At 43.0% G+C, this 57,671-nt stretch carries 43 protein-coding genes and 1 pseudogene (1 of these 44 running past the window's edge); 19 read left to right on the top strand and 25 right to left on the bottom strand.

Annotated features, from left to right (window positions below; genetic code table 11):
• On the bottom strand, positions 1–3,721 hold the 5' portion of the coding sequence (gene dnaE / locus WJR50_RS20305) for a DNA polymerase III subunit alpha (RefSeq protein ID WP_341295150.1). The gene continues 476 nt to the left of window position 1, outside the view; only the first 3,721 of its 4,197 coding nucleotides appear in the window; it begins with the start codon at positions 3,719–3,721; its stop codon lies off the left edge, out of view.
• Between the two features lie 651 nt (positions 3,722–4,372).
• Here dnaE and WJR50_RS20300 point away from each other — a divergent pair.
• Positions 4,373–5,680 (top strand): NAD(P)H-dependent oxidoreductase, encoded by a 1,308-nt coding sequence (locus WJR50_RS20300; RefSeq protein WP_341295149.1) that lies wholly within the window; start codon positions 4,373–4,375, stop codon positions 5,678–5,680.
• Between the two features lie 53 nt (positions 5,681–5,733).
• Here the strand turns inward: WJR50_RS20300 and WJR50_RS20295 are convergent, their stop codons facing one another.
• The 7 genes from WJR50_RS20295 to alr form a co-directional block, all read right to left on the bottom strand.
• Positions 5,734–6,810: a sugar phosphate isomerase/epimerase family protein gene (locus tag WJR50_RS20295; protein WP_341295148.1), complete on the bottom strand. Its 1,077-nt coding sequence runs from the start codon at positions 6,808–6,810 to the stop codon at positions 5,734–5,736.
• 214 nt (positions 6,811–7,024) lie between these two features.
• The gene (locus WJR50_RS20290; RefSeq protein ID WP_341295147.1) at positions 7,025–7,996 is read right to left on the bottom strand and encodes a tryptophan 2,3-dioxygenase family protein; all 972 of its coding nucleotides are present in this window, start codon (positions 7,994–7,996) and stop codon (positions 7,025–7,027) included.
• 65 nt (positions 7,997–8,061) lie between these two features.
• Positions 8,062–8,469 carry a hypothetical protein gene (locus tag WJR50_RS20285; RefSeq protein ID WP_341295146.1) on the bottom strand — a complete coding sequence of 136 codons (408 nt, stop codon included), beginning with the start codon at positions 8,467–8,469 and terminating at the stop codon, positions 8,062–8,064.
• A gap of 235 nt (positions 8,470–8,704) precedes the next feature.
• On the bottom strand, positions 8,705–9,592 hold the full coding sequence (gene dapA, locus WJR50_RS20280) for a 4-hydroxy-tetrahydrodipicolinate synthase (RefSeq protein WP_341295145.1): 888 nt from the start codon (positions 9,590–9,592) through the stop codon (positions 8,705–8,707).
• An 85-nt stretch (positions 9,593–9,677) separates the two neighbouring features.
• Positions 9,678–10,202 carry a class I SAM-dependent methyltransferase gene (locus WJR50_RS20275; RefSeq protein WP_341295144.1) on the bottom strand — a complete coding sequence of 175 codons (525 nt, stop codon included), beginning with the start codon at positions 10,200–10,202 and terminating at the stop codon, positions 9,678–9,680.
• A gap of 115 nt (positions 10,203–10,317) precedes the next feature.
• Positions 10,318–11,064 carry a TVP38/TMEM64 family protein gene (locus WJR50_RS20270; protein ID WP_341295143.1) on the bottom strand — a complete coding sequence of 249 codons (747 nt, stop codon included), beginning with the start codon at positions 11,062–11,064 and terminating at the stop codon, positions 10,318–10,320.
• A 78-nt stretch (positions 11,065–11,142) separates the two neighbouring features.
• Positions 11,143–12,342 carry an alanine racemase gene (gene alr, locus WJR50_RS20265; RefSeq protein ID WP_341295142.1) on the bottom strand — a complete coding sequence of 400 codons (1,200 nt, stop codon included), beginning with the start codon at positions 12,340–12,342 and terminating at the stop codon, positions 11,143–11,145.
• A gap of 207 nt (positions 12,343–12,549) precedes the next feature.
• On the opposite strand from alr, the gene guaB reads away from it, so the two are divergent.
• The 4 genes from guaB to WJR50_RS20245 all read left to right on the top strand — a co-directional run bounded on the left by guaB (position 12,550) and on the right by WJR50_RS20245 (position 17,080).
• On the top strand, positions 12,550–14,019 hold the full coding sequence (guaB, locus tag WJR50_RS20260; protein ID WP_341295141.1) for an IMP dehydrogenase: 1,470 nt from the start codon (positions 12,550–12,552) through the stop codon (positions 14,017–14,019).
• A 126-nt stretch (positions 14,020–14,145) separates the two neighbouring features.
• Positions 14,146–16,239: a PP2C family protein-serine/threonine phosphatase gene (locus WJR50_RS20255; protein WP_341295140.1), complete on the top strand. Its 2,094-nt coding sequence runs from the start codon at positions 14,146–14,148 to the stop codon at positions 16,237–16,239.
• 44 nt (positions 16,240–16,283) lie between these two features.
• On the top strand, positions 16,284–16,625 hold the full coding sequence (locus WJR50_RS20250; RefSeq protein ID WP_341295139.1) for an STAS domain-containing protein: 342 nt from the start codon (positions 16,284–16,286) through the stop codon (positions 16,623–16,625).
• Positions 16,622–17,080, top strand: coding sequence for an ATP-binding protein (locus WJR50_RS20245; RefSeq protein ID WP_341295138.1), 459 nt, complete (start codon positions 16,622–16,624; stop codon positions 17,078–17,080). Before WJR50_RS20250 ends, WJR50_RS20245 begins: the two co-directional genes overlap by 4 nt.
• A gap of 44 nt (positions 17,081–17,124) precedes the next feature.
• Here the strand turns inward: WJR50_RS20245 and WJR50_RS20240 are convergent, their stop codons facing one another.
• From WJR50_RS20240 to pdhA, 5 genes are all read right to left on the bottom strand, one after another.
• Complete coding sequence (locus WJR50_RS20240) at positions 17,125–17,448, bottom strand: DciA family protein (RefSeq protein ID WP_341295137.1); 324 nt, start codon at positions 17,446–17,448, stop codon at positions 17,125–17,127.
• Between the two features lie 131 nt (positions 17,449–17,579).
• On the bottom strand, positions 17,580–18,908 hold the full coding sequence (locus WJR50_RS20235; protein ID WP_341295136.1) for an aspartate kinase: 1,329 nt from the start codon (positions 18,906–18,908) through the stop codon (positions 17,580–17,582).
• A 48-nt stretch (positions 18,909–18,956) separates the two neighbouring features.
• Entirely contained in the window at positions 18,957–19,433 is a 477-nt protein-coding gene (gene ribH, locus WJR50_RS20230) for a 6,7-dimethyl-8-ribityllumazine synthase (RefSeq protein WP_341295135.1), read from the bottom strand.
• A 107-nt stretch (positions 19,434–19,540) separates the two neighbouring features.
• Positions 19,541–20,287 (bottom strand): tetratricopeptide repeat protein, encoded by a 747-nt coding sequence (locus tag WJR50_RS20225; RefSeq protein WP_341295134.1) that lies wholly within the window; start codon positions 20,285–20,287, stop codon positions 19,541–19,543.
• A gap of 105 nt (positions 20,288–20,392) precedes the next feature.
• Entirely contained in the window at positions 20,393–21,355 is a 963-nt protein-coding gene (gene pdhA, locus WJR50_RS20220; RefSeq protein ID WP_445223480.1) for a pyruvate dehydrogenase (acetyl-transferring) E1 component subunit alpha, read from the bottom strand.
• Between the two features lie 193 nt (positions 21,356–21,548).
• Here pdhA and recF point away from each other — a divergent pair, with 193 nt between their 5' ends.
• Complete coding sequence (recF, locus tag WJR50_RS20215) at positions 21,549–22,661, top strand: DNA replication/repair protein RecF (protein ID WP_341295132.1); 1,113 nt, start codon at positions 21,549–21,551, stop codon at positions 22,659–22,661.
• On the opposite strand, the gene WJR50_RS20210 is transcribed toward recF, so the two are convergent.
• Positions 22,662–24,191: a sodium:proton antiporter gene (locus WJR50_RS20210; protein ID WP_341295131.1), complete on the bottom strand. Its 1,530-nt coding sequence runs from the start codon at positions 24,189–24,191 to the stop codon at positions 22,662–22,664.
• 165 nt (positions 24,192–24,356) lie between these two features.
• On the opposite strand from WJR50_RS20210, the gene WJR50_RS20205 reads away from it, so the two are divergent.
• From WJR50_RS20205 to WJR50_RS20165, 9 genes are all read left to right on the top strand, one after another.
• Positions 24,357–25,094, top strand: coding sequence for a type III pantothenate kinase (locus WJR50_RS20205; protein WP_341295130.1), 738 nt, complete (start codon positions 24,357–24,359; stop codon positions 25,092–25,094).
• Positions 25,084–26,370 carry a BamG family beta-barrel-assembly machinery protein gene (gene bamG / locus WJR50_RS20200; RefSeq protein ID WP_341295129.1) on the top strand — a complete coding sequence of 429 codons (1,287 nt, stop codon included), beginning with the start codon at positions 25,084–25,086 and terminating at the stop codon, positions 26,368–26,370. Before WJR50_RS20205 ends, bamG begins: the two co-directional genes overlap by 11 nt.
• Positions 26,371–26,731: 361 nt before the next feature.
• On the top strand, positions 26,732–28,039 hold the full coding sequence (locus WJR50_RS20195; protein ID WP_341295128.1) for a tetratricopeptide repeat protein: 1,308 nt from the start codon (positions 26,732–26,734) through the stop codon (positions 28,037–28,039).
• 113 nt (positions 28,040–28,152) lie between these two features.
• Positions 28,153–28,695 (top strand): LPS export ABC transporter periplasmic protein LptC, encoded by a 543-nt coding sequence (gene lptC / locus WJR50_RS20190; protein ID WP_341295127.1) that lies wholly within the window; start codon positions 28,153–28,155, stop codon positions 28,693–28,695.
• A 6-nt stretch (positions 28,696–28,701) separates the two neighbouring features.
• Complete coding sequence (locus tag WJR50_RS20185; RefSeq protein WP_341295126.1) at positions 28,702–28,938, top strand: hypothetical protein; 237 nt, start codon at positions 28,702–28,704, stop codon at positions 28,936–28,938.
• A gap of 63 nt (positions 28,939–29,001) precedes the next feature.
• Positions 29,002–30,312, top strand: a complete 1,311-nt coding sequence (locus tag WJR50_RS20180; protein WP_341295125.1) for a hemolysin family protein — start codon at positions 29,002–29,004, stop codon at positions 30,310–30,312.
• A gap of 127 nt (positions 30,313–30,439) precedes the next feature.
• On the top strand, positions 30,440–32,533 hold the full coding sequence (locus tag WJR50_RS20175) for a peptidylprolyl isomerase (protein WP_341295124.1): 2,094 nt from the start codon (positions 30,440–30,442) through the stop codon (positions 32,531–32,533).
• A 243-nt stretch (positions 32,534–32,776) separates the two neighbouring features.
• Positions 32,777–34,492 (top strand): GMC oxidoreductase, encoded by a 1,716-nt coding sequence (locus WJR50_RS20170; RefSeq protein ID WP_341295123.1) that lies wholly within the window; start codon positions 32,777–32,779, stop codon positions 34,490–34,492.
• A 12-nt stretch (positions 34,493–34,504) separates the two neighbouring features.
• Positions 34,505–35,212 (top strand): gluconate 2-dehydrogenase subunit 3 family protein, encoded by a 708-nt coding sequence (locus WJR50_RS20165; protein WP_341295122.1) that lies wholly within the window; start codon positions 34,505–34,507, stop codon positions 35,210–35,212.
• 90 nt (positions 35,213–35,302) lie between these two features.
• Here WJR50_RS20165 and WJR50_RS20160 read toward each other — a convergent pair whose 3' ends face one another.
• The 5 genes from WJR50_RS20160 to WJR50_RS20140 form a co-directional block, all read right to left on the bottom strand.
• On the bottom strand, positions 35,303–37,792 hold the full coding sequence (locus WJR50_RS20160) for an ABC transporter permease (RefSeq protein WP_341295121.1): 2,490 nt from the start codon (positions 37,790–37,792) through the stop codon (positions 35,303–35,305).
• A 120-nt stretch (positions 37,793–37,912) separates the two neighbouring features.
• Positions 37,913–40,300: an ABC transporter permease gene (locus tag WJR50_RS20155; RefSeq protein WP_341295120.1), complete on the bottom strand. Its 2,388-nt coding sequence runs from the start codon at positions 40,298–40,300 to the stop codon at positions 37,913–37,915.
• A 557-nt stretch (positions 40,301–40,857) separates the two neighbouring features.
• Positions 40,858–41,571: a DUF4469 domain-containing protein gene (locus WJR50_RS20150; RefSeq protein ID WP_341295119.1), complete on the bottom strand. Its 714-nt coding sequence runs from the start codon at positions 41,569–41,571 to the stop codon at positions 40,858–40,860.
• A gap of 193 nt (positions 41,572–41,764) precedes the next feature.
• On the bottom strand, positions 41,765–44,161 hold the full coding sequence (locus WJR50_RS20145) for an ABC transporter permease (protein ID WP_341295118.1): 2,397 nt from the start codon (positions 44,159–44,161) through the stop codon (positions 41,765–41,767).
• A 66-nt stretch (positions 44,162–44,227) separates the two neighbouring features.
• The gene (locus tag WJR50_RS20140; protein WP_341295117.1) at positions 44,228–46,726 is read right to left on the bottom strand and encodes an ABC transporter permease; all 2,499 of its coding nucleotides are present in this window, start codon (positions 46,724–46,726) and stop codon (positions 44,228–44,230) included.
• 100 nt (positions 46,727–46,826) lie between these two features.
• Between WJR50_RS20140 and WJR50_RS20135 the strand changes: the two genes are divergently transcribed.
• Positions 46,827–47,189 carry a four helix bundle protein gene (locus tag WJR50_RS20135; RefSeq protein WP_341295116.1) on the top strand — a complete coding sequence of 121 codons (363 nt, stop codon included), beginning with the start codon at positions 46,827–46,829 and terminating at the stop codon, positions 47,187–47,189.
• A 77-nt stretch (positions 47,190–47,266) separates the two neighbouring features.
• On the opposite strand, the gene WJR50_RS20130 is transcribed toward WJR50_RS20135, so the two are convergent.
• Together WJR50_RS20130 and WJR50_RS20125 are read right to left on the bottom strand one after the other, a co-directional pair.
• Entirely contained in the window at positions 47,267–49,654 is a 2,388-nt protein-coding gene (locus WJR50_RS20130; protein WP_341295115.1) for an FtsX-like permease family protein, read from the bottom strand.
• Between the two features lie 89 nt (positions 49,655–49,743).
• Entirely contained in the window at positions 49,744–52,125 is a 2,382-nt protein-coding gene (locus WJR50_RS20125) for an ABC transporter permease (protein WP_341295114.1), read from the bottom strand.
• A gap of 209 nt (positions 52,126–52,334) precedes the next feature.
• Between WJR50_RS20125 and WJR50_RS20120 the strand changes: the two genes are divergently transcribed.
• Complete coding sequence (locus tag WJR50_RS20120) at positions 52,335–53,399, top strand: WD40/YVTN/BNR-like repeat-containing protein (protein ID WP_341295113.1); 1,065 nt, start codon at positions 52,335–52,337, stop codon at positions 53,397–53,399.
• 45 nt (positions 53,400–53,444) lie between these two features.
• On the opposite strand, the gene WJR50_RS20115 is transcribed toward WJR50_RS20120, so the two are convergent.
• The 4 genes from WJR50_RS20115 to ppgK all read right to left on the bottom strand — a co-directional run bounded on the left by WJR50_RS20115 (position 53,445) and on the right by ppgK (position 56,480).
• Positions 53,445–54,167: an energy transducer TonB gene (locus WJR50_RS20115; protein ID WP_341295112.1), complete on the bottom strand. Its 723-nt coding sequence runs from the start codon at positions 54,165–54,167 to the stop codon at positions 53,445–53,447.
• On the bottom strand, positions 54,167–54,733 hold the full coding sequence (locus tag WJR50_RS20110; RefSeq protein ID WP_341295111.1) for an RNA polymerase sigma factor: 567 nt from the start codon (positions 54,731–54,733) through the stop codon (positions 54,167–54,169). Before WJR50_RS20110 ends, WJR50_RS20115 begins: the two co-directional genes overlap by 1 nt.
• Positions 54,734–54,784: 51 nt before the next feature.
• Complete coding sequence (locus WJR50_RS20105) at positions 54,785–55,471, bottom strand: hypothetical protein (RefSeq protein WP_341295110.1); 687 nt, start codon at positions 55,469–55,471, stop codon at positions 54,785–54,787.
• Positions 55,472–55,610: 139 nt separating this feature from the next.
• Positions 55,611–56,480 carry a polyphosphate--glucose phosphotransferase gene (gene ppgK / locus WJR50_RS20100; protein ID WP_341295109.1) on the bottom strand — a complete coding sequence of 290 codons (870 nt, stop codon included), beginning with the start codon at positions 56,478–56,480 and terminating at the stop codon, positions 55,611–55,613.
• Positions 56,481–56,620: 140 nt separating this feature from the next.
• On the opposite strand from ppgK, the gene WJR50_RS20095 reads away from it, so the two are divergent.
• Both WJR50_RS20095 and WJR50_RS20090 read left to right on the top strand, forming a co-directional pair.
• A complete protein-coding gene (locus WJR50_RS20095; RefSeq protein ID WP_341295108.1) occupies positions 56,621–57,142 on the top strand; it encodes a helix-turn-helix domain-containing protein in 522 nt (173 codons plus the stop codon).
• 341 nt (positions 57,143–57,483) lie between these two features.
• Positions 57,484–57,671 (top strand): annotated as a pseudogene (locus WJR50_RS20090) (IS110 family transposase); the annotation flags it as partial.

Here is a 57,671-nt window from a genome sequence, read left to right as displayed (position 1 = left end):
AAGAAGTTACGATTCCGGCCACAGAAATATCCTGATTCTTGTAGTTAGCTACCTGATCAACTGTGCAGGTACAGAAATTTTTTATCTCCAACTTAAATTGATCCAAAGGGTGGCCTGAGATATAAAAACCTATTACCTCTTTTTCTATCTTCAGCTTTTCTATCTCACTGTAAGGCTCACATTCTGTCACCTTGGGTAAAGGAACATCTACTCCATTACTACCCCCAAACAAAGATTGTTGAGCAGATTCTTCTTCCTGCTGCAGTGTAACGGCATATTTACATGCTTTTTCTATCAGGCTGGTATCTCCTTCTTCCGAATACAGATACTGCCTACGGTGCAGGCCATCAAAACAATCAAAGGCACCGGCCATGGCCAATACCTCCAGTGTCTTCTTGTTGACCTGCCGCAGGTTAATCCGCTTGGTAAATTCAAAAATATCTTTATACAACCCTTCTCCATCTCTTTCTTCAATGATGGCACTTACTGCGTTTTCACCCGCTCCTTTTACAGCTCCTAGTCCAAAGCGAATCTGCCCTTCTTTATTTACTCCAAAGAAATATCTACTTTCATTGACATCGGGTCCCAGTACATTGATGCTCTGCCGCTTACATTCATCCAGAAAGGCAGTTACCTTATCGGAGTTGTTCATGTTATGCGTAAGTACAGCAGCCATGTACTCTGCCGGATAATTTGCCTTCAGATAGCCAGTTTGGTAAGCTACTACCGAATAAGCAGCGGAGTGAGAACGGTTGAAACCATACTGAGCAAACTTTTCCATGATAGAAAAGACTTCTTCCGCTTTGGCTTTTTCAATACCATGTTTTTCTTTGGCGCCTTTCACGAAGATCTCCCGCTGCTTATTCATCTCTTCTATCTTCTTCTTACCCATGGCCCGGCGCAGCAAATCCGCACCTCCGAGAGAGTAACCGCCTAGAATCTGAGCAGTCTGCATGATCTGCTCCTGGTACACCATGATGCCGTAGGTGTTTTTGAGAATACCTTCCAGCAAGGGGTGCGGATACTCCACTTCTTCTCTGCCATGCTTTCGGTCAATGAAGTTAGGAATGAACTGCATCGGCCCCGGACGGTAGAGTGCGTTCATAGCAATCAGGTCTTCTATATTGGTGGGCTTGAGCTTTTGCAGCCACTGTCGCATACCTTCCGACTCAAACTGGAAAGTACCTACCGTATCGCCTCGCTGATAGAGCTTATACGTTTCTTCATCGTCCAGGGGAATTGCTTCAATGTCTATTTCAACCCCATGATTCTGCTTGATATTTTCAAGGGCTGTTTTAATGATGGTAAGCGTTTTCAGCCCCAGAAAGTCCATCTTCAGCATACCGGCAGATTCTACTACCGAACCATCAAACTGGGTAATGAAAAGGTCAGAATCTTTATCCGTCTTGACAGGAATATATTCCAGTAAATCATCCGGTGCGATGATTACCCCGGCGGCATGGATACCAGTACCTCTTACCGAACCCACCAGCGTTTGCGCCAGGTTCACTACTTCAGACTGCTTACCCCGGCCACGTTTGATTTCCTGTAGCTCAGGTACTTCTGCCAGCGCTTGTTCAAAGGTAGTACCTGGTTTTTCAGGTACCAGCTTGGCAATGCGGTTGGCTTCCGGCAATGGCAGTTCGCTTACCCGGGCCACATCGCGAATAGACATTTTAGGTGCCATGGTGCCAAAAGTAACAATCTGTGCTACCTGGTTTCTTCCATATTTTTTGATTACGTACTCTATCACATCCTGCCGCCCGTCATCGTCAAAGTCAATGTCAATATCAGGCATAGAAATACGCTCAGGATTGAGAAAACGCTCAAACAGCAGATCGTACTTGATCGGGTCAATATTGGTGATTCCTGTACAATAGGCGACTACCGAACCGGCAGCAGAACCACGACCAGGGCCTACTTTTACACCCATCTTGCGAGCAGCATTGATAAAGTCCTGTACAATCAGGAAGTAGCCGGGGAAGCCCATGTCTTTGATGATCTTCAACTCATGATCAATCCGTTCTCTGATCTCCGGTGTAACTTCATCATAATGACTTTTTGCGCCTTCGTAGGCCAGATGACGGAGGTAGTCATCCTGATCCTCAAATTCATCGGGTATTTCAAAGCGAGGCAGAAGAATATCGCGCTCCAGTTTGAGCTCTTCTGTTTTCTCTACAATCTCATAGGTATTGGTGATGGCTTCCGGCAAATCCTGGAAGAGGCGCTTCATTTCCTCTTCTGTCTTGAAATAAAACTCATCATTGGGCATTCCAAAGCGAAATCCTCTTCCTCGCCCCTTAGGCATAGACATCACATCACCATTCTTCACACAAAGTAAAGTGTCGTGGGCATCGGCATCTGCACGCTTGGTATAGTACACATCGTTGGTAGCAATGGCTTTGACCTTATACTTTTCGGCAAAGCGAAGCAGTATTTCATTAACACGATTCTCTTCTTCCAATCCGTGGCGCTGAAGCTCTACGTAAAAATCTTCCCCAAAGGTATCCTTCCACCAAACAAAAGCTTCTTCTGCCTGATGTTCACCCACATTCAGAATCAGGTCAGGCACCTCGCCGGAGATACTGCCAGTGGTAGCAATAAGTCCGTGCTTATACTTCTGGATTAATTCCTTGTCTACCCGGGGAAAGCCGCCATAGTAGCCTTCTATATAACCCAGGGAACAAAGCTTGGAGAGGTTTTGATAGCCTTCCTGATTTTTGGCCAGCAGCAGTTGCAGACTCCGCTGGTCTTTCATGTCTTTGGTAAACTTCTTCTGGTGACGATCTTCTACCACGTAGACATCGCAGCCGATGATCACTTTGACACCTTGTCTTTTTCCTTCCGCTACCGCTTTAAAGGCTCCAAAAAGACTACCCAGGTCGGTAATTGCTACAGCAGGCATCTCCTGTTCTTTGGCTGCGGCAACTATATTTCTAATGCTGGCTGTACTTTGTAGAATAGAGTACTGAGAGTGGACATGCAAATGACTGAAAGGAGCAGTCTTAATTTCTTTGACGGGCTCGGTACTGACCGGAATGGTTGGAGACTCTGACTCTTTCTGTTCTTTTTCAGCGCGGCTGGCCGCTTCCAGATCAGGCGCTTCATAAGTGATTTGTTCCAGCGGCACCTCGTCGTTGTAGGGCTTAACCACTCTTTCTTTTAGCAGACCAAAATAGCAGCGAGCAGTAGCATCTACATCAAAGGCAGAGTTGTGGGCTTCGTCAAAGCCTACTCCAAACAGTTTCTGATGCAGTTCGGAAAGCGTTGGCCATTTGTATCTACCCCCTCTACCACCGGGAATTTTACAGAAGTTGGTAGACTCATCTTTGGTATCCAGTTTCTGAATATCCATCAGAGCAGTAGGCAAATTTGTCCTGACCAGCTCTGCTCCGGTGATATTGATATCAAAATCTACGTTATGTCCGATGACCACTTTGGTACGCTCCAGATCTTTGTTGAAGATCTCCAATACTTTTTCCAACGGATGGCCTTCTTTCAGTGCACGCTCAGTAGAAATACCGTGTACTTTTTCAGAATTGAAAGGAATAGTAAAACCCTCCGGTTTCACAATATAATCCTGCTGGTTAAGCAGCTTACCATCAGCGGCATGAAGCTGCCAGGAAAGCTGTACAATCCGAGGCCAGTTATCCAGGTCAGTAATGGGGGCATTATAATCACGGGGTAGTCCGGTAGTCTCAGTATCAAAGATCAGGTACATAAACTGTGTAGTTTCTCTTTTTATTCAATAATGGAGCGTGGCCGTATTTCTTTTAAGTAACAAAATCTGACCAATTTATCTCAGCAAATCTAACAGAAAAATGAAAGTTTCTTAGCCTTCCTCTCTCCAACTTTGCTTAAGTGATTTTCTATTCTTGAATAAACTACCGTAGAGGAGTCAATGACTTAGTAAAAGACATATAAGTTGTTACAAACTTTTCTTTTATAAAAACATTTAAAAATCAAATAATTTACTGTTATCTAGGATTAAAGCTTTTATTTGGAAGAGCATTTATAATTTATCTATAACTAAATATAAGGTATTGCGAAACTTTTTGCTTACTTTAATAAACAAACCCTAAAACAGCCTAGTTATCTAGCTTTCTATCCATTACAAATCTGTAATTTTTATTTAAACTAAAAGTATAGTAGTACACCAGTCTCTTTTTGTCATTGTGATTTTCACCTATATGAAATGATCTTTGGCCATGATAGCTTATGTTTTACTTTAATCCTCAATAGAATCCTGATCATCATATAGCTTTATTTTTCTAACATTGATTATAACTATTCCATACAAAATCAAATAATTTATGGTTTTTTGCATATTCTGATGTAGTTTTGTCTTATACTCACTATAATTTATCAAAGAATGATTATTATTGATAATGCCTTACGCTTCCGAGAAGAAACAGATAACCCTATAAAGGTAGGCGTTATAGGTGCAGGCTTCATGTCGGTCGGACTTATTAACCAAATTGAAAAATACACCCCTGGTATGAAAGCCGTGGTGATCTGCAACCGCACACTTGAAAGAGCTACCAAATGTTTCCAAAAAGCCGGAGTACTGGATGCTGAGGTTTGTAATAATCATCAACAGATAGATGATAATATCCTCGCCAATAAATACAGCATCTGCGATGACCCAGAAATTTTATGCAAATCAGAAGAAGTTGATATCATTGTTGAAGCCACCGGTGCTATAGAATATGGAGCTTCAGTGGTGCTCACTGCTATCAAACATAATAAGCCTGTTTTAATGCTTAACCCCGAGTTGGATGCAACGATTGGTCCTATTCTTAAGCATTATGCAGATCAGGCTGATGTCATGCTTAGCCAGACTGATGGTGACCAGCCAGGGGTGATTATGAATCTCTATCGTTATGTAAAAGGGTTAGGGCTGACGCCCTTAGTTTGCGGCAACATCAAAGGCTTCCTTGATGAGCATAAAAACCCTACTGACATGGAGGAGTTTGCCAGCAATGTGAATCAAGGTACTCGCATGATCACTAATTTTACTGATGGTACTAAATTATCCTTTGAGCAAGCTTCAGTAGCCAATGCTACCGGGATGGGGGTAGCAAAACGGGGCATGAGTGCTTACAGATCAAAAAAGCATATTGACGAACTAACTGATATACACGATGTTGACGAGTTAAAAGAATTGGGTGGCATCGTTGACTTTGTTGTAGGCGCTAAACCTGGTCCGGGTGTCTATGTGTATGGAGTTACGGATGATCCTATGGTAAAAGATTATTTAAAGTACTTGAAAATGGGGCCAGGACCTCTCTATAGTTTTTATACTCCTTACCATCTTTGCTTTTTTGAAATTCCCAGTTCCATTGCCAGAGCATTCCATTTTAATGATCCTGTAATGTATCCTCAGAGTGGACCTGTGGTGGAGGTAGCAGCCATTGCCAAACGTGACCTGAAAGCCGGCGAAACATTAGACGGATACGGAGGCTATCTTACTTATGGAGTTTGCGAAAACTATGATACTGCTAGAGAAGAAAATCTTTTGCCTATTGGCTTAGCAGATGATGTTATACTTAAAAGAGATATTCCTAAAGATCAGGCACTCACCTTTAATGATATTGTTTACCCTGACGATCGTTTGGTATACAACCTTTATGAGGAGCAGTTAAAAATGTTTGAACCCGCAAGGGTGAAAGTAAGCTAAGAAAATCAGTTTCAATTAAAGCCCCTGTCTTTGCCAAGGCAGGGGCTCATTTTTTAGGCATATTCAGCAGAAAGTTTATCTCTTACTTTTTCCAGCAAACTCTTGGTAGCTTTGATACCTTCTACAGCTTCCAGGTCGTTTCCTTCATACTCTATTCCAACATAACCACGGTAGCCAGCATCCAGTACAATGCGCATCATTTTTTCATAGTCGGTATGAATCTCTTCCCCTTCAGAATTGAACTCATGCGTCTTAGCGCTTACACCTTTAGCAAAAGGCATAAGTTCGATAACTCCTTTGTATCTGTCATATTCGTCCAGACACTCAGGAGTAGGATTTTCAGGTGAATAACCTTCTCTTTTGATACAGAAGTTACCAAAGTCAGGCAAAGTACCTAAATTAGAGTTGCCTACCATCTTCATCACACCAGCAAGCCACTCCCCATTGCTGGAAAAGCCTCCGTGGTTTTCTACCAGTACGTTGATACCCGCTTTCTCAGCATATTCAGCCAATGATCCTAGCCCGTCGGCTGCTAATTTTTGTTGTTCTTCAAAGCTCCCCTGGCTGGAAGCATTTACACGGATAGAATGACAGCCCAGAAATTTGGCAGCATCTACCCACTTGTAATGATTTTCTACAGCTTTTGCCCGCTCTGCGGCATCAGGATTACCCAGTTCACCCTCCAGATCACACATGATCAGTAATGCTTCTACCCCCTCACTATCGCAGCGATTTTTAAGCTCACTCAGGTATTCATTATTTTTAGCTTTATCGTAGAAAAACTGGTTTACGAATTCCACCCCATCAATACCTAACTCACGGGCTTTAGCAGGAAACTCAAGATTGCTGATTTTGCTGCCTGACACAATAGCATTGTAATCATTTTGAAATTTTTCAGCAATTACATTGAAAGGCATGCTGCGGATCTCCGGGTTGAATAAATAACTGTTTAAAGACCACTCCGCTAAAGAAATTTTAAAAAGAGGCTCACCCGAAGCTGCGGCTGTAGTAGTTCCGGCTGTTTCTTCACCCTCAGTAGTCGTATTGGAAGTGCTATTGCAAGCAAATCCAGCGACTCCTAAACCAGCCGAAATAGCAACAGACTGCTTAATGAAAATTCTACGTCTCATAAGTTGTTAAATGTTTTTAGTAGGAAGTAAAAGCCAAAGGCCTGCTTCTGAAAAGAAATATTCAGCTAGAAAAATACACTTTTGTATCAGGAAGTAAAAATTCTTCAGAAGAGAGGATGCCTTTTTTTCAATAAATTATTTTACCACATAACTACTTAGCTGAAGAAGTTCAGCTTGGGAGGAGGAGTAAAATAGTATATGCTAAGAGATAAGTTTATTCTTCAAATTTGTCGCCAAGTTGTTTCATAACCCAGGATTTACCCCAGTTTTCTTTTTCTTCTTCAGACCATAATTCAGGAAAGAAGACCACTCGTTGAAAACGAGGAGGTAAATACTTACGCCAGTTGGTACCGCCTGTTGCACCTTTTACCTGATTATTACTGACAAGGTGACGCACCGCAGCTCTGAAGTGTGCTAACGGCCAATGTACATTCGCCCATTGGTCAAACTCTCGTAAGGCAGTGATAATGTCTGCATCACCTTCTTTGATAAAGCGCTGCATGCGTTTGCGAAGATTTTTTTGCTTGTATTCCTTCGCTTTGCGCAACATCATCTTATCGTATTTATCTTCAAACTGTCGTAAGGTCAGTGTCTTGGTACCGCTCTGAATATCCCGGGCACCTGCCTTCCAGTACAGGTTATCCATATAGGCATCTACAGGATCGTCAGGAGAGAGCCAAAGTACATAATCAGCATGTATCAGGTTGATCAGGTCAGTAGAAAGAATCTCTATAAGGCGATATTGTACAGATTGAAAGCCACTGGAGGGCATGAGTGTCATTCTGAACTTAGCAAACTGCTGTCTGTCTAAGCCCTCAGTCATGATAGAAAAAGAGTCAGAGAGTTGCCTGAAATAGCGGTTTATGCGCTGCACTTTGTCATAAAAGACTGAGGCATCAGTAACTTCACCAGCATTGATTTGCTCCAACTCCCACAAAATCAGCTTGAAGTACAGCTCAGTAATTTGATGATAGGTAACAAAGATCATTTCATCCTTTTGATCCGTACGGGGCTTCTGGAGACTAAGCAATGTTTCAAGCTCAATGTATTCCCAGTAAGAAAGGTAATCGGCATGTACTAGTCCTTCAAGATAATCAGATAGGCTTTGACCTTGCTTGGCAAACTTATCCGAAAGTTTTTCCAGTTTCTCCATTACTTCAGGAGAGAGTGTGATTTTATCAGTCATTGTCCGTACGTTTGAAAAGGTAAATATATAACGGTTAAACTAACTGAGGTGTTATACTGCCTGTTTTACAAGCCGCTATCAACCATATATACCAGATGCCACTTTCTTTTGACTGGCTCGTATACCATTTTAAAGTAAAAGCCAGCGTTTTCTGTAAATATTTCATCAGTAGCCAGTGTATCGCTAACCTGCAACTTTCTTTCAAATTCTGTGCCTTCCAGATTTGGCTTCTTGAGCATTACCCACTCATCTCTGGTCCAATGATAAGTAGAGTCAGAGTCCTCTTCTTCTCCCGTCGTTTTTATCCCTGGTAAGGGGAACTGGATGCGCTCCATCTGGAAGCTGCTGTCGGTCAGGAATTTTTCATAAAACTCATCAAAATCTTCGCGGGCAGTCTGAACCTTAGAGCTACGACAAGCAACAGCCAGTAGCAAGGCTAAAAAAATCAGATTACTTAGGGTGGACTTTCTCATAAGTACGCAAGATACATAAATTGTCGACCAATGAATAAATTTCACTTTTCAACTATTGGATAAACTGCTACAATAAAAAACCGACAAACTTTGTTTGTCGGCTTTCACACTTAATATTAAAACCTTAAGCCTGAATGCGCAATTATCATTCACAGAGATAGACACTTATGTGCCAGGAGAAGGTTGGAAAAAGAAAAACCAATAATGTTAGCGAGGCTTGTAATTGTACTTTGGCTTATCCCAGTTCTTTAATCAGTTTGATGTACTTCTCTATCTCTTTCATGGTAGCCTCGGCAGGCTCACATAGAGGAAGCCTGATTTTGGGTGTGCAATAACCTAACTGATGCATGATCGCTTTGACAGGGATAGGGTTGGTCTCCTTCATGCTCAGATTCATGATATCCAGCATGCGATAATATGCGCTACGTGCTTTATCCCATTCTCCGGCCAGACAGTCACGTACAAGTTCAGAAGTTGTCTGCGGAAGACAGTTGGATACGACAGAGATTAAGCCATCGCCTCCACAAGCCATAAAAGGTAGTGTAAGGGCATCGTCTCCCACCAGGACACAGAAATCATCTGCCGTACGGCGCATTACATCCATCATCTGATGAATATCTCCACTGGCTTCTTTTACCCCGACAATATTCTTATGCTCTGCCAACCTCAGTAAGTTATCCGTTTCCAGATTAATAGCAGTTCTCCCCTTAATATTATAGATGATAATAGGCAAATCTACCGCATCGGCAATGGCTGTGAAGTGACGATATAGCCCTTCCGGAGTAGGTTTATTGTAATAAGGGTTGATCACCAAATGGCCATCCGCGCCGGCATCGGCAGCTACCATTGCCAGCTCAATACTTTCACGAGTATTATTGGAGCCGGTACCATGGATTACCTGACATCTGCCTTTGATCGTCTTAACCGACCAGCGTAAAATATCTTTGTGCTCTTCATGTGAAAGTGTAGGACTCTCACCCGTTGTGCCTACAAAAACAATCCCTTCTACCCCTGATGCTATCTGTTTTTCCACCAGCTTTTCAAAAGCAGGCCAGTCAATTTCATTTTGCTCAGTAAATGGTGTAATGATAGCTGTATACGTACCCCGAAAAAGTTTGTCCATAATGGTAAATTTAGCTTAAGCGCCCCGCAGTTATGATTTACAACGCAAAGTTACAAATTTCACTGAGTCAACCCACATCAAACCTTCAAGTCTTTTGGAGAATCATCACTTGCTCCTGGTCCTGATAAAGCAGGTTAAAACCAAAGTGATCTGCGATATAATGAAATGTTTCTGCGTGATAAAAGCAAACATGCGTAATATCTCTGCGGTACCACCACTGCTCAAAACCTGATAATGAATGGTATAGATTGGTCATTACACAGAGAAAACTATTAGAATGTAATAAGCTGTGTAGATTCCATATTTCTTCTCCTGGCTGAAAGAAGTGTTCAAAGGTTTCGGTAGAAAAGATAAAATCATACTTTTTTGCGGGCTTATTCGGAAAAAAGTAAGGATCATAACTTTCACAATCTAAGCGGTATTTTTGATGCAATAGTTGCGCGAGTACCGGTTCAGGACCACAGCCATAGTCTAAACCATGCATTTCTTCCTTGAGGTAGGGTAACATTGGTTGAATAGACTTCTCCAGAAAGCTGAGATAACCTTTATCTTCTATACTATTATGATGAAACTGATAGCGCTGTTTTTCTGCTTCGGCAGTGGGAAGCATTCTTCTGTCTAAAAATATTAGCCAACACTGCTTACAAACATAATAGTGCTCTCCATCTTGGGTAGCTAAAGGTTGCAACTGCTCTCCCTCACACAAAGGGCAACATAAATTATGCTTAACCGGCTGGCTGCTCCTGTTTTTTATTTTTATACCTTTTAATGAAGAAATAGATGGCAAAACCTACTACGGTAGCTCCCGAAATCCAAAGCATACCGGTTTGAAGTCTGTCGGTATTTTTTCCCAAAATCGCTATCATGGTGATGAGAGGAATAATACCAGCAGAAGTAGCTAACATAAATTTTCCATAGCGCATTTCTCCCAGACCAGCCACAAAACTAATAGCATCATTGGACAAGAAAGGGGAAACTCTAAATAATACTACTGCCCATACCCCATATTTTTGGATGTATCCATTGACCTTGTCAGCAGACTTCTGACCAATAATCTTGTCTACAAATGCATTACTCGCGTGATAGCCAATGAAGTAAGCTATCGTTGCTGCCACAGCTACTGCCACATAGGAAATTACCGAGCCCCACCATGGCCCATACGCCAGCGTAGAAACTATCATTAATAAGGGAGAAGGAATAACAATCAGAAACATCTGAACGATCATGGCAGCTACGATGATCAATGGCCCCCAGAACCCAAACCCATTTACCCACTCCTTGATACGCTGCTGATCATCGCTGGTAAGTACTTCATAGGCGGTGCTCATAAAATCCTGAACACTAGGGATCAGAAAATAAGAAAGAACAAGAGCCAGAACGATAGCTCCGCTAAATACAAATACCCAAATACTCTGCTTGCGTTGCTCTTCTCTTTCCTGGAGTTTTTTCTTAATCCGACTCTTTACACTCATAAAAATAATTGGTGATAGCTAAAAAAATATATGAACTAATAAATATAACCCCAAGGTCAGATAAATTGTTATGATGAACTATTCAACTATCTGCCGGGGTATATCTGCTGGTAAACGGCTCATCAGTTCATTGTTCAGTTGGTTGGCAAAGTCGGAGAAAGAACTAATCGTAATGCTGGTGTTATCCTGATTGCCAATAAGTACTACTTCATCGCCAACTGCTGTGCCTTCTATATGCGTTACGTCTACCATAAATAAATTCATATTAATCAAGCCGCAAATATTAGCTCGCTTTCCGTGGATTAGCACAAAACCTTTATTAGAAAGAGAACGCGAGTAACCATTAGCATAGCCAAGCGGTATAACGGCTACTTTCATATCGCGTAGAGCCTGGTAGCTGGTACCATACCCTACAAACTCTCCTTCGTTTACATCTTTCAGGTGCATAATATCGGTTTTCCAGGAGATTACTCTGTGGAGCGGGTTATCACTGACCTGATTAATCTCTACCAGATGCATATTGTATACGTCAGGACTAGGCCATAGTCCATACAATGCTATCCCTACCCTTACCATATCCATCCTGGCCTCCGGAATGGTAAGGCCTGCCGCAGAAGAAGCTATATGGCGTAGCTGAGGAAGCACATTTCTCTGCTGAGCCATCTCATAGGCCTCATTGTACCTGATCATCTGACGGCGGATTCTGAAGTGGTTTGCCAACGTTTCAGCTCCTGCCAGGTGGGTACAAAGCCCACGAAAATCAATATGCTCAGCATTAGCCTCTATCAAATCAAGAGCTTCTTGCATTTGTTCTATGGGAAGTCCTGTTCTGTTTCCCCCGGTTTCTATCTCCAGATGGATAACTGCCTTCTTGCCTACCCTTTTGGCTGCCTCCACGGACTGATGAATGCGTTCCAGATCAAATACATAGTATTGTATATTATTGTATATCACCCATTCAAGATCACGGGAGTAAAGTATACCCATGATCATAATTTCACAATCCGGCAAGCATGACTTTAGTACCTCTTGCGCTTCATAGCTGGAGGCCACTGAAAAATGTTTGATACCACATTTGATCAACATTGACACAAAATACTTTGTGCCATGCCCATAAGCATTGGATTTAACTACAGCCGAAATGATAGGATCAGGACCAATCTTGTCACGAACAAAGGAGACGTTGTTTTGAAGCGCACTCAGACTCAGATCTATTCTGGAGGAGTGCCGAACTATAGATTTATCAATAGAAGGTATACCTGTAATCAAAATACTCAAAAAGTTAGTCAGTTATGTGCCACCGCAGCAGCCCAAATAGAAATGGCTTTTAAAGTACAAAGCACTGGCTAAAATCACAACTCAGAGCACTTAACAGTGCTGCGTGAAGGATGAATAAAAATAAATTACTTTGCTTTATGATTTATATTTTAATTTATCGTGGAATGTAAGTAACTTTGACCGGCAAATAAATATTCTTATTTGCCTATGATGACTGACCCATCTAAGTTTCTGTACGAAGCACTCACTTACGATGATGTGCTGCTTGTACCTAATTATTCAGAGGTTCTTCCCAGAAACACTGACACTTCAACCCAACTTACCCAAAACATAAGGCTGAATATTCCCCTGGTCTCTGCAGCTATGGATACGGTAACTGAGTCTGAATTGGCAATTTCAATTGCTTTATCTGGAGGTCTGGGTTTTATCCATAAAAACATGTCCATTGAAGCGCAAGCCCACCAGGTAAGAAAGGTGAAGCGCTCTCAGAGTGGTATGATCCTGGATCCTATCACATTGGATATCAATGCTACTGTATTTGATGCCAAGGCGATCATGCGGGAGAACAAGATTGGAGGTATACCTGTGGTGGACAAAGACCGCCGCTTGCTGGGTATTGTAACCAATCGTGACCTTCGCTTCTTAAAAGACATGAACCAGCCTGTACGGGAGATCATGACCAAAGAAAACCTGATCACTGCCGAACTAGGGGTAGGACTAGAGAAAGCTGAAGATATCCTTCAGGAATATAAGATAGAGAAGCTTCCTATTATTGACAAAGAGGGTAAACTCAGTGGTCTGATCACTTATAAAGATATCCTGAAAAACAAAGACCGCCCTCATGCCTGTAAAGACGAATACGGCCGCTTAAGAGTAGGAGCCGCAGTAGGCGTTACCCATGACATACTGCAAAGGGTTGAAATGCTCAAAAATGCAGGGGTTGATATTATAAGTATTGATACAGCTCACGGACACTCCAAAGGAGTAATGGATGCCTGCCGTAAAGTCAAACAGGCTTATCCCGATGTTGAGTTGGTAGTAGGTAATATTGCAACCGCGGAGGCAGCTAAAGCTTTGGTGAAGGCAGGTGCTAACGCCATAAAGGTAGGTGTGGGACCAGGCAGTATATGCACTACCCGTGTCATTGCCGGGGTAGGTGTCCCTCAGCTTTCCGCAGTGTACGAAGCTGCTAAAGCAGTAGAAGGAAGTGGTGTACCTGTTATTGCCGATGGTGGCATACGCTTTTCAGGAGATGCCGTAAAGGCAATTGCAGCGGGTGCCAGCAGCATTATGATCGGTTCCTTACTGGCCGGTACTGACGAAGCGCCCGGCGAAGTGATCCTCTATGAGGGAAGAAAGTTTAAGTCTTATCGTGGTATGGGCTCGGTAGAAGCTATGGAAGAAGGTTCAAAAGATCGCTATTTCCAGGATGCCGAAGATGATATCAAGAAGCTGGTACCTGAAGGTATAGTTGGCCGGGTTCCCTATAAAGGTATGGTAGATGAAGTAATTTATCAGCTTATTGGAGGGATTCAAGCAGGCATGGGGTACTGCGGTGCGGCAGATATCCCCAGCCTACAAAAAGCCAGATTTGTCAAGATCACTAATGCAGGCTCTAGGGAAAGCCACCCTCATGATATCACTATCACTCGTGAAGCGCCCAACTATAGCCCCTGAAGTTTAAAGTAATTTAAAATTACGAAACTTCTCCATTTCAGATTTTATATTAGCTTTGTGCTAGCAGGCAATTTGCTGTACGGCAGCCGTACAGCAAATGCTTTTTTGCCAAGGTACTAATGCTACATGCGCTTTCACAAGAATGTCATCCGGTTTACGCTCTTCCTGGGTATCATCAGTTGGATTCTGCTGGTTGTCACTGACCTATCACTGTTATTTGCCGATGTAAATAACATCAGGCCAGGCATCCCTGCTGAAACACGATTGGTATTACTCAACCTGTTTTTTATTGCCCTGTTTTTCTATTATCGTTACATCACCGGCAGAGCCGAAAGGATCAACTTCATTGATCTTCTCTGGCGAGTATTTGCTACCGGCCTTCTGGCTACAATAGTTGCCCTCACCATCGTGCTTTTCTATAATTTGTTGGGTGACAGCCGTTTAGCAAAAAATATTTTCCTTAGAACTTTTTTCTATCACATTAATATAGGGCTAATTACAGCATTCCTTACCTCAACCATTATGGTTTGGAAACAGCTCATATTGTACCAAAAGTCAAAGCGGCTAATCAGGTTGTGGCTCATGTTTGAGTATGCGCTTTTGGCCAGCATACTCCTCAGTTTTTTTCCCAGAGCTGAGTTTGATATTATCTACAATATCATTCTCACCTTACTTCTGATATTGGGCCTGGTGCTGTCTATTAATCTAAAATGGGTAGCCTATCTAGACTTTAAGCAAAAATGGAAGAGTATCATCATTATGCTGGCTGTCAGTATTTTTCTTGCGCTCTTTCTGATTAATCTTTACTCATTCAGAGAAAATCATTACAACTTATACGAGGAATTTCCTCTACTGCCAGTTGACATGCTTAATGTGGCATTTGTACTGGCTTTGTTCGGTTTTACTTTTGTTTACAATATATTTTCTCTTCTGGTTATCTTATTTAACCTTCCTACTTCCTCAGTATTTGAGCAAAAGCTGGAAGAAGTTATCAACTTTCAGCGCCTGAGTCAGTCTACCCAAGCAGGCTACAAGGTAGACCAGATCTTTGAGATACTGTTGGAAAGCTCAGTGAAAGCAGTCTTTGCAGATGCAGCCTGGGTAGAAATAGACGATTACGAAGAGCATGTATTATTAGCCAGGGGTATTGAGGAAGAAGAAGTTCCATTACTCAAGGAGCAACTCAAAGATGAGGCCTTACAATCGGATGGGACAAAGGGCCTTGGCAAGCCCCGCCTATCACGCAAGGATTACCGCTCTCATCGTAAAAAACATCGCCTGCTCCAGTTACCGGAATACAAGTCTGTACTTTGGATTCCTCTTGTAGTTAAGAATAATAATATAGGCACCCTTGTCGTGCTCAAAGAAGTAAGTGATGGGTTTAATAAAGAGATGGTAAGTATTATTGGTACTTTTGCCAGTCAGGCTTGTATATCAGTAGAGAATTTTCAGCTTCTTAATGAAACGATTGAAAATGAACGCTATAAAGAAGAACTGGAAATTGCCAATCGTGTGCACCAGAGTCTTCTTCCCAAAGAGCCTGTTTCCAATGAGTTCTTTGAGATTGCTGCTTTTTCAGAAGCTGCTGACCAAGTAGGAGGAGATTATTATGATATTTACCAGATCAGTAAACATAAGTTTATCATTATTATTGGGGATGTATCGGGTAAGGGTACTTCTGCAGCTTTCAATATGGCACAGATGAAGGGCGTTTTTCATAGCCTTGCACAATTGGACCTTTCTCCTGACCAGTTCCTTGCCTATGCCAACAGCGCCTTGAGCCGTTGCCTGGAGAAGACCTCATTTATTACCGCCTCCTTTTTTGTAGTGGATACAATACAGTCTACTATTGAATTTGCACGAGCAGGTCACTGCCCTACGCTTTATTATAGTAAAGTAGAGCAAACTGCCAAGTATTTGGAAAACCAGGGGCTGGGCCTAGGGATAATTCGCAACGAAAAATTTAACCAGTACATAGAAGTAACCAAGGTAAACTATTCACCGGGAGATATCGTAATGCTATACACCGACGGTATCACTGAAGCGGCTAACCCCGCTAATGAGCAGTTTGGTTACGATAGGCTTCAGCGCTTTGTAGGAGCACATGCTGCTGAAGATCCAAAAATAATACAGGAAGCCCTTCTGAATGATATTTTTGCATTCTGCGAAGGTCACGCCTTAGATGATGATTATACAGCTCTAATTATTAAGTTCAAGTAGGGTAAAAGAACATTACGCGCTAACTAGCGTATAACTAAATAGTTATGGTAGATGTAAGTGTTGATTTTGGTGAAAAATATTGTTTAATAAAGATAAATGGCGAAGTGGATGCTAGTTCCTCCATTCATTTGGATGAGGCTATGCAAAAGGCTGTAAATGCTGAATGCCCAAAAATTTTAGTAGATTGCTTAGATCTCCGTTATATTTCTTCAGCAGGCCTGGGAGTTTTTATGTCATATATTCAGGAGTTGGAAGCCAAAGACAAAAAACTTGTTCTCTTTAATATGAACGAAAAAGTATATAAAGTTTTTGAGATACTGGGTTTACATCAGTTACTGACTATTGTTGATAAAGAAGAAGACGCCAAGAAAGATTTTGTCGAATGAATTATAGTTTCAAAGTACCGTGTTGCAAGGATAAACTGCAAAGTATCAGAGATTTTGTAACCAATATTCTAGGTCATTACAATCTTTCAGAAGTTGATGCACATCAACTGGTACTAGCAGTGGATGAGGTTTGTGCTAATCTCATGATTCATTCTCATCAGTGTAATCCCGATGAGAGCATTGAGCTTATTATCAATGTAGATGAAGGTGCAGGTATTACATTTGAGATCAGAGATGAGGGTGCAGGGTTTAATATCTGCGACTATAAGGAGCCTAATCTCAATGACATTATTGGTACTAAGCGCAAAGGAGGAGTAGGTTTAATGCTCGTCAGGCGAATTATGGACCATATCGAATTTGATTGCTGTGCTAAGAAACGCCACAATATTTACCGCCTTCGTAAAAGCCTCACCTTTTCCCCCAAGCCGCCCCTTTTTATCAACAAAAAAGCCTAATTGAAAAACCAGGCATCTTTATTTGTGATAAGTGTGCTTCGCGACTATAGAAATACTACATCTTCTACAATTACTTCCCCAAACTCTCGTAGAAAAATAGAGAGTATTTTAGATTTAGACATATTAAGCTCCTGCTTAAGAGCCGCAGAACTCAGTTTTACATAAAGCTTACGATCATTGATGAAAATCTTATCTGTACGCCTTGCGATAGGGGCTCCCATAAGCCTCTCCCAGGAATTGATGAGTTGCGTTTGCTCGTATTTAGCCTTTAGTTTATAAGTATCCAACAGCTCGCGCATAGCCTCACCTACTGTAGAAGTTTCAGCTTTTCGACCGGAGGGCACTCTATTCCATCTTTGGTATGACATTGAATATTGTTTTCTTTTTGCGACAAGCTAAAGATAAAAAGATACTGCAGCTTTACTATACCTAGGTATGGAAAAAACATATTTTCATCTATGTAGCGTTTGGCTAAAAGACTACTTGTCAAATACTTACCCTATCTTTGCTGACCAAAAATTTTTTCATTCAGTCTTGTAAGTGTTTCTGTTTTGTATTCACTGTCAATGAGAAGTGAAATATTGAATTTACTTCCACCGTAAGAGACCATTCTGATAGGAATATCATCTATTGCATCCAATACTTGCTTGAGCATACCCACTTTAGAAAAAGGCATATTTCCTACTATACAAATAATTGTATGATTAGTATGCACCTCTACCTCACCAAAATCTTCTAACTCTTCTTTTATCGCTGATAAGTGCGTATGGTTGTCAATCGTTAGAGAAACGGCTACCTCAGAGGTTGTGATGAGGTCAATGGGTGTTTTGTAATTCTCAAATATTTCAAAAATCTTTCTTAAGAAGCCATAAGCAAGCAGCATACGCGATGATTTCACCTTAATAGCAGCGATACCATCTTTGGCAGCCACAGCAGTAAAACCTCTTTCAGGTTCAATGTCTGCAGTGATAAGTGTACCTGCTGCATCGGGTTTCATCGTATTTAGTAGTCTTACCGGAATATTAGCATGCTGTGCCGGACGGATTGAAGAGGGATGCAAAATCTTTGCTCCGAAATAAGCCAACTCTGCCGCTTCATCAAACGAAAGCTTCGGGATAGGATAGGTATGTTTCACAATCCGAGGATCGTTATTATGCATCCCGTCTATGTCAGTCCAAATTTGTATTTCATCGGCTTTCACTGCTTCTCCTACCAAAGAAGCTGTATAGTCACTCCCTCCCCGCTGAAGATTATCTACACGATTACTACTATTGAGGCAAATGTAGCCCTGGGTTACAAATAGTTCTTGTTCGGGGTACTGATCAACCAAACGCTGCAGATGCTCTTTAATATAAGGGGTATCTGGCTCATTAGCGTCGTCAATACGCATATACTCCAAAGCTGGAAGAAGTCCTGCAGTAATACCTTCCTGCTCCAGATAGGTAACAAAAAGTTTGGTAGAGAGTAACTCTCCCTGGGCGAGTATTTCTTTCTCGATATCCATGCTATACTCACTACTCTCCATAGAGCGCAACACCGTAAAATGGGCTTCTACAATCTCAAGCCCTTTTTTTAGGCTAGCTGTATTGTGTAAGAGGTTCTTACAGTAAGCCTGGTATGTGTCATAAAGGTTAGTAATGATCGTATCTGCTTCTGTCTTATTCTGTTGCGATAAGGCTGTGGCGATATTTACCAGGGTGTTGGTGGTACCGGAAACTGCCGAAAGAACTACGATTTTCTTTCCACTTTCTTTATTAATCAGATCTGCTACGGCATGCATCCTCTCCGGACTACCTAAAGAGGTACCTCCAAACTTGAGAACTTTCATAGTAAAATTGGATATTTAAGTAAAAAAATACAATGCTTAATGTTTTGTTCAGAATCCCAGCATTTTGATAGCAGTGTAGGCAGCCTCGTCTCCTTTGTTGCCGTGCTTCCCTCCTGCTCTATCCTGAGCCTGTGCTAAGTTATCGGTGGTGAGTACACCAAAAATAACCGGTTTATTATATTTGAGATTGATATCTTTTATTCCCTGTGCCACTGCCTGACATATATAATCAAAATGAGGTGTTTCACCCCGTATCACACAGCCGATGGCAATAACAGCATCTACATTAGTATCTTCTGCCAGCCACTGCGCTCCTAAGCAAAGCTCAAAACTACCTGGCACCCATTTACTACTGATATTAGACTCAGCAGCACCATGTTTTACAAGTGTCTCAAAAGCTCCCTGATACATGGCTCCGGTAATTTCTTCATTCCACTCAGCAGTTACTATGGCAAACTTCTTTGATGAAATATCAGGAAGTTGTTCCGTATTGTGTTCACTAAGATTTTTGTGTGCAGTAGACATATACTTAATTCATATCAAGATTCATAAAAAAAGGATAAGGCCGTAAAGCGGCAACTTAACACCGCATAGCCTTATCCTCTACTTACCTGTATAAGGTACAATGATTATTATTGCTCGGAAGCAAGGCCCTGAAGCCTGGTTTGTTGTTTTAAGGCTTGCTGGTACTCCGTTGCTTCAGGAAATTCCTCTATAATACGATCATAACTTTCAATAGCCTGCTGGTAATTACCCATTTCTTCATACGCTAAAGCTGCCTTTACTAGATACTGAGGGGTAAAAAAGCGATTAGGCTTATAGTCAGCAGCCTGATTGTAATAACTTACTGCCTCCTGATAATTCTCTAATTCCATATAAGCATCACCGATCAAAGAATAAGCACGGGCTTGCACCAACATATCAGAAGCACCAAAACTACTAAGATGGTCAATGGCCTCATTAAATTCCCCTTGACGGAGATAAGCAACGCCTGCGTAATAATGAGCAAGGTTTGCTGCTTCGGTGCCACCATACTCATCTATTATCTCCAAAAGACCGTAGTTGTTACCATCTCCATTCAGCGCAAGATTCAGGCTATCAGCTTCAAAATAGAATACCGCCTGAAACATTTCATCCTGTGCTGCTTCATTTTGGCTATCCAAATAATAGGTATAACCAAAAACTCCGGCAATAATCAGGGCAATAGCGGCACCAATACCCAAAGCTACATTCTGGTTTCTTTTGTTTTTAAAAAAGGTTCCGGTTTTATCAACCAGGGTTTCCCTGAGCGCATCAGAACTTTCCAGTAGCTCAGTGCTATCGTGCTTCTCACTACCCTTAGCCGACTTCTGCTTGTTTCCTTTTACTCTATTTGCCATCTTATATAATTTAAGGGTGCAAATCTACATTAATTTCTCTTAAACATAAAAAAAGAGCTTTACGTTTCTTTGCAAAGCTCTTTTAAATTTTATTCTCAAAGAGAATTAATCTAATATAAAAGGATAATCTTCCTGAGCATATACATCTTTTAGAGCTTCTTCTGGATCAGGGAAGGGAGATTCGTCAGCATATTTAATACAATCTTCTACCTGTTTTTTCACTTTATCCTCTATCTTTTTCAGCTCATCTTCGCTTGCAAACTTATGCTCGAGTATAGAATTCATGCATTGAACTATCGGATCCTGCTGCTTGTACTCTTCCAGTTCTTCTTTAGTACGGTATTTTGCAGGGTCAGAGATTGAATGACCCTTATAACGATAGGTTCTAAATTCTAATAAAGTAGGTCCTTCTCCCTTACGTGCCCTTTCAGCTGCCTCAGCCACAGCATGGTGTACGCTTTCAACATTCATAGCATCCACCGGGAAGGAAGGTATATCATAAGACTCCCCCAAAGTGTAGAGCTCGGTTACATTACTGGTACGCTTTACGGAAGTACCCATAGCATAACCATTATTTTCTATAATGAAAATAACTGGTAGCTTATAAGTCATGGCCATGTTCAGCGTTTCGTGAAAAGAACCCTGGCGAGTAGCGCCATCACCCATAAATGTAGCACAAAGATTATCTGTGCCTTTATACTTTTCAGCAAAAGCTAAACCAGCACCTAGGGGGATCTGACCTCCCACAATACCATGGCCACCATAAAAATGTTTTTCTTTATCAAACATATGCATTGAGCCCCCTTTTCCTTTGGAAACCCCGGTAATTTTGCCGAAAAGCTCCGCCATGATATATTTGGGATCAGTACCCAGGGCGATAGGGTGAGCGTGATCGCGATATGCAGTGATATATTTGTCACCTTCTTTTAGAGCAGTTACTGCTCCTGCAATACAAGCCTCCTGTCCGATATATAAGTGGCAGAAACCTTTAATTTTCTGACGGCCATACTGCTGACCGGCTTTCTCCTCAAACCTTCTCAGCAGGTACATCATCTCGTACCACCACATATAGGTTTCTTTAGAAAATTCAGTTTTTTTGGCTTTAGAAGATGTTTTCTTAGTTTTTGACTTTTCCTTTGTACTACTTACTGCCATAATACTTTAATAATTAAATAATGGAGTTTCTCTTGGAAGTAAACACACGGCTTGCGTTACTGTTTTACCTGCGCAAAATAATACAAAAACATTCAACAACGAACTAATGTGGCTTGAAAATATAAGTTTGCTCAACTTCAAGAACTATGAGGAACTTACGCTGAGCTTCTCTGAACAGATTAATTGTTTGGTAGGAGAAAATGGCAGTGGGAAAACCAACCTGCTTGATGCTATCTATTATTTATCATTGACTAAAAGTGCATTCAGTAGCACTGAAGCACAAAATGTACGACATGAAGCGCCTTTTTTTATGATCAAGGGCTCATTTTATAAACAGAACGAAAAGTACAATGTGCAGTTCAGCTTACAAAGCGGTCAAAAAAAACAGTATAAAAACAATAGAATTCCTTATGAAAAGCTTAGCGATCACATAGGACTGTTTCCGGTAGTGCTCATTACTCCTGATGACACTGATATCATTAAAGGGGGCAGCGAAATACGGAGGAAGTTTTATGACGGAATTATTTCTCAAATTAATAGTGACTACCTGGACAATCTCCTTCGTTATAACCACACCCTAAAGCAGAGAAATTCCCTCCTCAAGCAGTTTGCCGAACAAAACTACTATGATAACGACTTACTGGACTCTTATAGTGATCAGTTATTAGATACCGGTGAGCACATTCACAATTACCGAAAAAACTTCATTAGCCAGTTTTTTCCAACCTTTATCAATCATTATAATAACCTTTCGGGACAGAAAGAAGAGGTAAAGATCACTTATCAGTCAGATTTTGAGGATGCAAATTTCAAAAAACAGTTTTACAAAAATTACCGCAAAGACCTGATTGCACAGCGTACTACTCAGGGGATTCACAAAGATGACTTTCTTTTTGAGATCAATGGCTTTCCGGTGAAGAAATATGGCTCCCAGGGACAGCAAAAATCTTTTGTAATTTCTCTAAAATTAAGCCAGTTTGATATTATTAAAGAAGAAGTGAAGACCAAACCTATTCTCCTGCTGGATGACGTTTTTGACAAACTGGATGACTTCCGCATTGGCAAACTAAGCGAGATGGTAGCCGCCCAGTCTTTTGGTCAACTGTTCGTTACGGACGCCCGTCCGGAGCGCACTTACCAGATCTTTGAACCTATAAAAGCTGATAAAAAGGTATTTACCATTCATCAAGGACAAGTAACGCAGGTAAATAGTATGTGATTAAACTGGTATAAAAGCAAAGAATATCAGCCAAATCAGAATTAAAGCCGGCAGTAAGAAAGGCAGGGAAAAGCGAATGATGTATCCAAAGAAAGATGGCATTTTAATACCGATCTGTTCAGCAATGGACTTTACCATAAAGTTGGGGCCATTACCGATGTAGGTCATGGCACCGAAAAATACTGATGCCACCGAGATTGCCGTTAGCCTAAGTACGCTATCATGATATTCGCCCTGCGCAAAAGCCACTACCTCACTGGCATCACTTATGCTAGCCCCCTGTGAAGCCATGGCTGCTGCCAGAAAGTTAAGATATGTAGGTGCATTGTCCAGAAAACCGGAAAGTAGACCTGTACCCCAATAAAGAGTATTATGCGTAATCAGCGCAGCTCCTGCTTCTGAACGGGCAAAATCACCCACCAACTCAAGGGCAGGCATCATGGTACCAAAGATTCCGATGAAGATAAAAGCTACTTCACGTATAGGTTCAAAATTAAAATCATTTCCTTTAAGCGCCTCTTTGCTGGCAAATCGGAATGACAGGTAAGCTACCGAGAACATAATGATTTCCCTTACAAATGAGAAGGTAGCACCATCATATTCTATCCCCGGCACAAAATCAAATTTATTGGGATCTATAAATACGGCAATAATGACTAGACCTAACCACAGAAAATTACGTGTACCTACCAGTGAGATTTTGTTGGTATAGGTAACCGGCTCCTCTTCCACTCCATTCTCCGGCTTGTTTCTGCTATCAACTACAAAGAATATGATTACGATAATAAGAAGCGTTACTGCCCACTCTAATATATTGTGCTCCAGCGTCCAGAAGAATGGCACGCCTCTCAAAAAACCCAGGAATAGTGGCGGATCACCAATAGGTGTTAATGCGCCCCCCACATTACTTACCATAAATATAAAAAAAACGATGTGATAAGCTTTTATTCTGTTCTTATTAAGACGAATAAAAGGGCGTATCAGCAGCATGGAAGCCCCGGTAGTACCAATCAGATTGGCAATAACCGAGCCTATGATAAGCAAAATTGAGTTAGCCAAAGGAGTTGCCTTTTTATCAACCTTGATTAATATACCTCCTGAAGCAATGTAGAGTGAGGATAGGAGCGCGATAAATTGTACGTATTCTGCCAGGGCATGTACGGGTTCGTGCTGGTTATGCAAGACAAAGAGATAATAGGACACAACAATTACTGCCAGCAAGACCGCAACAATGGGATAATTCTTATGCCAGAAGTGTTCATAAAAAAGCGGGCCGGTAGCAATCATCAACAGAAGCACTACAAAGGGGATGACCGTCCAGCCAGGAGCACTTCCGTGGTGCTCTTTTCCATCGGCGGAAACGTGCTCTTGTTCATCTCCTCCACCATGATCCTGCTGGATATCGTATACTGCCACCGAAGTCATGTTGGCTGGAAAGAATGTATCCGATATAGGATTAGCCTTAGGGGAGGAGATTGAAAATAAAGTGAGTATAAGAAAAATCAAAAGAGTATACGCGCCCTTGCTCATCTAGAATGGTTAGTTTGTGTATTTATTCAAAGCTTATAGTAATCAGAACCATAAACTTTGATGATGTCATTTTACAATATTAAGCTTTAAAGTTAAGACTGATATGAGCAAAGATAGTATAATCGTAAAGTTTTTGAATTTAAATTTGATAAACCACATATTTTTTTGAAAAATTTAGTTGTAGATATTGGTAATTCTTTTGCAAAAGCAGGCTTATTTGTTAACGGGCAATTGCAACAAACTTTTCCTCATTTGAAGACAGAAGAGGCCTACCAGCTCATTGCACTAAATAGCTTTGATGCTCTGATGATATCTTCTGTAGCGGGAAATATGGCAGACCTAGAGGAAAAAACGGCTGATCACCCTCATCATTTTCTGCTTAATGCCTCTACACCTTTACCTTTTACCAATCATTACCAGACTCCCCAAACCCTGGGAACTGACCGTATAGCCGCTGTTGCCGGAGGTTTATCATTATTTCCAGATCAGGCCATACTAGCCATTGACGCTGGCACCTGCATTACTTATGATATTGCTGATGCGCAAAAAAACTACTGGGGAGGTAGTATTTCTCCAGGTTTGCAAATGCGCGCCAAGGCCATGCATACTTTTACCTCCCGATTACCGTTAGTCAGTATATCACAAAAAGAAGTGAAAGAAGTCCCTTTGGCTGGACAAAGTACATCTTCCGCACTTCAAAGTGGTGTATTACATGGCACACTGGCAGAAATAACCCAAATGATTCGGATGTATGGGGACAAATTCGGAGATTTGCAGGTTGTGATCTGTGGGGGGGATGCGATCTTATTAAACCAAGGTATTCGTATTGCTCAAACTGTTACTATTGTGCCAGAACTTATTTTGATTGGACTCAACAGAATTTTAGAACATAATGTATCATAAAATTTTATATGCCTCTCTTTTGATACTGCTTACAGCGGGTATCGCCTTCGCTCAAACTGACAAAACCCCTTATTCCTCTCAGGGGCTGGGAAGTTTGACTGGCCCTTCTCTGATGCACAATTCCGGAATGGCCGGGCTGGGAATTGCCACAGGCTCAGGTTTACACATCAATAATGTAAACCCTGCTTTGCTTTATCAGAATAGCCTCAGCGCCTTCGACGCTGCCTTCCAGGTAGAATATAAAAATATGTCTAAAAATGGCGAGTCTGCTACCAACCTTAGCGGAGGCCTAGCTTATGGTATATTTGCTTTCCCTATTGTGACCAATCGCTGGTCTATGAGCTTGGGGTTATCACCCTACTCCAACGTTGACTACCAAATACAGGAGTCGCGTGTTGTTACCAGTAATGATGAAGTAGCCAACCTTACCCAGGAAGGTAGTGGAGGATTAAGCCAAATCAGCTTTTCTAATGGCTTCAGGTTATTTCAGGGCTTAGGGCTGGGAATCAAAGCCTCTTATCTTTTTGGGGCTATTGATGAAAACCTGAGTATTCTTCCTATTACTGGTGATGATCTCAATCTGGTCACCACGTATAGTGACAATATATTTTACCGGGGAGTAACCCTTGAGCCAGCCCTTCATTACTCACTAAAAACAGGAACTAACACCAGTGTAAATCTTGGAGTAGTTTACCAGCCCGAAGCTACTTTGAAAGCAGTAAGAAACATTAATTTTGAAAACCGCCAATTGGGTGCTAATCAACTGGTGAGTAGTGATACTATCGTAAGTGATCAGGAAGGTAATGTGGTGCTGCCTAGCAAACTGGGAGTTGGTCTTGCATTGGACAAAGCCTTCAAATACATGGTAGGCGTTGACTTTACCATGCAACAGTGGGAGGAGTTTGGTGCTTATCAATCTGACGATAATGACAGCCCACGCTCTAATGATGGCATGCTGAATGCCTACACACTTGTTGTCGGAGGGCAGATCATCCCTGACATTAACTCGGTAAACAATTATTTGAAAAGAGTAGCCTACCGGGCAGGATTTCGTTACAATGTTACTCCCTTCAATGTGAGCGATACCCAGATTACTAATATGGGGATTACGTTTGGCTTCACACTTCCCATGAGTAACCTATCCAGTCTGAACCTTTCATTTGAAGCAGGTACACTAGGTACCACTGACAACAACCTGATCCGTGAAAATTATTTTAAGGCTGGGTTGGGAATCAGTTTTAATGATCGTTGGTTCATACGGAGAAAATACGATTAAGTATTTTTGCAATTTATACAAAGTCTTTTCTTGATAAAAAGTCACAAGCTCAGAATATTTATTTTTAAGAAGTGTAAAATTGTCTTTTAACAAGCCTGAATATGGCCTCACTAAGGTAAATTTTGGCATTTGTTAAATATTAATTTTGATTTTGTAAGCTTTAGGCGCTATTTTTGTATTTTCATTAATAAAGTGCGTGTAACTTTTTGGATTGTTTTATCATTTTACATCCCCAAAGTTTTGGTTCACTGCAACTTTACATAAACATATTTGTTTAGGGTTTAAGCTTTAATAAGTTTTATTAATGGCTTAGCATGTTAAAATTAATCTATTCACCAATAAAGAAGGAATCATGAATTTTATGCTGAATCAAAAATCATTCTGGTCGGCCTGCCTTCTGTTCACGATGTTTGCTACAATAGCAAATGCTCAAGATGGATGGAATTGGCCTGAGGACAAGGCAACTGCGCAAGAAAAAGTCGTGTTATATACCGACATGAAGAAAGCCAAGAACTATGAAGCTGCCCTCCCCCCATTGAATTGGTTATTTGAAAATGCTCCTAACCTTAATAGCTCTATTTACATCAATGGAGCCGATATATATGAAGAGTTAGCGCTCAAAACAAAAGACCCTCAGAAAAAACAGGAATACGTAGACAAGACGCTTAGTATGTACGATCAGCGTATTGAGCACTTCGGCGATGAAGTCAACGTCATGAATCGTAAGGCTAGTACTGCTATGAAACTGATGTACAGTGACAAGAGCAACTACGATCAGCTTAATGATATTTACAGCAAAGCGCTTGATGTTTCTGGAGACAACCTTGCTTACTATAATATCACCCCATTTATGAACATTGCCAAGGTTCAATATGAGCGCGGCAAGTTCGAGGCTGAAAAAGTGATTGAACTTTATGACAAGCTCAGTGCAATCAATCAGGCGAATATAAAAGCTGGTAAATCTGCTGACAAATACAAAGATCAGCAGGAAAAGATTGATGCTATTTTCACTTCTACTGTTACTGTAAGCTGCGATTATATTCAGGAAAAAATGGTGCCTAAATTGGAAGCCAATCCTGATGATCTTGACTTAGCCAAGAAGATCATTGCACTTTCTCTATCTTCTTCTTGTACTGACATGCCGTTCTTTACCCAGGCTGCTGAAGCTACTTTTAACAAAGAGCCTAATGCAGGCTTAGCCAAGACTATCGCTTCTCGTAAACTGCGTAATGAAGAGATTGAAGATGCTAAAGAATGGTTCAACAAAGCACTGGAGCTATCTACCGACGATGCTCAGAAAGCTGAAATTTACATGGACCTTGCTTCTATTGATCAGAAAGAAGGCAACAAGGCTGGAGCTCGTAATAATGCACTTCAGGCAGCTTCATTAAGCTCTGAAGAGGCTGAGCAGGCTTACAATATGGTAGGCAACATGTACTTCTCCAGCTACGATCAGTGCAAAGGCGGTGAAGATGTGGTAAAAGACCGTGCGGTATTCTTAGCTGCTTATGAAATGTACAAAAAAGCAGGAAATTCATCTGGCATGGCTCAGGCTAAAGCTCAGTTTCCATCAAAAGAAGAAGTCTTTACCTACAACTATAAAGTAGGAGATTCTATGAGCGTAGGCTGCTGGATTGGAGAAAGCGTAACAATACAGACTAGAGATTAAGTCCTAATAAAATATTCCTTCAATAGCCATTCTCTCTTTTGAGGGGATGGCTTTTTTCATACAACTATTCAGCATAAAAACAGGTATATTATTGATAAGTATATGTAAGTAAGATGTTAAGAGGAGTGATTATATTAAGCCTTTTGTATTTGTCCGTTGCCTGCTCAGAGGATAGCCAAAGCCCTGATGACTTTAAGGATTACGACGGGCCGGTAATGGAGGCTACTGATGTAGAGCTACTGCATAGTGACTCTGCTATTGTCATTGTCAGGCTTACCGCAGACCGTCAATGGGAGTTTGAAAACCAGGATCGCGAATTTCCTGAGGGAATCTTTATTGAGTTCTTTGAAAAAGATGAAACCAAAAATGCATCTATTAAGGCAAACCACGGTTACTTCAATAAGCAGGAAAATAAATATACAGCTACCGGAGATGTAGTAGTACAAAACTATAAGTCCAACGAAAGACTGGAAACTGAAGAATTACATTGGGAGCCCAATAAGAAAGAGATTTATACTGATCGCTATGTGGAGATTATCTCTAATGGTGATGTACTGATGGGTGAAGGACTTACTTCAGATGAATCTTTTACCGATTGGCAAATCCTGAAGCCTAAGGGCACTCTACCTCTCAATGAACAAGCACCAAGTGAATAAAAAATCATGCGATTACTAGACGCCATTTTACTTTCCCTGAGTGTAGCATTTTTTATCATAGGAGTCCACCAAACTATGGTGGGCAGTGAAACCATCACTGAAGGTGTAGCCAATGCTTATGTCTTCTACATGGTCTCTCTGATTTTGCTATTCTGGTACAGAGTACGCCGTAAAAATCAGCAACAGAAACAGGCAAGTGAAAAAAAAGGAGAGAAAAACAAAAAGAAAAAAAGATCAAAGTAAAATGAAACTGGTATGTTTGCTTTTCCGCTCATCATTCAAGTCCAGTGATCGCTAAACCACCATATGGATTATTACAGCATTACTATAGTATTAATATGTCTCTTGTTTTCTGCTTTTTTCTCAGGAATAGAAATAGCTTTTATCTCCGCAGATAAGTTAAGAATTGAGCTGGCAGGTAAACAAGGCGCACTCTCTGGCAGGTTATTATCTCATTTCCTTCAAAAACCTTCCCGCTTTATTGGCACTACTCTGGTAGGAAATAACATAGCCTTAGTGCTTTACGGTATTTTTATGGCAAATCTGCTGGAACCTTTACTGGTGGCGCAGTTGCCGGAAATTATCAACAATGATATTACGGTGCTCGTCTTACAGACAATACTAGCAACCATACTGGTACTGATTGTGGCTGAGTTTACTCCAAAAAGTGCTTTTTTAATAGATCCTAATGGCCTGCTCACCATTTTCGCTATTCCTATCACCATGATTTATTATATCATGTATCCTATTGTATGGATCATAGATAAGGTTTCACAGTTTGTTATCATATATGTGTTGGGCTTCAAATACAGGGAAGATAAACCTGTTTTTGGGCTTACTGACCTTAATAACTATATCAAAAATACCCTTAGTGATGAGGTGTTACAGGAAAGTAATAAGCGAAATACCCAACAGACACCTCCTCGGGTAGATACTAAGATTTTCAGCAATGCGTTAGAATTTAAAACGGTCAAGGTAAGAGAATGCATGATTCCGCGTACCGAGGTGGTAGCAGTAGATATTGAGGATAATATTGAAGAGCTTAAGGAAGCTTTTATGCAAAGCGGGCACTCCAAAATCATAGTATATAAAGAGTCTATAGATGAAGTAATAGGCTATTGCCATTCTTTGGAGCTTTTTAAAAAACCTGAAAGTATCAGCCAGATACTTACCCCTATCATTATCGTACCGGAAACCATACCCGCTAATGAGTTGATGATTCAGTTTATTACTGAGCATAAGAGTCTGGCACTGGTAGTAGACGAGTTTGGAGGTACTGCCGGGATCGTGAGTATGGAGGATATCATTGAGGAGATTTTTGGTGATATACAGGATGAACATGATGCAGAAGACTGGGTAGAGATGCAATTGGATGAAAATAACTTTCTCATCAGTGCCCGTCATGAAATTGATTACCTCAACGAAAAATTTAACTGGGTGATCCCCGCAGGGGATTACGATACGCTGGGAGGCTACATTTTGTCTCTCACAGGGGAAATTCCTACCACTGGAGATGTAGTAAGAGTACCGCCTTTCACCCTTACCATCATGTCTATGCATGAAAACAGGATAGACAATGTGAAAGTGACAGTAAATAGCAAACAGCAGGATGCTTAAAAAATATTGATCTCGCTGAAAAAGAGTAAGTTTCAAGTGGGAATCATTGATCTTCTCTCTATGTTGAACTTTGAAATTAGAGGCGAATACATTTATTTTGGGATTCTTTTTATAAAGTGAATAAACAATGGCATTAATCAGTAAGATTCGTGAGAAGACTGCCTTAGTCGTAGGCTTTGTTGCGCTAGGTCTTTTCCTATTTATTGCAGCGGATGTTTTTACATCCAGCTCAGGGCTTTTTGGCCGCGAAGAGGCAGAGGTAGGAGAGATAGCCGACAAGGATATTTCCATACAGGAATACCAGCAGGCTATCGAGGAAGTAAAGTATAACTTTTCTGTCAATACCGGACGTAATCCTTCCGAGCGGGAGATGATTTCAATTCGTCAGCAGGCTTGGGATAAGCTCATCGCTGACATTGCTTTTACCGAGCAGTTTGAAGAACTCGGAATACAAGTAACTGAAAGTGAACTGGTGGATATGGTGCAGGGTAATAACATTACTCCGGAAATTCGTCAGGCATTCACCAATCCTGAAACCGGAGAGTTCAGCCGTGAGCAGGTGATCAGCTATTTACAGAACCTTCCTCAGTTGCAGCCTCAACAGCAGGTGGCCTGGCAAGTGTTTGAAAATAACCTGAAAACCGGTCGCAGAAGGATTAAGTACGATAATCTTTTTACTTACTCCGACTATATTACTACCAAGGAGGCTCAGCAGCAGTATAAAGCAGAAAATACTGTGGCGGAAGTACAGTACTTATACGTTCCTTTTTATGCGATCAGCGACACTGCGATTGATGTAACTGATGCTCAACTGCAATCATATCTGGATGAACATCAGGACGAGTTTAAAGTAGAAGAAGGGCGTACTCTCCGCTATGTTACCTTTTCTATTGCTCCCTCAGGAGAAGACACTACTTATTTCATGGAAGAGCTTGAGCAGCTAAAGGCCAACTTTGCCAGCGCTACCAATGATTCTTCTTTCGCTACAATCAACACTGATGGCACTGGCCAGGCATACAGAACATATGCACCAGGACAGATTCCTGCTCAACTTCAGGGCGTTCCACTACAGGAAGGGGAAGTTTACGGGCCTTACCCAAACAATGGAGCATATACCCTTTTCAAAGTATCTGAAGCCACTCAAGATACTGTTTCTTATGCCAAAGCAAGTCACATTCTTTTCAAGACAGAAGAGACTCCAGAAGCTGAAGCCAGAAGAAAAGCGCAGGATGTATTGAATCAATTGATCAATGGAGCAGACTTTGCCCAGCTAGCGCGTGAAAACAGTGAAGATGTGACCGCCTCACGTGGAGGAGACCTGGGATGGTTCCCTGAAGGGCGTATGGTAACTGAATTTGAAGATGCTATCTTCTCAAGAAATGAAGCCGGGCTGATCAGAAGATTGATCAAGACTGACTATGGATACCATATTATTAACGTTACCGAGGCACCTACCGATCAGGTGTATAAAATTGCTACTGTGGTAAGAGAACTCTACCCGAGCGATGCTACTCGTGACCAGGCGTACCGTAAAGCAGATTATTTTGCCAGCAGTGTAGATAATGCCAGCAGTTTTACTGCACAGGCTCAGGAGGATTCTTTGAATGTACAAACAGCTGAAAATATAGCTAGCTCAGCACAAAATGTACGTGGACTCGGTGATGCACGCCAGGTGGTACGTTGGGCTTATAATGACGCTTCCGTGGGTGAGATATCTCCGGTATTTGAACTGGATGATGCTTATGTAGTAGCTGTACTCACTGGTAGTAGAGAAGAAGGAACAGCTCCCCTTGAGGCGGTGAGAGATGAAGTAGCTACCAAAGTGAGAGCTGAACTGAAAGGAGAGCAAATTGCCGAAAAACTGAAAGGTTTATCAGGCTCCTTGGATGAAATTGCCAGCGCTTTTGGAACAGATGCCAGCGTTTATTCAACCAGCGACCTCAAAATGAGCAGCAATACCTTGCCTAATGTAGGCTTTGCTCCTAAAGCTGTCGGCAAAGCATTCGCGCTTAATGAAGGCGAAGTGTCAGAACCTGTTCAGGGAGAGAATGGTGTAGTAATGATTCAGCTTGATGCGCTTACCCAGGCTCCTGAAATTGCCGATTACTCAACTTACAAGGAACAACTACAGCAGCAGGCAAATCAACAGAGTAGCTTTAATATCTCTGAAGCAGTACGAGAGTTTGCTGATATAGAAGACGAACGCTATAAATTTTACTAGAAAATAGTAACCATCAAAATATAGAAAGGCTGCCCAAAAGGGCAGCCTTTCTTTTTTTTACCAGCAATCCACCTCTTCTTTTTTCGTTATACAATCCAAGTTTTCGCCAGAATATTTAGAATTTAACGAAAAACATATTTACTTAAATAGGTTAATTAAAGCTCACCATGTATCTTCCATAAAATAGCCTAATAGCCTCATTTAATACTTTTACTATTCTACACAACCTAATTCATAATCTAGATGCAAATCAAAAAGTCTTCAAAAGTCTATGACGCCATTATTGTTGGCTCAGGAGCAGGAGGCGGCATGTCTGCTAAAATCCTGGCCGAAGCTGGATTAAATATAGCTATCGTTGAAGCCGGACCGTTCTTTGATCCTACCGATCCGGCGCAAATGACTCAACTGAAGTGGCCCTGGGAATCGCCCCGCAGAGGAGCCGGTACTACCCGTGCTTTTGGTGATTTTGACGCCGCCTACGGGGGGTGGGAAATAGAAGGAGAGCCTTATACCAGAGCCAATGGTACTGAGTTTGATTGGTTTCGTGCCCATATGCTGGGCGGTAGAACTAACCACTGGGGAAGAATCTCTTTGAGATTTGGCCCGGATGATTTCAGAAGACATGATCTTGATGGACTGAGTGATAACTGGCCCATCAGCTATGATGATGTGAGTCCTTATTATGATAAGGTAGATAAACTCATAGGGGTTTTTGGAAGCAAAGAAAACATGAGAAATGAGCCGGATGGATACTTTCTCCCAGCTCCCAAACCCAGGTTACATGAGCTTTATTACATCAAAGCAGCCAGAAAAGCAGGAGTAACGGTAATTCCCGCCCGAAAGTCTATGCTCACCAAGCGCATCAACAACGACAGAGGAGTATGTTTTTACTGCGGGCAGTGTGGTAGAGCATGTTCTGCCAAGGCTGACTTTTCTTCCGGTACTTCACTGGTTTTTCCTGCGCAAAAAACAGGCAAGGTAGACCTCTTTGTGAACTCAGTGGTAAGAGAAGTGACGACCAATAATGAAGGTCTGGCCACCGGGGTTTCTTATGTCAACAAAGAAGATCGTCAGGAGTATCAGCTCAAAGGCCGTACGGTAGTGCTGGCGGCTTCTGCCTGTAGTTCAGCCCGTATCCTCATGAACTCTAAGAGCGCTCAGCATCCCAATGGGTTAGGCAATGGATCAGATATCGTAGGCAAATACCTGCACGACTCTACCGGCAGCAGCAGAAGGGCTTTTGTACCTGAACTGATGAACCGTAAAATTTACAATGAAGATGGCGTAAGTGGCATGCACATATACAGCCCATGGTGGTTGGACAATAAAAACCTTGACTTTGCCAGAGGCTATCATATAGAAGTTGGAGGCGGAATGGGCATGCCTTCCTACGGATTTGGAAGTGGAGTCACGGAGATGAACAAATTTATTGGTGAGCAGACAGGCGGCTACGGCAATAAGCTGCGCGATGATGTCAAAAAGTTCTATGGTGCTTTTATTGGCGTATCCGGCCGGGGTGAGTGTATTGCCCGCAAAGATAATTACTGCGAAATTGACCCTAATGTGGTAGATGAATGGGGAATTCCGGTACTGCGCTTCAATTATACATGGTCCGACCATGAGCGCTTACAGGCCAAACATATGCACCAGACTTTTGAAGAGATCTTTCATGCTATGGGTGCTACTGTTTTGGGCGCTACACCGGGTAAAGATCAGGATTATGGACTGGCTGCTCCTGGCAGAATTATCCACGAAGTGGGTACTACCCGTATGGGCAATGATCCTAAAACTTCGGTAGTCAACAAACATCAGCAGTTACATGAAGCCAAAAATGTATTCGTGGTAGATGGCGGGCCGTTTGTTTCCCAGGCGGATAAGAACCCTACCTGGACCATACTGGCACTCTCCTGGAGAACTTCCGATTATATGATTGACCAATTCAAAAAGCAAAATATCTAATCCCAATACATCATGGACAGAAGAGAATCATTAAAATCAATGTTGTTAGGTTCTGTGGCGGGAGGATTAATCATCAACGGCTGCGGCCCTAAAGAAACGGCTGCTCCCGAAGGCCCTGTGGCTGCTGAGAGTGGCGCATATGGACGAACCGAAGAGGAAAAACTCCGTGACCAAAGGCTTCTTGAGGTAGACTTTTTCACTGAAGCGGAATTGGCTACTGTCGCTACCCTCTGTGACCTGATCTTACCAGCCAGTGAGAGCGCTGGCTCGGCTACCGATGCGGGCGTTCACGAATTTATCGCCTTTATCGTAAAAGATATCACTTCTCACCAGACTCCTATCCGGGGTGGGCTGATGTGGTTGAATAACAGAGCCAACAAAAAGTTTGATGTCATTTTTGATGAGTGCAGTGAAGCGCAGCAAAAGGAGTTACTGGATGAAATAGCCTATCCGGATAAAGCTTCTCCCGAAGTAGCTCAGGGAGTAGAGTTTTTTGATCGTATGAGAAACCTTACCTTAACCGGTTACTATACTTCCAAAATGGGGATAGAAGACCTGGGCTATCAAGGTAACCGCCCCAACGTATGGGATGGCGTACCTGAAGATGTGTTGAAAGAGCATGGCATGGCCTACGAAGAAGAGTGGCTGGCCAAGTGCGTCAATCAGGAGACCCGCAATGAAATCGCGCAGTGGGATGATAAGGGCAACCTGATTACTTAGCCTGTAATGAGAAATGAATAATGATTAATGTTGGGTTCAGATGCATATCTATTCATTAATCATTATTCACTCATCATTCATTATTATCATCTACTCTTCTCTCAATGACTTTACCGGATCAGTGGTAGCGGCAGCAATAGACTGATAGCTCACCGAGATCAGTGTGATGGCAAAAGCACACAGCCCTGCCACGATAAATAACCAGAACGGGATATTAGTACGGTAAGCAAAATTTTGCAGCCAGTTTTCAGTATAATACCAGGCGAGAGGGATAGCAATCAATAGCGCTATAAGTATTGGTCGGGAAAAGTCTTTGGAGACCGTTAGGAAAAGTTGGGCCACTGTAGCGCCTAATACTTTGCGAATACCTATCTCTTTTCTTTTTCTCTCTGCAGTAAAGGTCACTAGTCCAAACACCCCCATACAGGCAATGAAGATGGCCAGTAAGGTCAGGCAACCCAAGACCATCCCCAGTTTTCTCTCGGTCTGAAACTGCGCATAGTAGTCATCCTTCAGAAAGGAATATCTGAAGGAAGCATAGGGAGCGTAGGCCTGCCATTCCTCCTTTAGCCATTGAATGGTCTCCTGAATTTCATCCATAGAGGCCCTGGCACTTGCCGGACGAATAGTGAAGAACCTCCTGCTGCCTCCCCACATGCTGCTGCCCTGCGGAAAAAGCGCCAGCGGCATGATATCCTGATGCAGCGATTGAAAGTTAAAATCCCTGGCTATTCCTATTACTTCATACTTTTCCTGCTGAGTATACTGTAAGTATTGCCCTACTGCATAATTGGCGGAGTCCTCATGAGTGCTCCAGCCTAATGACTTTACCGCATGCTCATTAAGAATTACTGCCTGACGCTCAGCTTCGCTATCTTCTGTAAAGTTGCGCCCGTTCAACAACTGAATATCCAAAGTAGGAATAAAGTGGGCATCTACTATCATCGTATTAACCGGGATAGCGGCTTCATCGCTTCCGTAAGCAGCAAAATTATCTTCTCCCCATACCGAAGGAGGCACAAAGTTAGAAAGACTGGCCTCAGCAATACGGATGTCTTCACGCAACTGATTGAGCAGACTTTCACCTTCATTGGGTAGTTGCTCCACCTGATGCAGTATAATCAGATGATCCGAACTAAAGCCCAGCGACTTGTTCTGAGTGTAGTTTAGCTGGCGGTAAATGACCAATGTGAAAATGATCAGGCTGATGGAAATGATAAACTGAAAAGTCACCAGGCCATTTCTTAAGAACAATGACTTTATGCTACTTCGCTGAGGAGCATTCTTTTTAAGCGCTTTTATCGGGTTAAAGGATGACATGAAAAATGCCGGATACATACCTGCCAATACACCTGTCAGCAGGGCACAGCCAAATATCAATCCTCCGTACTCCAGGTCCAGGGTATCCAGCAGGGAAAGCTGCTTGCCGGATATCTGGTTGAAGAAAGGGCGCAGTAGCTCTGTAAGGGATAATGCCAGCACCAGTGCTACCATGGCGTAGAGGACTGATTCACCTAAAAACTTGCTAAGCAGATTATGCCTGGCTGAGCCTAGTACTTTACGTACACCCACTTCTTTGGCCCTATGAGCGGAACTGGCAGTAGAGAGGTTCACAAAATTAATGATGGCCAGTACCATGATCAGTAAACCAATCGTCAGGATAATGTACACATTATTGACATCGCCAGTAGCACCCAGCCGGTTGTACGAGTCATTAGAAAAGAGGTGGATATCGGTAAGAGGGAGAAGAAAGAGTTCCCATTTCTTACCTCTCTGCTCATACTCTTCAAAAGAGTATCCGTAGATTCTTTCCAGCACGGCCCCTGCATAGCGCGAGGGAAGATCACTTATTTTTTGCGACAGCTGCTGTGTATTAGCTTCCTCTTTCAGCTTCACATAGGTCACGAAAGTAGTCCATACCCAGATGTCCTCTCTCTCTTTCACTTCCGGAAAGGTGGGCATAGAAAGCAGCATGTCAAACTGAAAGTGAGACTGCTCCGGCAGTGAAGCTACTACTCCCCCTACCTTTATGGTTTTCTTCTCTCCACCTACCTCCAAAGTCAGCAAGCGACCTACAGGGTCCTGATCGTCAAAGTATTTTTTGGCGGTAGCTTCTGTCAGTACTACCTCATTGGGTTGGGTTAGCGCTTTTTCAGGCTCGCCTTGCAGTTTCTGCACACTAAACACATCAAAGAAACCGGAGTCTACTGCCAGCGCATTTTCTTCTTCAAAGATTCGGTGCTGCTCTGCTCCCTCCTGTACAGAAAAGTACAGTAAGTTAGGCGTATGTATTCTCACTGCCGTAGCGATTTCGGGGTACTCGCTTCGGAGAAGACTTGCTACCGGGGGCGGAGTAGAACCAAAACGCTCATTCTCTTCTGCCCAGATGTTGGTCATATCTACTCTATAGATGCGGTCTGCATGCTCATGAAAAAGATCATAGCTCAGCTCATCTTTGATGTACAGGCTGATCAGCAGACAGACTGCCATACCAATTGCCAAGCCAGCTATATTAAGTAGGGTAAACAACTTATGGCGGCGCGCATGTCTGATGATGGCTTTGAAGAAGTAAGTGATCATAATCTCTTGATGTCAATCATGAACAAACAATGAATGATGACTAATGAGGAATGAATAATGATTAATGAAAAGACATGTGCTTGAATCCAACATTAACCATTATTCATTCATCACTAAAAACTACTCATCCCTCAGTGAGTCTACCGGATTGGCGATAGCTGCTTTGAACGACTGATAGCTTACGGTAAGGATAGCAATGACTAGGGCCAGTATGCCCGCCACCACAAAGGATGTCAGACCGATGTCTATCTTATAAGCAAAGTCGTTGAGCCACTGCTGTACGGCATAGTAACTTAGCGGTATCGCCACCACAAAAGCAATAACTACCAATTTGGTGAAGTCTTTGGACAGCAGCAGCATAATACTCTTCACTGAAGCGCCCATTACTTTGCGAATGCCTATCTCTTTGGTGCGCTGCTCCGCCATAAAAGCAGCCAGTGCCAGCAGTCCCAGGCAGGCAATGAGGATTGCCAGGGAGGTAAACCCTCCGAAGATTACCCCTATCCGCTGATCGGCACGAAAGAGCGCATCAAAGTCTTCATCCAGAAAGCTGTAGTCAAAGGGTGTACCGTCAGCATGTAGGCTCCATTGCTCCTCCAGCATGCTTATCGTTTGGGGCAGGTGATCGGAGCTTACCTTTACCTCTACAAAGTTCTGCTCATCGGAAAGGACAATCACCAGCGGCTCTACGACCGAGTGTAAGGATTTGAAGTGAAAGTCTTCTACCACACCTACTACTGCTGCCTCGTACATCCCCCCCATCAAAACAGTATTTCCTACCGGCTCTTTCATCCCCAGCACTTTCACTGCCTGTTCGTTAAGGATCACAGCGTGGTAGGCAGAGTCCGATGCTATGTCACGAGAGAAGTTACGCCCCTCTTTCAGTTGAATCCCCAGGGTAGGCAGGTAATCATAGCTCACCATGATATCGCTCAGCACCAGGGCATCCTCATCACGATAGGTGGTATCGCTGCTGCTGGCCGGGATAAAGCCGGTAGCTTCATAGCCTCCCAAAGGCGATACATTGGTAAAGCTGATACTTTGCACTTCGCTCATCTGCATCAGGGCGTTTTGGAAGCTTGCGGTATTCGTCCCTAAAGCCTGCGCATTTTCAAGTACGATCACATTTTCTTTGTCAAACCCCAGGTCTTTGTTTCTGACAAACTGCAACTGCTCATATACCATCAGGGTACAGACGATCAGTACGATAGAAACGACGAACTGAAATACTACCAGCGAATTTCTTAAGTAAGCGTTTTTGCTTCCTGCGCCTAAGCGCCCTCTGAGCACTTCTACCGGTCTGAACCGGGTCAGGTAAAAGGCAGGATAACTCCCCGCCAGCACTCCTACGATGATTCCCAGCAACAATACGGCAGGAATAAACCAGGGAGAGGAAAGTGGAAGCTGGATATCTTTGTCCGCAATATTACTAAAGGGTATCCTGAGTAGTTCGGCCAGTCCCAAAGCCAGCAGCATTGCTACCAGGCTCAGTAGCAGCGATTCCGCCAGAAACTGTCTTACCAATGTAGCACGCCCGGAGCCCATTGTCTTGCGTACACCTACCTCTTTGGCACGATCAGCCGAACGGGCAGTCGCCAGGTTCATAAAGTTGATGCAGGCAGTAAGCAGGATAAAGAACGCGATAGCACCAAAAATATAGAGGTATTTGATATTACTATTTGCCTCAAACTCACCTAATATGTGAGAATGGAGGTGAATATCTGTCAGAGCCTGGGTAAACATTTCTATGGTATAGCCCATCTCCTGAAACATCTCGTACTCTCTGAGGTACTTCTTCAGCAGCGGGTCCAGATTAGCCTCAACTTCTTCTATACTGGCCCCTTCACGCAGGAGAAAGTAAGTAGCAGCATCAAGCTTACCCCAGTTCTCTTCCCTGCTTATGGGGTCAGTAATATAGGAGTAAATAATATCAAAGTGAAAGTGGGATGCCTGAGGCATGGGCTCCATGATACCCGTAACCTGAAAAGGCTCTCCATCCAGCAGTAGGGTCTGCCCCAGCGGATTTTCATCCTGGAAGTATTTGCGAGCAGTCTCCTGAGTCATCACTACCGCATTAGGCTCCCGCAAGGCTTTGTCAGGATTACCTTTGAGCAGAGGAAAACTGAATAGCTTAAAGAAATCCGGGTCAGCCGCCAGCACTTGATCTTCTTTGATCGTAACCTCATCCTTTGTGACAATACTACTGCTCCCCCGGTTCATCCTTACCACCATTTCCACGGCAGGAGTCTCTTCTATGAAAGGCTGTGCCACCGCCGGACTTACCCCCGCTCCGATAAAACCGCTTTCTCCCACCTCCAGATGGGTAGCCAAACGGTAAATACGATCAGCCTTCTCATGGAAACGATCGTAGCTAAGTTCCTCCAGTATGTATACCGTAATCAGTAGCGTACAGGCCATGCCGATTGCCAGGCCAAAAATATTGATAGCGGCATAGAACTTTCGCTTGTACAAATGCCGTAAGGCGATAGATAAGTAGTTTTTAAGCATGAAGGTAAGTTTGAATACTGCGCAATATAGAGCAAATGCGCTTCCACCCTACCAACAAAATACACAACTTACTGACCTACAGCTATTTAAACATATCATCCTATCCCCTTTCCTTCTCTAAGTGTTATGAAAACGTTACACTTATTCGTCCAAAAGCGTACGCTAAGTTTCACTAATGATGAATGAATAATGAAAAGCAAAGCCCACCATTCATCAATCATTCTGCATTCATCATCCACCATACTAACTTTATTGAAGCTGGTGTAGGGTGTAAGGTAACTATACTTCTTTGCAGAAATATATAGGTAAAAGAAGCGATAGGATCAGTAGGTTTCCATCACCGACGTGAACACATGAACTTATATTATACCCAAAGCCTCTCAGACCTTACCCATCTTCATGCCGTGTCATAGCAGTTAACACGGCGTGTTAACCTGAATAATACGGCGTGTAACTGGCATCAACAGGTCGTATCATGGGGTGATTGCTTAGTAGGGAATACCTTAAGTACGATCGTCAGTCAGTATAAGCAAGCTACTGCTACCAGCCGAAGTGACTTAGGGTAATACCTGAAGCAAATGGCGCAGCCTACCACTGCGGATTTCCTGGCTGTTGCTAAATGCACTACGTACTTCCAGATGATACTGCCCGGCAGGCAGGTTTTCAGGCACGGTCAGTAGTAGTTTTGTGGGATAATTGTGGTGAATCCGCTCCGCTCTATACACCTGCTGGGTGGGTACGTGTATAAAGAATACGCCCTGATTGGTATCCTCCGGATTGTTGATCTTGAGCTGCTCTCCCCTTACTACGGCTACAAAAGAAGGGCTGATCAGCTGATTCTTGACATCAGATTCCCAGTCTTCAAGGATCATAGGTTCAGGGGCAGGTATCTCGGTTTCTATACGCTGTACCTTCATGTTACGCATAGCCTCCTGCATCTTTTTGGCGAGACGAAAGTTAACACTGGGCCGGTGGCGCTTAGGGTCATAAGCATCCTGTTCGCTTTCAAATACTCCTCTCAGGCCGGGAGTAAGGCGAAAGTAGGGAGAGAGGAAGCCATTACCTTCGGCAAGTTGCTGGCTAAGATAATCCAGGAAGCGGTAGATTACCGCATAGCATTCCGTATACTTCAGGATAGAACCGGGCTGCGTAAGCGCCTCTATGGCATCCTCTATATTGACATACTGTACATGCTTGGGCACAGCCCGATACGTAACTTTGTCTCCTCCATTGCGGATGCTGTTCTTGTGCAGGGTATAGGGTAAAGGCATAGCTTTTTTCTATGAAACTACACTACTATCACCTGACTTTCAGCAACTTAATTCCAACAAATCCTACAGGTAACAAAGTCCGTCTTTGTCACTCCGCCCCTCATGTAAGGTTTATGATAATGATGAATGGGTAATGAATAATGAGTAATGAAAAGCAATTCTTCATTATTCATTATTCATCAATCATTAAAAACTACTCATTCCTCAGTGCGTCTATCGGGTTAGCTACCGCTGCTTTAATGGATTGAAAACTGATGGTAAGCCAGGCAATCAGCAATAAGATGAGCACAGCCAGCAGGAAAGGCCAGGCTTCTACCGAAATATGATAGGCAAAGTCGCTGAGCCACTGCTGCATCAGCCAGTAGGCCAAAGGTACTGCCAGCAGAAAAGCCAGCAAGATCAGGCGGATAAAGCTACCCGAGAGCAGTAATACCACATCTCTGACCGAAGCACCCAGCACCTTGCGTATGCCTATCTCTTTGGTACGCTGCTCAGCAATGTAAGCTACCAGACCCAACAAGCCCAGGCAAGCTACAAAAATAGTGAGCCCGGTAAAGGTGGCACCGATCACGCTCAGGCGCTGCTCTGTCTTGAAAAGGTCGTTGAACTTACGGTTCAGAAAGGAATAAGAGAAAGGGGCTTCCTGGTTGTGCTCCCACCATGCTGTCTCAATCTGAGCTAGTGTTTGCTGTATGTCTCCTCCATTCATTCTGACAGATACATAATATGGCCAGTTATCCGTATGCTGCAAGATGATAAGGGGCACGATATCCAGCCGTAAGTGCTCAAAGTTAAAGTCCTTTACCACGCCTGCCACCTTGATTTCCTCGCCCCAGAAAGTCTCAATGGTACTGCCTACCACTTCTTCTATGCCGAGTTGTAGGGCGGCACTTTCATTGAGCAGCGCTTCTCTCATGCCTGCCGTATCTGTTTTGATGTTACTTCCCTCCAGAAGTTGAAGAGCAAACACATCAAAAAACGCAGCATCAGTGCCTAACCATTTGGCCTGGTGCTTGACTTCACTGCCCCTTGTACGATAGGTAGTAAAAGCATTAAAAAAATCTCCGGGAGCGGTGCTGCTAAAGCTTACTGCCTCTACCTTGCTGTTCTGTAAGAGCTTCTGCCGGAACACCTCCTTATTCTTCAGTACATGCGCATTGGGGATGAGCACGACATTATCTTTGTTGAAGCCCACATCTTTGCTTTGCATATAGAGGAGTTGCTGATAAACCAGAATAGCACAGATGATGAGTGTGGCCGAGATACAGAACTGAAAAACTACTAATCCATTTCTGAAGCGGCTTTTACTGCTTTGTATAATTTTACCTTTGAGCACTTCTACCGGTTTAAACAGAGAAAGATAAAAGGACGGATAAAGTCCTGCTACGATTCCGATAAGCAGGGTCAACAGCAGAAGTATCAGTATCCACCAGGGTTCCTGTATGATATTCAAAGAGATTTGTTTACCGGCAAGACTACTGAAGGGCATACGCAGGATTTCGGTCAATCCCAGGGCTACAATCATGGCCAGAAAAGTGATGAGGATAGATTCGCTCATAAACTGCCCTACCAATTGTTTACGCGTGGTGCCCAGTGCTTTGCGTATCCCCACTTCTTTGGCCCTCCGAGCAGAGCGGGCAGTCGCCAGATTCATATAATTGATACAGGCAATCAGCATCATGAATATCCCGATGGCAGAGAGGATATACACATACTTCATATTCCCCTCGCTAATCAGATGAATATCGGTAACAGGCACCAGATAGTGGCCCAGTTCATCCTTCCGGGCTTCAAGCGTAGCAAGCGGCACCGCCAGTCTTTCCTGCATGGGTGGCCACTGGTACAGCTTTTCCATAGCCAGAAAGTCAGATTTCAGAGAGGCAGGGGTAATGCCTTCCTGTAGCACTACATAAGCCATAAAGCCAGCGGGCAACCAGTAGTCCTGTAGTTGCTCTACCCGCTCCGCAGCAATATTGCTCATGATGATATCAAAATTCAGGTGGGAATGTGTCGGTGGGTTTTCCGCAATACCGGTCACTGTAAAAGCTTCTCCCTCTGATGTCAGCGTCTTTCCTAAGGCCGGATGCTGAGTGTAATCATTTTCAGCAGGCATCCCGAAGTAAGCATCGGCCACTTTTTGAGTAAGTACAATGCTATGGGCTTTGTCAAGCAGCGTTCCCGGGTCGCCAGCCAGCAGTTTGAAGCCAAAAAAGCTAAAGAAGTTAGGGTCAGCGCGGATGGTCATCTGTTCATCCAGTATTTCGTCTCCTTTCTTGTAGATAAATGGATTCGGATACTCCATGCGAATGGCTTTCTCTACCTGAGGGACCATTTCACGTACGCCCTGTACAAAGGCCGGAGCCACATCTTCCATATCAAACTCCCGCTCTCCTCCCACAAACTTGGTTCTCACCCTGTACATGCGATCGGCATCCTCATGAAAGTTATCATAGCTCAGTTCGTCCACTACGTACAAAGTGATGAAAAGACAACAGGCAAGTCCTATGGCTAACCCCAGGATGTTGATCAGGGCATAAAACCTTTGCTTCAGCAGGTTACGGTAAGCTATTTTCAAGTAGTTCTTTAACATCTTTTTGATGATTAGTAAGGAATGATGTACGAAAAGCAAAACTCATTATTCATTCCTCATTATGATTTATTCATCTCTCAGTGAATCTACCGGATTGGCCAGTGCTGCTTTTACTGACTGAATACTGATGGTAAGCCAGGCAATAAATATCGCAGAGAGACCGGAGAGCACAAATATACCGATACCAATTTCTGTGCGATAGGCAAAATTCTCCAGCCAGCGTTCTACTGCCCAATATGACAAAGGAGCCGCCACCACAAAGGCTATGAGTACCAGTCGGAGAAAGTCACGGGAAATAAGATGATTAATCTGCACTATTGAGGCTCCCATTACTTTCCGGATGCCTATCTCTTTGGTCCGGCGAGCCGTCACAAAAGCTACCAGTCCCAGCAAGCCCATACACGCTACCAGTATTGCCATAGCAGTAAACACTTTCAGCACATTACCCAGCCGTTGCTCAGCACGAAAGGCATGGTCAAAGTCCTGGTCCAGAAAGGAGTAGACAAAAGGATTCTCCGGTTCAAACTGTGCCCACACTTCTTCTACCTGCTCTACCGCACCGGATACATCACCGGCGTTCAGACGTACTACCACAAAATCGCTGAGGTAAGAAGGTGCATAATACTGCATGGCAACAGGTTTGACCTGCTGATCAAAAGACTCCGTATTAAAGTCTTTGACTACCCCTATGACCTCCAGATGTTGCTCATCATTTTCCCCTTTGTTTTTGATGATACGTTGGCCTATTGGATTCTCTATGCCTAAAGCTTTTACTGCGGCTTCGTTCAGCAGTAAGCCATTTTCATGATCAGAAGCCCTATCTTCCTGAAAAGCTCTGCCTTCCACCACCTCCAGCCCCAGGCTGGAAATATAGTCCTGGTCAATCCGAAACCACTGCATGCCCTGTCCGTTGGCTGATCCTTCTACCCTAAAGTCACGCATGACATTAGAACGGATAGACTGCAAAGGTACGCCGGAAGTAAAACTCACCTGCTTGACATGGGACTGCTGCCGGAGCACTGCCTTAAAATCTTCCCAGCCTTCTTCAATTTCTCTGTCGTTCTTGATCACCAGTACATTTTCTCTGTCATAGCCAATGTCTTTGGTTTGTATAAAATGCAGTTGCTGCACTACCAGGGCCGTGGTAATGATGAGACCAATAGAAACAACAAACTGAAAAACAATCAAAGTATTACGCAGCGGAGTGCCGCCCAGCGGGGTGCCGCCCAGCGGGGTGCCGCCCAGACGTCCTACGCCTATTGAGGAATTGATCTTTCCTTTCAACACGTTTAAAGGACTGAAGGCTGAAAGGTAAAGCGCCGGATAACTCCCTGAAAGCAAACCTATGAAGAGGATACCCCCGACAAGTGAACCTAGTAAAAGGGGATGATTTACCCAGTCAAAGGTGAGCTGTTTGCCCACCAGTTCATTGAAAGGCATGCGTAAAGCTTCAACTGCACCCAGCGCCAATAGCATAGCAATCAGACTTACCATCAAAGACTCCAGCAGGAACTGAAACACCAGATGCTTACGGGGAGAACCCAGCACCTTGCGTACACCCACTTCTTTAGCCCGGCGGGTAGCCTGGGCAGTAGTCAGATTCATAAAGTTGATACAGGCCAGCAGGATGATCAGTAGAGCGACAATCGTCAACACATATACCGTTTCTATACTGCCATTGGCCTCATGCTCCCTCATCAGGTCAGAGTGCAGATGGATATCCGGTACAGGCTGCAACTCATAGGCTAATTGTGTATTTTCTTCGGGACCAATTTCCCCTGCTTCCATAAAGGGACGGGCATGCTGCTCCACGATCTGGTCCAGCTTTTGTGCCAAAGCCTCCATTTGCTGAGGATCATCCTGCACTCCGGGACGAAGCTTGAGGTAAGTATACATGATATTCCAGGCCCAGTTATCAGTATCGGTGATCTTCTGATATCCGGTAGGGGCCACCAGCATGTCAAAAGGAAAATGTGTAGCTCCAGGATCTACTACCCCACTCACGACCCGCGCAGCGTGACTCCCTCCGAACAAAATTTCTTTGCCCAGCACTTCACCTTTTTCTACTGCTCCTTCTCCAAAGTAACGCTCGGCAGTGGCTTTGGTAAGCACCAGCGCATTGGGCACACTGAGTGCTGTTTCCGCCTCACCCACCATCAGGTTAAAATCCAGCACTTCCAGAAACTCAGGATCAATGATAAATATGGATGTTTCCCGAAACACCTTCTCCTGGCTCTGGTCTTCTTCCAACGGCAGACGCATGGTCGAATGGTTCCAGGTGAAAGCTCTGGCTACCTGTTCCACTTCGGGTATGCTGCTTTTGATGGCTTCTGCCAAAGGCGGCGGCGTAGTGGCTAGCTGATAGTATTCTCCACCATTGGTAATTACTCTAAATGTACGTTCGGCATCCTGATGAAAGTCATCATAGCTTAATTCATCCATCACGTACCAGCCAATCAGCAAACTGCTACTGATGCCCAGTGCCAGCCCTACCACATTGATAAAAGTGTAGAATTTGTTTTTAAGCATATTGCGAAGGGTGATATTGAGGTAGCTTCTAAACATAATGAGTAATGATTAATGAAGAATGAAGAACGAAGAATAAAGAACAAAAATGAGGAATGAATATTGATGATATTCTCAGCCTTAGCTGGCGAAAGAGCTTATGGAGAAAAAAGAAAACATCATCAAAAATAAAGCATATAGCTTTGTACTTGACATAGTATCGCTTTACAAACGTATTACCGTAGAGAAGAAAGAATACGTTCTCTCCAAACAACTGCTCAGAAGCGGTACTTCTATTGGTGCTAATGTAACAGAAGCCGATGCAGCCATCTCCAAAGCAGAGTTCTCCGCAAAGATTTCCATAGCTTACAAGGAAGCTATGGAAACAGCTTATTGGCTGAATCTTTTGCATGATAGTAAGTTTATAAGCACTTCTGATTTTAATGTTATGCATGACAGTTGTACTACTATTTGTAAGATTCTATTCTCCATTCTCAGGTCAACAGGTAGAATAAATAGGTAATGATTAGTGACTTATGAGGTATGATTAATATTCAATTTTTTTCTATTCATTAATCATTATTCATCAGTCACTACACATTATTCATTCCTCAGCGAGTCTACTGGGTTGGCGATGGCTGCCTTAAAAGACTGATATCCTATAGTGATCAACACCAGGATGATACTTGCCAAAAGACTGATAAGCAAAGTGAGTAAGCCCGGCTCAATTTTATAGGCAAAGTTATTCAGCCATTCCTGCATCAGGTAGTAGGCTAAAGGAGCCGACAATACAAAGGCAATTAGCACCAGTTTGAAGAACTCTTTTGAAAAGAAGCCCAGAATATGCCGTGCCGTAGCTCCCAGTACCTTCCTGATACCGATTTCTTTGGTTTTGCGTTCGGCCATAAACATAACCAAGCCATATAAACCTAAACAACTGATAAAAATCGCCATGCCGGCGAAGAGTTGAGCCAGTGAGTAATTGCGGTCATAACTTTTATAAAACCCGGCTACTCTGTCATCCAGAAACTCATAACGGAAATCGTATTCAGGATAATTTAACGTCCATACTTCCTCCAGTTTTTTTAGCAAGCCGGGAAGCTGATCCATTTCCACTTTCATACTGAGATTATGATACTCACTACTGCGATTCGTAATGAGCAAGGGGGGTATTTTGGCACCAAAATCTCTGGTATGATAGTCAGCTACTACTCCTTCTATAGGCTTCTCAAACCCCCATATACCAATAAATTTTCCAATTGCCTGTTCTGCATGTGCTAAGCCCAGCTCATGTACAAATGACTCATTGACCACAAATCCACTACCGGAGTCAGAAGAAGTAAACACTTTACCTGCCAATAGCTCCATACCATAAGTCTCAAAAAAACGATGATCGGCAAAATGGATGTTGGCCTGATCTTCTGTTTCTTTTCCATCTACGGAATAAATACCAGCCGACATACTTTGGGAGATCGCGCTGGAGGTAGAAAAGGTCATTTGCTTTACCGCACTTTCTCTATTCAGAACAGCCTCAAAACGCTCCCTTTTTTGCGGGTCACTATCCATCAGATCTACGGTGATGATGGCTTCTTTGTCAAAACCCAGAGGAGCATGCTTTAGATAATCCAACTGCTGGGCTACCACCAGGGTACAAACGATAAATACCTGAGAGATAAAAAACTGGAACACGACCAGCCCCTGGCGAAGCGAGAATCTGCTTTTCCCTATTACTACTGTATTGTTTTTAAACATCTGCACCGGCTTAAAGCGGGCCAGTAGCCAGCCCGGATATAAGCCTGCTATATTGGTCACGCCTAGAAGGAGTATTATAAAAAAAATAATTACCTCCCAACTGAACGCAATGTTGACCGGCTCCAGGTAAGCGTAAAGTTTCTTTAATTGTAACAGTCCTACCTCGGCCAGTCCCAAAGCCAGACATAGGGCAAGAGTGGTGGTTAGCAAGGCTTCACCCAGAAACTGCCAGACAATCTGGTAACGGCTACTGCCCATGGTTTTGCGCACGCCTACTTCTTTGGAACGCTGTGTGCTTAGTGCGGTAGCCAGGTTGATAAAGTTGATACAGGCCAATATGATGAGCAATAATCCCAAGCCTGATAAAGCAGCTAATATCTCTCTCGGCATTTTACGGTTCGGAAAGCCAGAAAACCTTTGGACGTAATGCAAATCTTGTAAAGGTTGCAAATACAAGCCGGATTGGTACTTTTCTATAGCTTCTTCTCCAGTATATTTCTTCAAAAACTGCTCAAACTGACTACTCAGGGCTTGAGGGTGAACCTGATCAGGAAGAAGTACAAATACATTGAAGGCTGAATTAAAATTATCCCAATGATAGTCCAGCCGGTCTTTCTGCACACGATAAGGTAAAAGCATTTCAAAGCGGAAGTCGGTATTTTGCGGCAAATCATCCATGATTCCGGCTACTTCCAACTCATAGGCTTCTTCCTCTCTCACAAAAGTAAAAGTCTTACCCAAAGTATACTGCTCCTTGCCAAAAAGCTTTTCATATAAGGACTTTGTTAATACGACTTTATCTGGATTACTCAACACAGTAGAGGGATTGCCAGCGATCAGGGGAATATTAAAAAATGAAAAGTAGGCGGTTTCGGTAAAGGCTTTAGGCTCATCAATCAATATCTTTTCTCCATCCAGTAGCACATACCCATGGGTTTGATTTAGCACAAGCAGTTCTTCTATTTCATCAGCAAAATCTTCACGAAAGGCTTCCGGTAAGGGTTTAGCTACACCATTGAAATAATGGGTTTCTCCTTCACGTACAAAAGAAGAGGTGACTCTATAAATACGATCGGATTCAGGATGAAAATTGTCAAAGCTCAGCTCATATTGCACTATAAAAAAGATAACAATGCTGCTGGCTATACCTACCGCCAGTCCTAATACATTGATCAGTGTCTGAGTCTTACGCTTCCATAAGTTACGTATCGCTATTTTGAAGTAGTTTTTTAACATCTTATTCAAAGGTTAATGCCCAGACAGCGCAGATTGTCAATTTTTTTCTCTTCATTAATCATTCTTCATCAGTCACTCTTCATTACAAGTTATTCATTCCTCAGCGAGTCTACCGGATTAGCGATGGCTGCTTTAAAAGATTGATAACTCACTGTAAGTACAGCAATCAGCAAGGCCAATATGCCTGCAATAGTGAATGAAGCTATTCCGATATCTATTTTATAAGCAAAGTCATTGAGCCACTGCTGCACAGCAAAGTAGGCCAGGGGAATCGCTACGAAAAAAGCAACGATCACCAATCTGGTGAAATCTTTGGAAAGCAGCAGCATAATGCTTTTCACCGATGCACCCATAACTTTGCGAATACCAATCTCCTTGGTACGTTGCTCAGCCATGAAAGCAGCCAGGGCCAGCAATCCCAGACAGGCAATAAGAATGGCCAGCACCGTAAAACCCCCGAAGATCATACCCACCTGCTGATCTGCACGGAAGAGTGCGTCAAAGTCTTCATCCAGAAAACTATAGTCCATAGGCGTACCGTCGGCATGCAGATTCCATTGCTCCTCTATCATACTGAGTGTCTGCTGCAGGTCAGAGGATTTTACTTTGATCTCTGCATACCTGGGTTCATCTGCCAACACCAGTACCAGCGGCTCTACTGCCGAGTGTAAAGATTTGTAATGAAAATCTTCTGCTATCCCCACTACTTCAGATTCAAACTCGCTGCCGGTCATAACCTTGCTGCCTAAACCAAGGCCTAAGATTTTTACCGCCTGCTCATTCAGGATGACGGCATAGTTAGCAGAGTCAGCAGCAATCTCTCGGGAGAAATTGCGTCCTTCCTTGAGCTTGATACCCATAGTAGGCACATAGTCGTGGCTTACCTGTATGTAATTGAGCACTAAGGCATCCTCATCGCGATAAGTAGTGTCATTCTCCAGCGCCGGAATAAAGACGGTAGCATCGTATCCTCCCAGCGGAGGGACATCCGTAAAGCTTACTCCCTGCACCTCGGTTTGGGCAGACAAAGCATGGTGGAAGGCATCTTTATTATTTCCCAATGCTTTCGCATTGTTGAGTACGATGATATTCTCTTTGTCAAACCCCAGGTCCTTATTTCTGATAAACTGAAGCTGTTTGTACACCATAAGGGTACACACGATCAGCACAATGGAGATCACAAATTGGAAAACCACCAATGAATTGCGTAGCCAGGTATTTTTGCTACCCCCGGCCAGTCTTCCTCTTAATACTTCTACAGGTTTGAACCTGGTCAGATAAAAAGCAGGATAGCTTCCCGCCAGTATGCCTACCAGGATGCCTAAAAGCAGTACTGCAGGAATAAACCAGGGGGAAAGGATTGGTAAATGAATGTCTTTATCCGCAATTTCGCTAAAGGGCAACCTCAGCAACTCCGCCAGGCCTAAAGCCAGAAGTACTGAAAATAAGCTCAACAAAAGCGACTCAGCCAGAAACTGCCGTATTAACGCGTGACGCATAGAGCCCATCGTTTTGCGCACCCCTACCTCTTTGGCACGATCGGCTGAGCGGGCAGTAGACAGGTTCATAAAATTGATGCAGGCAATGAGCAGGATAAAGAGTGCAATGGCTCCAAAAATATAGAGATATTTGGCATTACCATTGGCCTCAAACTCCCCCTGTAAATGGGAATAAAGATGAATGTCGGTCAGTGGCTGCGTGAACAGTTCAATGGTATAGCCCAATTCCTGGAAAAGATCATATTCTTCAAAATATTTCTTCAGCAGAGGGGTAAGCTGCGCATTTACATTTTCTATGTGGGCATGCTCCTGCAGCAGGAAATAGGTAGCCGTATTCAGGTTCCCCCAGTGTTTTGCTTTGCTTTTAGGGTCTGACAAAAAAGAGTAGACAATATCAAAATGTATGTGCGAGGCAGCAGGTACCGGCTCCATGATACCTGTTACCTGAAAGGGGTCGCCATCAATTTGTATACTTTGCCCTATGGGGTCTTCATCCTTAAAATACTTGCGGGCAGCAGCGGCTGTCATCACCACTGCATTAGGTTCACTCAGCACACTGGCAGGATCACCTTCTACCAAAGGAAAGCTGAATATCTGGAAAAAGTTGGAGTCAGCGGCCAGCACCTTATCTTCTTTGATGCTGATTTCATCTTTCCTGAAGGTCATATTGTCCCGCTGATTCAGCCTGGCCACCATTTCCACTTCAGGGATTTCTTCCTTAAATGCCTCTGCCGTCATTGCACTTACCGCCGCTCCGGTAAACTCACTTTCTCCAATTTTCAAATGCGAAGCAAGGCGGTGGATACGATCTGCATTGGCATGAAAGCGATCATAACTGAGTTCACCTAATATATATACTGTAATGAGCAGCGTGCAAGCCATACCTATTGCCAGCCCCAGTACATTTACCGTAGTATAAAAGGCCCGTTTGCGCAAGTTGCGGATTGAAATTTTGAGGTAGTTTCTGAACATAGACTTTAATGATTAATGAGTAATGAAGCAATAGATTCATCATTCATTACAGAATATTCAACTTTCCCACCAAATAAAGCATAATTACCAAAATCAACTGATATTCAGCAAGTTAATTATTCATTCATCATCATTCATCAACAGAAGTGTATCGTTTTCGTGACACCGAGTGTTTGCTTTCGTGACATCTGATCAGCTATATTTATCCGATGAAACCCTTTATCCCCTACCTTCTCCTGAGTCTTTTGCTATGGCAATGTCAACAAGCCCAAAAGCAGGCTGAAAAAGCTGAGGCAAAAACTACTTCCTTTTCTTTTGAGTGGCAACATTTGAATACACCAGGCCAGGCCAGCCTACGGGGACTATCGGTGGTAAATGAGGAAGTGGCCTGGGTTAGCGGCAGTGAAGCTAGCTGCATGAGAACTATAGATGATGGTCAGACATGGCAAAGTTTTTCTTTTGAGGTTCCTGACTCCCTGCAATTCAGAGATGTGGAAGCTTTGGATGAACGAACAGTTTATCTGCTCAGTGCAGGCTCTCCCGGCCTGATTTATAAAACCACTGATGGTGGTCAAAACTGGACACTACAATATGAAAATACCCATCCTGACATATTTCTGGATGGTATGGCTTTCTGGGATGAGCAACACGGCGTAGTGATGGGCGACCCACTGGAAGGTTACTTTAATATTCTCCGTACCGAAGATGGAGGCGAAGACTGGGAGCGGGTTCCCACGGAAAATTTACCCCAGCCCCGGCAGGGTGAAGCGGGATTTGCTGCCAGCGGTACCAACATTATCGTTAAGGGAGAAGCTTTTGCATGCTTTGCCAGTGGTGGCGGGGCTTCCCGTGTCTTTTACTCGGTAGATGGTGGCCAAAACTGGCAGTTTAGCGAAACGCCCATGAAACAAGGTGAGCCTTCTCAAGGTATTTTTTCTATGGCCTTTGCTGATACTTTACGAGGCGTAGCCGTTGGTGGTGATTATCTGGCACCGGAAGATACTTCACGTATTGCCTGCTATACTCCGGACGGAGGAAAAAGCTGGCAACTGGCGGAGCAGATGCCTTCCGGCTATCGTTCCGGTGTCGCTTACTTTCCTGAAGACCAGCTATTCATCGCAGTAGGCACCAATGGTTCTGATTACTCTACAGATTTTGGCAAGAGCTGGACGCCCTTAGATACTACGGCTTACCACAGCATACAAGCCGTACCCGGAGCTTCAGCTGCCTGGCTGAGTGGAAGTGATGGAAAAGTGGCGAAGCTGAGTTGGTGATAAGCCGAATACCTAATAACAAACAATTTCCAGCTCTGCTTTATACTAATTCTCTTCACCTTGCAAATCTATTTTAAATGTGATGGGAATGATTTGCCGGGTAGTAATCGGAATATCATTGATCATCGCAGGGTACCAGGGCGACATATTGCCAATGAGCCTCAAAGCCTCCTGATCAATATCTTCGCGTACACTTTGAATAACCTTTGCGTCCTGTGTGCTGCCTTCTTTGTCGATTTTGAACTCAATCATTACTGTACCCTCAATACTATCTGTTCTGGCAGTAACAGGATACTCCAGCGCTTCTGCAATGTAAGTGTAGAGCGCTTCATACCCTCCTTTTGGTCGGGCTTCAGTAAAATTTCCTTCAGTAGATTGTGCTGAATCTTTTATCGCCGGAGCATTTTCCAACGGATCAGAAGTCTGCCTCTTCGGGGCGACAGTAGGTACTATTTCAGAAACTTTATTAATTGGATGCTCGGGAATTGATAATGTGTCAATTATTGATACTGATGGCTTTAGGGATTCTAATTTGGATAAAGAGGGTACGGAGGGTTTGTCCTCTTCTTGTTGCATAAACTGAAAAAGGACAATACTTCCTATGAACAAAGTCACTATAGCCAAACCCATTGCCCATTTTTTCATTAAGCTTCTTTTCTTCAGAATCTTTTCTCGCTTTTCCAAAAGCTTATCAAAGTGCTGAGAAGCCTTGATATCTTCATCAGAAGGTGGCGTATCGTTGAACGTAAACTTATAAGGAGGTGCCATCAGTTATTGAGTTTTTTTCTAAGCTTGTCCAACACACGATAGGTTTTCACTTTAGCGTGGTTTTCCGTAATATTCAGGATATAGGCCATCTCTTTGAAAGCTTTCTGTTCAAAGAAGCGTAATTCAATCAACTGTAGATGCTCCAGAGACAAAGTATTGAGTGCCGCAATCAGCCTTTGCATGATTTTCAGCCGTTCTTCATCAATCTCAGTATTATCGGATTGTATCTCGTTGATGATTGTCTCATCTACCACTACTTTGCGCTCTTTTTTGCTCTTACGATAGTATTGCCGTACCTCATTATGCGCGATGCGGTAAAGCCAGCCAATAAAAGGAACACCTCTGAACTGATATTTCTTAATGTTGAGTAATGCCTTTAAAAATACCTGAGAACACAAATCAGCTGTAATGGCCTCATCCTCTATCCGACGATGAATAAAAAGGTAGATCGTTTTGTAATGCGCATTGTACAAAGTTCTGAAAGCATCAGGCTCCTGCTGTGCAGCTTTTATGAATTGGGCTTCCTGTTCAGGGCTGTATGTAGGTGACTGATCGTGTGAAAACAAGCTTAGCTGTGTATGATGAAGTGTATCATGATTGACAATAACGCCTGGAAGTCATTCTTCAAATCTTGTTAAAAATTCTCCCTGTATTTTGCCCATAAACGCACCCTCACTATCATACAAATTTGCGTCAACCTCCAGAAGCACTTCGTACTCCATTTTTTCAATCTCAGTATTGTATTTTTTAGACAGTCGCACTACTTCTATGCTGCTTTCACTCTGGTCGCCAGCTTTTGTATAAGCGTTGAAAGACGAGGGAAACAAATCGGATAAAGTATCTCCAGAGGAAACAGAGAAGTTGAAGCCAGCCTGACCACCCCTATGAAATGTCTTTACTCCTTCGGCAAGGTAAGCGGAGGTGGGAGGAAAAACCTGGTCAACGAAAGGGTCCTTATATTCCAGGTAGAAATACATAATAAAATCTCTACTAATACAGTTGGGGCCACAGCTTGTTTCTGTGTGGTAAGAAAAATTGGAAGATAAAATGAGATGACTTTTGTCATTATCCGGTATCTCCTCTATCCTTCTATTTCCTCCAAAAGAAAAATCTTCTTGTATATTCCGGGTATTGAGTGCTACATCCATGATGGTGCCCTCAAAGTAAGGTGCCTCCGAGAAAGCCTGGTACTCTTCCTCTACCGGATCTTCTTCTTCACATGAGAAGGTAACTGCCGCAATCAGTAAGAAGAATAGAAACGAAAAGTGCTGTGAATAGGTAAAAACAAAATAAGGTAAATGCATAGCCTGTGGTTTTAAGTGGTATAAAACTAGCCTTTACCTCTATAATGCAGCAAATCCAAAAAGATACAGCTTACGGAGATTTTTTTTCAGGATTTATATTGATGTAACGAAAAAAGCTACCCTCAGCCAACATGAATCCTTAGCCGCGCTGGGCGTGCAGGGTTACAGCATGCATGGCAGCCCCTATGATTCCTGCATTGTTTCTGGACTCGGCTACTATGATCGGGATATCTACGGTCAGATAGTCTTTAAACTTTTCGTACTTTTTGCTAATGCCCCCTCCCAGGATAAAATGATCGGGTGAGCATATACGCACCATGTGGTGCAGGTAGTAGTCAAAGCGTTTGGCCCACTCTTTCATAGACAAATCTTCCTTTTTACGGGCGGAGTCCGCGGCATAGTACTCTACAGGCTCACCATCTTTATACAAAATCCTGCCCATCTCCATATTAGGAATAAGCTGGCCATTATAGAACATACCCGTACCCAAGCCGGTACCAATGGTGATCATCATCACTTTACCCATCAACCCACGACCGGCGCCCAGTTTCATTTCGGCCACACCGGCCAGGTCGGCATCATTGGCCAGATAAAAGCTGAGGCCGCCGCAATGCTCGCTAAACAGTTCATCCGCCTGCATGCCTATCCATTTTTTGCTGATGTTGCCAGCCGTCATGGATTTACCTTTGATAATCACTGCCGGAAAACTGCATCCTACAATACCTTTCCAGTCAAAGTGTTCCACAATTTTGCTGACGGTTTTGGCCACCTTCACCGGCTTTGAAGGTTGGGGGGTATCCAGCCGATATCTTTCCGATATCAGTTCACCTTTGTCAGTGTCTACAATGGCTCCTTTGATTCCTGAGCCGCCTACATCCAGACCTAAAATTTTCATACCCCAAGTATAACAAAAAAATCGTATAGGTACAGGATATAGGCCAGCCCAGCGTACTACAAAAAATGCTAATCTACAGATGACCCAAAGGTAAAGTAGAGATTTTCTTTTCATGGTTGAGGGAGAAAAATAGCGTGCATAAAGACTATTATTGGTCCCAAAATGCTATTTTGACACGAATGTCATAAGAATGTCGCAGGGCTGGCACAAGGAAAAAGTAGTGTACCCCCTAGCTTTGGTAAAAACAAAATACTATGGAAAGTAAACTTATTTTATCCGAAAGGATTCGCCAAAGAAGAATGCAGAAAGGCTACTCACAGGAGTATCTCGCTGACAGTGCACAGCTCAGCATTCGTACACTGCAAAGAATAGAAGCCGGACAAACCGAGCCCCGCGGACATACGCTGATCGCGCTGGCCGATGCGCTGGACGTTGCCATTGAAGATCTGATGGATTTTACCAAGAAAAACGATCGCTCCATCCTGCACCTGATCAATTTGTCGGCACTCTCTTATTTCTTTTTACCCCTGGGCAACATCATTCTTCCCCTTATCATCTGGATTTTATATAAAGATAAGGTGGAGGGAGCGAATCAGTTCGGGAAGAGGCAGATATTTATACAAGCCGGATGGACTACGCTTATTTTTCTCTCTTTTATGATAGGACAAATAGCGGGGATTCTTCTGGTGTACGTGCTAGATGCCATATACATCATTGCAGTAGCCCTGCTGATTGCAAAGAACAAAAAGGTATCCTTTTTAGGCATGAGGTGGTAAAAAGAGTAAGGCGCCCTGGAGCGCCTTATAATAGGGACCATTCTGATTTTTTACAGCTTATATCATTGAAAGAAGAAAAATCAAGTTTTCAATCTTCCAGACGGGGTCGTCCTTTAGATTTGCATAACAAAGCAAGACTTTAAAAAGTACTACTTTGAAAAGAACCGAAAGTGCAGGTGGTGAACTATGGGGTCGCCTAATAAATTAGTCTTATGTCTGGAATTAGTCCCTTGCACTTTTGTATCAAGTCTGTGCCATTTAGAATATTAAGAAAGACTTATTAAAGGGATTAGCTGCTTGAATACATTCGGCTCTTGATGTTTCACTCCAACCACAAAACTATGAAATCAACTTGGTTCATCGGTGTTGACGTTTCTAAAGCTACTCTAGATGTTGCCTTCTGTCATAATGAAAGGCCGTATTCGTTTATTCATCAGCAATTTGCTAACACCAAGGCCGGATTTAAGCAGTTGACTGCCTGGTTGAAAAAGCAAAAAGTAGATGCCTGTAATAGTTTTTTCTGTATGGA

This window comes from Catalinimonas locisalis (genome assembly GCF_038039535.1).
Taxonomy (GTDB): domain Bacteria; phylum Bacteroidota; class Bacteroidia; order Cytophagales; family Cyclobacteriaceae; genus Catalinimonas.
This window is presented reverse-complemented; position numbering and strand designations above follow the sequence as displayed.

Bases quoted from the DNA above. Each gene is read 5' to 3' on its own strand.
- WJR50_RS20195 (WP_341295128.1), top strand. From the start codon at position 26,732: ATGCTGAATCAAAAATCATTCTGGTCGGCCTGCCTTCTGTTCACGATG.
- WJR50_RS20245 (WP_341295138.1), top strand. From the start codon at position 16,622: ATGAATTATAGTTTCAAAGTACCGTGTTGCAAGGATAAACTGCAAAGT.
- WJR50_RS20225 (WP_341295134.1), bottom strand. From the start codon at position 20,287: ATGGCAAATAGAGTAAAAGGAAACAAGCAGAAGTCGGCTAAGGGTAGT.
- WJR50_RS20255 (WP_341295140.1), top strand. From the start codon at position 14,146: ATGCGCTTTCACAAGAATGTCATCCGGTTTACGCTCTTCCTGGGTATC.
- WJR50_RS20175 (WP_341295124.1), top strand. From the start codon at position 30,440: ATGGCATTAATCAGTAAGATTCGTGAGAAGACTGCCTTAGTCGTAGGC.
- bamG (WP_341295129.1), top strand. From the start codon at position 25,084: ATGTATCATAAAATTTTATATGCCTCTCTTTTGATACTGCTTACAGCG.
- WJR50_RS20285 (WP_341295146.1), bottom strand. From the start codon at position 8,469: ATGAGAAAGTCCACCCTAAGTAATCTGATTTTTTTAGCCTTGCTACTG.
- pdhA (WP_445223480.1), bottom strand. From the start codon at position 21,355: ATGTGGTGGTACGAGATGATGTACCTGCTGAGAAGGTTTGAGGAGAAA.
- WJR50_RS20120 (WP_341295113.1), top strand. From the start codon at position 52,335: ATGAAACCCTTTATCCCCTACCTTCTCCTGAGTCTTTTGCTATGGCAA.
- WJR50_RS20295 (WP_341295148.1), bottom strand. From the start codon at position 6,810: ATGAGACGTAGAATTTTCATTAAGCAGTCTGTTGCTATTTCGGCTGGT.
- WJR50_RS20130 (WP_341295115.1), bottom strand. From the start codon at position 49,654: ATGTTAAAAAACTACTTCAAAATAGCGATACGTAACTTATGGAAGCGT.
- WJR50_RS20160 (WP_341295121.1), bottom strand. From the start codon at position 37,792: ATGATCACTTACTTCTTCAAAGCCATCATCAGACATGCGCGCCGCCAT.
- WJR50_RS20170 (WP_341295123.1), top strand. From the start codon at position 32,777: ATGCAAATCAAAAAGTCTTCAAAAGTCTATGACGCCATTATTGTTGGC.
- lptC (WP_341295127.1), top strand. From the start codon at position 28,153: ATGTTAAGAGGAGTGATTATATTAAGCCTTTTGTATTTGTCCGTTGCC.
- WJR50_RS20250 (WP_341295139.1), top strand. From the start codon at position 16,284: ATGGTAGATGTAAGTGTTGATTTTGGTGAAAAATATTGTTTAATAAAG.
- WJR50_RS20290 (WP_341295147.1), bottom strand. From the start codon at position 7,996: ATGACTGATAAAATCACACTCTCTCCTGAAGTAATGGAGAAACTGGAA.
- WJR50_RS20210 (WP_341295131.1), bottom strand. From the start codon at position 24,191: ATGAGCAAGGGCGCGTATACTCTTTTGATTTTTCTTATACTCACTTTA.
- WJR50_RS20235 (WP_341295136.1), bottom strand. From the start codon at position 18,908: ATGAAAGTTCTCAAGTTTGGAGGTACCTCTTTAGGTAGTCCGGAGAGG.
- WJR50_RS20135 (WP_341295116.1), top strand. From the start codon at position 46,827: ATGGAGAAAAAAGAAAACATCATCAAAAATAAAGCATATAGCTTTGTA.
- WJR50_RS20105 (WP_341295110.1), bottom strand. From the start codon at position 55,471: ATGCATTTACCTTATTTTGTTTTTACCTATTCACAGCACTTTTCGTTT.
- WJR50_RS20300 (WP_341295149.1), top strand. From the start codon at position 4,373: ATGATTATTATTGATAATGCCTTACGCTTCCGAGAAGAAACAGATAAC.
- ribH (WP_341295135.1), bottom strand. From the start codon at position 19,433: ATGTCTACTGCACACAAAAATCTTAGTGAACACAATACGGAACAACTT.
- WJR50_RS20180 (WP_341295125.1), top strand. From the start codon at position 29,002: ATGGATTATTACAGCATTACTATAGTATTAATATGTCTCTTGTTTTCT.
- WJR50_RS20145 (WP_341295118.1), bottom strand. From the start codon at position 44,161: ATGTTAAAGAACTACTTGAAAATAGCTTACCGTAACCTGCTGAAGCAA.
- WJR50_RS20240 (WP_341295137.1), bottom strand. From the start codon at position 17,448: ATGTCATACCAAAGATGGAATAGAGTGCCCTCCGGTCGAAAAGCTGAA.
- guaB (WP_341295141.1), top strand. From the start codon at position 12,550: ATGATGACTGACCCATCTAAGTTTCTGTACGAAGCACTCACTTACGAT.
- WJR50_RS20125 (WP_341295114.1), bottom strand. From the start codon at position 52,125: ATGTTCAGAAACTACCTCAAAATTTCAATCCGCAACTTGCGCAAACGG.
- WJR50_RS20095 (WP_341295108.1), top strand. From the start codon at position 56,621: ATGGAAAGTAAACTTATTTTATCCGAAAGGATTCGCCAAAGAAGAATG.
- WJR50_RS20275 (WP_341295144.1), bottom strand. From the start codon at position 10,202: ATGCTTCCCACTGCCGAAGCAGAAAAACAGCGCTATCAGTTTCATCAT.
- WJR50_RS20165 (WP_341295122.1), top strand. From the start codon at position 34,505: ATGGACAGAAGAGAATCATTAAAATCAATGTTGTTAGGTTCTGTGGCG.
- ppgK (WP_341295109.1), bottom strand. From the start codon at position 56,480: ATGAAAAGAAAATCTCTACTTTACCTTTGGGTCATCTGTAGATTAGCA.
- WJR50_RS20155 (WP_341295120.1), bottom strand. From the start codon at position 40,300: ATGCTTAAAAACTACTTATCTATCGCCTTACGGCATTTGTACAAGCGA.
- WJR50_RS20270 (WP_341295143.1), bottom strand. From the start codon at position 11,064: ATGAGTGTAAAGAGTCGGATTAAGAAAAAACTCCAGGAAAGAGAAGAG.
- dapA (WP_341295145.1), bottom strand. From the start codon at position 9,592: ATGGACAAACTTTTTCGGGGTACGTATACAGCTATCATTACACCATTT.
- WJR50_RS20185 (WP_341295126.1), top strand. From the start codon at position 28,702: ATGCGATTACTAGACGCCATTTTACTTTCCCTGAGTGTAGCATTTTTT.
- WJR50_RS20140 (WP_341295117.1), bottom strand. From the start codon at position 46,726: ATGTTTAGAAGCTACCTCAATATCACCCTTCGCAATATGCTTAAAAAC.
- WJR50_RS20150 (WP_341295119.1), bottom strand. From the start codon at position 41,571: ATGCCTTTACCCTATACCCTGCACAAGAACAGCATCCGCAATGGAGGA.
- recF (WP_341295132.1), top strand. From the start codon at position 21,549: ATGTGGCTTGAAAATATAAGTTTGCTCAACTTCAAGAACTATGAGGAA.
- WJR50_RS20115 (WP_341295112.1), bottom strand. From the start codon at position 54,167: ATGGCACCTCCTTATAAGTTTACGTTCAACGATACGCCACCTTCTGAT.